Source organism: Chryseobacterium sp. T20, assembly GCF_047345655.1.
Taxonomy (GTDB): domain Bacteria; phylum Bacteroidota; class Bacteroidia; order Flavobacteriales; family Weeksellaceae; genus Chryseobacterium.
Genome location: NZ_JBLFDU010000013.1, coordinates 57672 through 115342, shown reverse-complemented (window position 1 = coordinate 115342; position 57671 = coordinate 57672). Strand labels below are relative to the sequence as shown.

Sequence of the window (57671 nt, the reverse complement as noted above, 5' to 3'; positions counted from 1 at the left end):
CGGACTCCCTTGAAAAGTATCCTTTTCAGGGTGGGGGATGCTATTTACTTTTAGGAATGGTAGAAGTAGACTTTCATTTTCCTACGATTACAATAACTAAAATGGCAAAGATGCCATTTATTCCTGATCCACGATATTGCCACGATGAGGAAAAGAAATATGAAGCGCAACAACGAATGAAAGAAGATGTGAGTATGACTTTTCGAGCTCCATATCCTCGAGAACATGAGATTGGATTGCCAAGAGTGAGTTTTAATAATAAACTATTATGATGCAACAATCTCTGATCAATAGTAATTCAAATTAATTGATATCTTTTATTAAGTTCGGGTTTCCATATAAGTGCAGACAGGCCCAGGCTGCTGGGGTAGGGTATCGTTCATTTACTTTCCTGTTTGCATTAAATGTTGCTTGTGATATAGTTTGACCTTCTTCAAATGACTTTAAAAATTCGGGAAGCCAGTATCGTGGAACTGTAACATCAAGTGCCCAACATGGAGCAATAACAGCATCATACCCTTGGGCAATAAAACGCTTAACCAATGAGGTTACGTTGTTTCTAAAAAATTCTGTTTTCATTGACCCGGAATGACAAACAAAGAAGATTAAAATTCTTCCTTTTCCAATAACCGTATTTAAGTCATAAGTAAGGTGATCTTCCTGAGATACGATCTGAGTTTCAGAAATGTTTTTAGCGCCATGAGAGCATACAATATTGATATCAGCAGACAAAGGTTCGTTTAATTTCATTTCTTGATGAACATTAAAAGAGTATTCTTGTAGCGTATTTTCTATATTTCCAAATAGGTAGCTCAGCGGATAGTCCCCACTTTCTATGGGAATCCAAATAGATTTTTTGTAATCAGATGGTAATGGGTTGGTTTGATGTGTTTCTAATAGCCATTCTGTCGAAAGGACATTGGTAACAGGAATATATTTCGCAATAAAATCTCCATCGCTGTTTAAAAATAAGTTGTGAGGAAATTTTGACAACTCCATGTCTTTTACAATATATAGTGCATTAGCGTTATCATGGACCGCCAATTTGCCTATACTCAGCCTCCTGATAATCCTAGCTTCTTCATTCGCATACTCCTCCGGGGATATCTGTCGTACCCCTCGATTCTCTTTTACGGTATCATCAAATTTAAGATCAACAAAATAGTCACTATCGAGCAATTTTTTATATAACTCATATTTCCAGTCTTCATGTAAATGAAAAGAGAATACATCGTTGAATAACTGAAGCTGAGATAACTTTTCTTCTGCGCAGGCAAGCCAGCACATTGCAACCCCGGGATTAAGTGATAATTCTTTTAAAAATTCTTCAGAATTATCGTAAAGCATTTCTATTTCATCAACATTTACTTCCGGCAAAATTAATTGCACGAGTTCTTCGGATTTTTTTTCTTGAAACAAGATACTGTAATCTGATTTTAGAACCATTGATAAAAGGAAAGCAGAGGAGTCTTTGTTTTTCGTACTATAGTCAATAAGGCGATTTGAAATCATGATGGCACTTTTGTTATCATAAACAAAATCTGCTGTATTTCTGGTTTCATTTAATTTAACAAGAGATTCCTTTAAATGCTTTTTCAAATCTTCTGTATCAGCTTCGATGATATCCTTGTATTTTTTCACATAATCTGCGGGAACTATCATTTCAAAAGTTGTAAGGAAAAAACCTAATCCATTTGGAGTGAAATCTGCATCTGGATAAATTCTTTTTATGTTGTATAAAGTCACAAGCCATGGCATCGCATCATTAATTCCACCAGCCAAAATGCTTTCTCTTTCTTGACGCAAATAGTCCAATAATTGTGATGGCAATAGAGGATCATCCAACATCAATAAGCAAGTGAAATAGCCGTGATCCAAGGATCTCCTTTCATAAGGTGGAAAGTTGATTTCGACAGGTATTTCCCTATATATTTGGATTGCAAATTGAGGGAGTCTAACGTTTCTAAAAAATTTTAAGGCTTGCCAAATAATTTCCCTTATTAACCTTTCGGAGTAAGGCGGTTTCTTTTTCAGAATACAGGCTAAACAAAGATTAATATAAATTAACGAAGCATGAATGCTCCCTACATTGGAGTACATTCGGAACGAATTGAAGTAGCCTACTTCAGGAATACCATCTTTATATGATGATAATAAAACTTCTTCTGTAAAATCGCGTCCGGGTTGGTAATGCTCTGATGAGCTAAGCCTATCAACTATTAATCCCACAGTATGATAAAATAACTCAGCATTATCTAGCGACAACAATATTTGACGTAAGAAACCTGAAAGAGATATATTGGAGAAAACTAGATCTTCATTCCAATTTAACTGTTTCGCATCATTTTGTAATTTATGGATAACCAAAGTAGCCATCCTTTTTTTATTATCATCGGATAGTGTTGAAATATCGAAATTATTTTCAGACAACCTTTGTTTGTTTTTCTTTTGGAAGGAAGCTTCTAAAATCGGCTCCATCATCTCAAGGGTATGATCATCTGGCTTATAATCCATTACGGAAAGATCAAATGGACGAAAATTCTTCGAAAACAAAAGTTTATCATATAGAGCAAAGAATAGGTCAATCGAATATGGAACTGAATTTTCACTATTATTTTCTAAACTTTGTAAAAAAGCCGGTATATGGTTCCGGTACTCAGAGTAGTCTGTAGCCATACTGGAAATAATCTCCCTATATAAACCTTTCAGTTCATTCTCGTGTCTATTATGATTGTGAAGTCGTTCATCAGTAAGTTTCTGATTGAAGTCATTAACTTTTATTTTATCCATATTGAAATAGGCTTTATTACAGTCAGGAAATCGCAATCAAGATACTTAGATTTTCCTCGGCTAAGGATACAAATTTAACTGTTTTTATGCACTTTTGTAACCTTCTTCTTCGTAGCAGAGGACAAATTTATTATTTTGTAAAGTTGACGATTTCTTTTTTGAAATAATTATTGCTTAACTTTACTCTTCTATCAATAGCCTTATTATGACATCCAGACATGAGATCGAAGAAAAGGCACTGCTAACAAGGTTTCAAAGCGGTGATAGAATTGCAATGAATCTAGTTTTCCAACTCTATCATCCAGCATTAATTTTTTTTGCCAATAGACTACTAATCAATTTTGATCAGGCTAACGCACAGGAGGTCGTTATGGATGTTATGCTTAAAACTTTTGAGCTAAGGGAGACCTTTACGAGCTATGCGAGCATTAAAGCATTTCTATATATATCCACAAAGAACAAGTGTGTAGACGTTATTGAAAAAGAGAAAGTTCGATTAAAAAGGCTTGAGAAACTTACAAACCAATTCGAGGAATATGATGAGGAGAATATCCTGAGCAAGATAATCCATACTGAAGTACTTCGCGAACTAAGCGAATCGATAGAGCTTCTTCCTGAACAATGTCGGAACATTATGCAAAAACTGATGGGTGGAGCAACTCCAAAAGAGATTTCCGAGGAACTCAATATCAGTGTCAGCACTGTCAACAGCCAGAAAGCACGGGCTATCTCAATACTAAAAAAGACTCTTTCAAATAAAGGGATGGTACTTCTGCTTTTTTATATTTAATTTGACAATGCCTTTTTTCGCACTGTTATAAATGTAATTCTTTGAGTAAATATCTGTATTTTTAGAGTTTTAATCGCTAATTTCTCTTACCTGAGAAGTATGATTTCAAACTATAATAAATGGAAAGAGTAGTTTTTGATACTAATGCATATAGGTATCTAATTAAAGATTTAAGTTTTGATGAACTAGATAACTACATGGCTGGGATTCGAGAGAAGGAAAAGAAAAATAACCTGGAAGCATCTATTAGTCCGATTGTCATACAAGAACTTTTGGCTCACGTCGCAAACAGGAATGGGAGCAGTTTATTTCAAAAATCTTTAAATGCAATTAAGGCAATGTACCTGCATTGTCTTGATAATGGATTTTCTAGAATGTTAGCGAGGCCAGAAATGCTTGTCGCCAGATATATATTTGGGCTATCAAGTGAGAAGAAAGTGCAAACGAGCAATGCATACTATGAGATTGTAAATGGATTGGCTAAATCTCCCACAAATGAAATGTTTGACCGTTTTGCAGATAACCTTAAGAGAAACAAAGAATTTGTTGAATGTGCAGAACGGATATATGCTGAATCATTTTTGAATACATTGAAATATTATGATCCGGAAATGGAAAATTGGACTGTTTTTGCTGATGATCAAAGCAAGCGGAAGAAACTTTTAAATAATATCCGATCGGATAAGTTTTCGCTTATTTTAGCAAGAGATTATATAGAACCATTATTTGAATACTATGCTTTAGAACATCCTGGTTTGGTAAAGCCAGATGAAGATCAGTGGATATTGTTCTGTGATAAATTTGTGACCAATTTTCCAGAGTATATTGCGTTATATAAGTCAGTGTATGAAAATATAATAAACAGTAAGTTTAATATGTTTGAAAAGGATAGAAGTAATTTTTGGTGGGACACCCAATTGATGTTAAATGTTGGAGACCATAAGATCCAAAATGATAAATTGTATTTTGTAACCTCTGATAAGGCAATGTTGAAAGTTGGCAGGGAGACAAATGCCAATCTATCTATTTTAACATTTGATGAATATATAGATTATCTTGGTTAACTATTAAATGTTATTGTAAGCATTTTTTTGAACTCACAACAGTACCTAAGAACTGCTGTCCTATTTTTTTTATAATTTTTTCATTTTCTTTTGGACAAGCCGTACATGTTTCCCGTTTCTATACTAAATGCGAGACATGAAAGAAGAAGAGTTGTTCGACGGATTTGAGATCACAGAATTACTTCATAAGTATATTACAGGACAAAAACTTCCCTATTGGGATAGGGAGTTTCTTGAAGACTGGATTGAAGAAAGTGAATCCAATCGGGCTGTTTTCCAACAGCTGGTGGATCAACACCGTTTGGCTAGTGATCTTGTCGAATTGAAAGAATCAGCTACTACAACCAAGGATGAACTTGCAAGATTCAATAAAATACTTGACAAGCCACAGCCAACGAGCATCTGGTTCAGGCTGATGACTGCAGCAGCAATTCTTTTCACGATTTCCATTTCAGTATGGCTTTATAAATTTTACCAGTCAGACAAGATCTTATCGACAGAAGTGGCAACAACTACCTTACCGGGAGATATTCTTCCGGGAAGTGATAAAGCAACGCTAACTTTTGAGGATGGTAAAGTTCTTTCGCTCGCAGGGGATAAGAAAGCTATAAAAGTAGATGAGCAGGGCATCTCCTATATGGATGGCACGAGCATATCAGCAAATAAGGTACAGTTTGCGACACTCACTACGCCACGTAAGGGACAGTATAAGATAACGCTTCCCGATGGCACTAAGGTCTGGTTAAATGCAGAGTCATCTTTACGCTATCCTACAAAGTTCACTGATAAAGACAGGTATGTTGAATTGCAAGGGGAAGGATTTTTCGACGTGGCGCACGACAAAGCAAAGCCTTTTATTGTTGGTTCTAATGGCCAGCAGGTGAAAGTACTTGGAACTAAGTTTAATATCAACAGTTATTCCAATGAACCTGCTGTCAGAACAACGTTAGTCAGCGGACGAGTTGAATTGTTAAGTAGCCGTAACAAGGCAACTGTGATACTTGCTCCCGGCCAGCAAGCTAAGCTCGTCAATGACGGTTTTGCCATAATTTCCGTAGATACCGAACCTTTTATAGCATGGACTTCAAATGAGTTTCAGTTTAAAGGAGGCGCTTTGCAGGAAGTCCTGAGACAAATTGAACGGTGGTATGATGTTGACGTTGATTACAACAATATTCCAAATATCAAGGTTAACGGAACCATTTCAAGAGAAAAGAAACTCTCCAGTGTGTTATATGCACTTGAAAAAATTACAGATTTACAGATCAACCTAACGAAAGGAAGGAGGATTGAAATTCAGAAATAAGAATTTATAGTTTCATATGTTGGCCTGAAAATATGCCGGAGTGTTAGCGCACTCCGGCGATCGGGTCTACATCATAAATTTCCAGCAACGAAAATTACTTTTTAACCCTACACAAATCTATGAAAAAACATGATTTTTCCAACAAGAAAAACATTCCGCCGTGGGTGGATCTGTTTTCCCACAGGAGAAAACTTCTGCGCAATGGTATAAAGAGTGCAACGCTCTTTATACTGCTTGCCAGCGGTACAGCTTTACAGGCTCAACAGATTAGTCTTTCCTTGCAAAAAGCGCCTTTGTCAAAAGCAATTTCAGAAATTCGGAAAGCGACAAAATATGATTTTGTTTACAATGAGGAGCTACTGAAAAAAGTCGGACCCATTACTGTAAACCTGAAAAATGCATCATTAGAAGAGACATTACGAACCCTCTTTGCAAACCAACCGATCGCATTTGAAATTGCGGATGGCATCATCATATTGCAGGAGCGAAGAGCACCGAATACTACCAATTCAAAAAAAAAGGAAACCATAAAAGGAAAGATCGTCGATGAAAAGGGCAATCCATTGGCTGGTGCAACCATTCAGGTCAAGGGCAGCAACTTTGTGACGAACTCCGATAACAACGGAAACTTTGAATTGCCTTCGGAGTATGCTGAATCTGAGCTAAAGATCAGCTTTTTAGGCTATGCGCCATTGTCGGTATCAGCAAAATACATTGACCGGATAACATTGATAACAAATAGCAATGTCATCGATGAGGTATCCGTTGTTGCCAGTGGTTATCAATCTATTCCAAAGGAAAGAGCAACGGGGTCTTTTTCCAAGGTCGATAATACAACCTTTAATAGACAGGTATCTACAGATGTGATCAGCAGGCTGAAAGGCATAGCGCCATCCATTCTATTTGACGAACGTTCAGGTAGCCCGAAGCTAACTATCAGGGGACAGGCTACGATCTTTGGTAACGATCAACCGCTGATTGTAGTTGATAACTTTCCTTATGAAGGTGATATCAACAATATCAATCCGAATGATATTGAGGATATTGACATTTTAAAAGATGCTGCGGCCGCTTCAATCTGGGGAGTTCGTGCTGGTAATGGTGTGATCGTAATTAAAACTAAAAAGGGACGAGCAGACCAGCCCATGAACATAGGGTTTACATCTAATGTCACCATAGGGCAAAAGCCTGATTTAAATTATATCCCCCAAATCAAACCAACGGATTTCATTGATATTGAAAAGATGCTCTTTGAAAAAGGTTTCTACAATACGATTATCAGCAATACAGCTGCAAATCGACCTTATTCACCTGTGGTCAGCATTTTGAATGACCAGAAAAATGGGATATTGACGGAACAGCAAGCTACCAACCAGATTGATGCACTACGAAACAACAATCTAAGGGATGACATGAGCAAGTATCTCTACAGAAATAGTGTCAAACAACAATATGCCCTAAACTTTAATGGCGGAACAAATAAATATACCTATTATTTCTCCGCAGGTTTCGATAAAAACCAGAATTCTGAAAAGGGCAGCGGATTTAGCAGGGTAAGCTTGAATAGTAATCAGGTCTTCCGTCCAATAGAAAAACTGGAAATTTCTGCGGGTATTGCTTACAACCAGAATAATCAATCTACATCCAACGTAATTTCAATGCTTAACAATATGGGTACTGAATTAATGTATCCCTATGCACGATTGGTTGATGACAATGGGGATGCTGTACGGGTAATTAAAGATGCAAGTACTGTTTTAAAAGAGAAAGCACTTACTGCTGGACTACTCAATTGGGATTTTGTACCATTGGAAGAATTGGATTATCAGAATAACAAATATAAACAGTCCGAACTTCGCTTAAATACCGCTATAAAGTACACTTTTATTCCAGCGCTCTCTGCCGAAGTACGATTTCAATACGAAAATCAGTTGGGTCGACGAAGAAACTATTATGATCAGGACAGTTATTTGATGCGTGATCAGATCAATAGATTTACTACCATTAACAATGGGATTTTGACCCGTAACATACCACTGGGTGGACGGCTTGATAATACAAATACAGAACTTAATGCTTTGAATGGTCGGTTTCAATTGAATTATGATCAAAAATGGCACAAACATCAGGTTAATGCGATTGCTGGATTTGAAGTTAGAGAGGCAAAAGCCAATGGAATTTCAAATCGACTATATGGATTTGACCCCAAAATAGGTTCTAGTATTATTGTAGATTATTTAACGCAATTTAATCAGTATGGCAAAGGGGGAGCTCTAACTATTCCTTCACAAAATGATTATTCAGAAACATTGGATAGAATGAGATCATATTATGTGAATACTGCGTATAATTATGATTTAAGATATGTTGTCTCTGCAAGTGCACGCATCGATCAATCCAACCTTTTTGGTGTACAGACAAATCAGAAGTCGGTTCCACTATGGTCATTAGGTGGTAAATGGAATATTAATAAAGAATCATTTTATAATCTAGATTGGTTATCAGAATTAAGTATTAGATCAACCTATGGATATAGTGGTAATGTAGATCGTAAATTGACAGCCTATACTACAGCAATGGTCAGTAAGAACTATATAAATTTCCTTCCAGCAGCTTACCTATTAAACCCTCCAAATAAAAACCTACGTTGGGAAAAAAATGCGATGTGGAATTTTGGAGTAGACTTTAGTTTAAAAAACAATAAGGTGTCAGGTAGTCTAGAGTATTTTAATCGAAAAGGAACAGATTTGATTGGTAATGGAGCGATAGATCCCACAACTGGTTTTACATCATTCCGAGGAAATCTGGCAAATATGACAGGTAAAGGTATTGATTTCGAAATCAATTCAATAAACATTACTTCGAAGTATTTTCGATGGATGACAAATTTGATTTTTTCTTACGCAAAAGATAAGGTTACAAAATATCAGCGTCCCATTTCAATTTTTGACTTTTTGAATGATAATAGTCTTTATCGAAATCCAACGACTTATACTCCTGTTGTGGGAAAATCCCTTTTTAGTCTTTATTCATACCCATGGGCAGGTTTAGATCCTGAAACTGGTCAGGCGCGAGGTTACTTAGAAGGCCAACCTTCAACAGACTATTCCAGCATTTCTGCAGAGTTAGCATCTGATCCTGCGGCGAATCTAATCTATCACGGAAATGCTTTACCACCCTATTTTGGTGCGCTTCGTAACACATTCCAACTCCAAGGACTAGAGTTTTCTTTTAATATAACATATCGTTTCGGGTATTACTTTAGGCGAAATGGCTTAATGTATTCTACACTATATCGAAACTATTCTACTCATGGTGACTATTACAAAAGGTGGCAAAATCCTGGCGATGAATTAATAACAAATGTTCCAGCTATGATGTATCCGGCAAATAGTACCGCTGACAATTATTATCGTAGTTCTGAAATATTAGTAGCTAAAGGCGATCATATACGTTTGCAGGATGTCAGATTCGCATATACTTTTGGTTCAAATACGTTGCACAAACTTAAGATCAAAAATCTTCAAGTTTTTGGTCTGGTAAATAATGTAGGACTTTTATGGAAGGCTAATAAAGAGAATTTAGATCCTGATTTTCCAACTAATAAGCCCTTAAGAAATTTTTCTATTGGACTTAATTGTAATTTTTAAATGGTATCCCTATGAAAAAGCTAAGTTTTATTATCCTAACGAGTATTTTTTGTATTCTAATAGGAGGATGTTCGAAAGAGTGGTTAGAGAAAAAACAGGATGTTAAGCTCTTAGTACCGACAACTTTGAATGATTTGGATATGTTGTTAAATACAGGTTTTGACGATGATGGCAGAGGAGCTACGGAGAACTCTACAGATGAGGCAGAATATACATTAGATCAATTTAATGAATTAGATTACAGTTTTCAGCGCAGTTTGGCTACTTGGAGAGTCACTTTATTTGAACAAATTTCCCCTGATCAGAACGAATGGGACATTGCATATAAACAAATTCAAATTTGTAATGTAGTCCTTAAAACCCTTGAAAAAATAAACCGTACAAATGAGAATAGCAATCTATATGATCGCATTAAAGGAACGGCGCTTTATCAACGCAGTAGGCAATTTCTGAATTTGGCTATGACTTTTTGTAAATATTATGATCCAACTTCTGCAACAAAAGATTTGGGTATTGTATTGAAATTATCTAATGAAACCGATGAACCGATAAAAAGAGCATCGCTTGAAAAAACTTACCAGACAATTATTGAGGATTTAAAGTTAGCAAGTCTATTACTACCTACGCAAAAGCTTTCATATACTCATATCGCAAGAGGCGGTGCTTACGCATTGTTGGCCCGCGCGCTACTCTTTATGGATAAATATCAAGAAGCTGGAGCTGCCGCTGATTCAAGTTATAAATATCATTCTTTTATCGAAGACTACAATACCATAAATAGCACTCCCAGCCGCCCGTTAAATATTCAGAGTAAAGAAATGCATATTCCTGTAAACCCTAGTATGGCTGTTTCATATCCCACAACGGGAAGGATAAATGAGGAATTATATAATAGTTATGACCAAAATGATTTGCGAAAAATACTCTTTTTTAAAAAGGAAACGGATGGTAAATTTTCTTTTAGAGGTCATTATTTGCCTGCTCTTTTCTCAGGAACAAGTACTCCCGAAGTTTTACTTTTAAGCGCAGAATGTAGAGTCAGATTAGGTGATACTAATGGAGCAATGGGACGGTTAAATCAGCTCTTAGAAAAGCGATTTAGAACTGGAACATTTATGCCCTTTCAAATACAAAACAAAGACGAAGCTCTTGAAATTATCCTGAAAGAAAGAAGAAAAGAACTTTTAACAAGATGTCTCCGCTGGCAGGATTTAAAGAGATTAAACCGCGATCCTCGATATTCAAAAACACTTGAACGCAAGATAGGAACGCAAACATTTGTACTAGCTCCCAACGATCCTCGCTATGTGTTGCCGATACCGCAATATATTATTGATTATAATGGTATTGAACAAAATAAATATTAGGTATGAAAATTCAATTTTATATAATATTTCTTATTCTGAACCAGTTTGCTTTTGAAGTAACTGGCCAAAATTCAACGAAAATTACTGGATTTGTTCCTGAAGCAAAGGATTCTACATGGACTGTCGAGTTAGGCATTGAAAATCCTGACGTTATATACGAAAACAGATTCACGACTATTAAAACCAAAACTCAAAATGGTAAATTTTCATTTGATTTTGAAATCAATAAACCGAAAATGGTTACTCTGGAGATTAACGGACACCGGTTATTTTTTCCCGGAGTGTTTTGTGTTTTAATTGAACCTATGGACAGTCTCGATTTTTCTATAAAAAATATGAATAAGCTCGGACTGATGGATATTGGAGTGACAGGAAAAGGAAAAGAGAAAGTAGATTTTGTTAAGGCCATAATAGCCGCCACTTTTCCTATATACAAATCAGACCCTCGTAAACAGTCCGTTCAGTTTACATTTGAAACAACGGATAGAAAATTAAATGTAATTGATTCGGTTTATGATTTTTTTCCGTCTAACATTGACTCATTAGCAAAGGATATTATTCGAGCCTATGAGTATGATCTGATTTTAGACATACCATTGTTGACCGCAACAAAAAGTGATTCCTCACAATATTTTTTTAACAAATTTATAGTTGATAAAAAAAGAATGGATATTTTATTAAAAAAGGAGGTGCTAAATTATTATCCATACCATGTTTTGGCCAATAATATTTTATTATCGGCGTACAGAAACCCAGCAGCACAATTAGGACGTACTTTTATTCAGAATAAACCAATCGAATTTGCCCACTTAGTTGTAAAGCAACTTGGAAATAATGTTCCAGCTAAAGAATATTTATTAGCTGATTTGACTGTAAAGACATTAAAGGCAGAAAGGCTCAATGGTACTTCAAAAAACCTTTATAATTATTTCAAAAAGAATGTTTCAACTAATAGCATTTTTTATCAGGAAGTTGAAAATTTATACAAATATTTTTCTTCTAATCTAATGCCAGGTCAGCCTTTTTATAATTTTGAACTACCAGATAGAACAGGAAAAATACATTATTTGCAAGATTTTAAAGGCAAAGTTATTGTCATGGATTTTTGGTTTAACGGTTGCTCAGGTTGCCTACAGATGGCTAATATTATCGATTCATTGGAAAAAGTATTTTCTCCCGGTAAGGTTCAGATTATATCTATTAATGTAGATTCAAAAAAGCAATGGTTGGCAGGTATTGGAAAATATTCTAGTAACAAAAGTTTAAATTTATATACCAATGAGCAGAAAACTGAACATCCTTTGATTTCATATCTAAATTTTAATACTTATCCAAAATTAGTTGTTATTGATAAAAAAGGACAATTAGCGGAGACACCACCGGATCCTAGAAGTAATATGAACGATTTTATTGACTTCATAAATAAACTATAAAAAAAACGGTGGACAATGTCCACCATTTTTTAAGGTCTTTGCCCTCTCGTAATTAAACTAGGGTTGTGGGTTGGTTCTCCTGTTTCTAAATTGTACTCTTGCGAGCAAATAGGAGTAGTTTTTTTATCGCAGTCACTCGTACCCGAAACTTCTTCATTACTCATAGATCCATCAGGATTAGAATAAAATACTCCTGTTTCATCTTCGTTGACTGTGTTTGACGGAGCAAATGAAAATGCTGCGAAACTTCCGATTGCAATTGCTGCAACTCCTAATGTAATTCTAAGTGATTTCATGATGTTTGGTGCTTTTATAAATCAAAAAGCTAAACTTTAGTTTTTTGCCTACTCTGGGTTTCAGGTTTTCGGCTTCCCCTGTTTTGGTTATTAGTTTTAAATTTAGTACGTGGTCTGAACATGACTACTGTGTGGCGGACTTTTATACGAAAACATGATCAGACCAATGATATTTAGTGTCAGCACCACAAGATTAATCCACAGTTGATCATTCCAGTTCAACCCTCTAAAAAGCGAAATACATGAACATGGTATGCTTGGTGCAAACTTCAAGATATAGATGAGATATCCTGTATATAACAGCAGGACAGATAGCGAGGTAATAAGTCCTATTTTCCTCCAAGACTTCTTTAGCAGCAGTATCACAAGTGACAAATGCAGAAGCTGTAGAAAGTAAGGCAAAGCTGATCCCAAAGCCGATAATAGATATGCACCATTGATCTGCCTTCTGAAAGTGTCAAAATCAAGAACCTTACTGACAAACGTATATGCCCACATTAGTAGGAGTAAGAATATAATTGTTTCGGCTATCAAGTTTTTCGTTCGCATGGTTTGAGTATTTTGTGATTTAAGTTGAAAGGTCATTTCACACATAGTTTAAATCGAGCATTATTTCGAGGTTCTCCATTGGCCACCATGTCTTATCGGTGGGTCTTTGATCGTTTCATCAGTGTCGGCATCGTTGGAAACGACTCCTGCTTGAATTGTATCGCTATTTTTTGACATTTCTGTTTTTGAGTTGACAATATTCAGTTTTTCCAGTTCTAGCGGTTCCTCAATTTCGGATTCTCTACAGGAGTGTAAAATGACCGCTCCTGCGATGATTAATATTGTTGAGATAATAGTTTTCATTTTGTTAAAAATTTTAAGAATTATCCCGGCCGGTTATTTCGAATTCAAGAGCGAAGGTAGAGGGCATTGGAAGACGGAAAAACTGTTTACTGCGCACGTTGAACAATTTGAATGCGCAAATTGTTCAATTTGAGCATTGTTATTTATTTGTAAATCAATGTCTTATGATGGTTTTATGTTAGGTTGCAGATTTTCGTTTTTGATAAATCATGGTTTGGCGATTTTTACTAATTTTATATAAACTTGACCTATGAAATTCTCCTCTTTTCATATCATAATTGTTTTATGTTTGTTACACTGTGAATTTCTCTGCGCCCAGCAAGAGGAATACAGTAAGTATTATTACATAAGGAGAAATTATGAAGTGTTCTCAGAGAATGATTTCAGGGCACTTCCATTCATACGTCAGTACATTGCTGAAGCAAAAAAGGATAAGGATTACGATAAATTGTATCAGGGATATGCAGACGGTGTCGAATTTTCCGCTGATCGTACTGAAAAGCTAAAATTTGCAGACAGTACGATCATTGCCGCCAAATTATCCCGAAAACCAGGGTTAATAAGTTCTGCTTACCTTGAAAAGGGAGTTGTCTACTATTTCCATTTTAAAAAATACCAATTGGCATTGAACGAGTTTCTTATAGCAGTTCAGTATGCACCAAAAGATGCAGATCCCTATTATCAGAACAGGCTAAATTATCTGATCGGTGTTGTCAAAAGCTATATAGGCTACTACGATGATGCATTACCCATTTTTATAAAGACACGGAACCATTTTGCGTCAGAGCTGAAGAAACAGCAAGATCCTAATATTCTATACGATTCTCGGAGAGGTAACTATAATAGTCTTCATCAGATGGCTATTTGTTATCGAAATATGGGAAAATTTTCACTTGCCGATTCTATTGTTAGCATTGGACTTACAGAAATCGGATCTACCCGCGAACATAGACAGGAATCGGGATATTTTATAAAAGAAAAGGGAATTTCCGAGTTTCGGAAAAAGGAATTTTCAACTGCTATCGCCTCACTTATCGCTTCATCAGTAGCACTTTCAAAAATTAATGATTTTTCATGGTTAGCTGTAAACTATTCATATTTGGGGAAATCCTATCTTGAACTAGGTGATGAACCCCATGCTTTAAAAAACTTTGAAAAAGTCGATTCCATTTTTCAGAAGCATGGTTTCATTGTTCCAGAAGTTCGGGATACTTATGAACTTTTGATTGATCATTACAAAGCAAATAATGGCGTAGAGAAGCAATTATATTATACCAATCAGCTTTTAAAAGTAGATAGTGTCCTATTCAGAGATTTCAATTATCTGTCCCGAAAGATAAGCAAGGAGTATGATACACGTTTACTGAAAGAAGATAAAAAACGACTAGAAAAGAAATCCATAAAAGATAAAGTGGCCCAATGGGGTTTAGGTACAGTCGCAGTCACTTTTGCTGCTACCATGTTGTTTTATAAAAGAAGAGAAAAAAGAATCCGAAGGAAATATGACATTCTGGAGCAAAAGATCAAAGCTAGAGACAGCGCCAATATAGCTATTAAAATAGAAGAAAAGCAAGATGGCAATAAGCTTGAAATTGACCAAAAAGTTATAGAGGAAATACTGCATAAATTACAGGATTTTGAGGATAAGGGAGGATTTAGGGAGAATGGGATTACACAGCATAAATTGGCTGATAAATTTGATACTAATCATTTCTATCTGTCACAGATCGTGAACGAATACAAAGGCATGAATTTTACAAAATACCTCATAGATTTAAGGATCAAATATATAACTGATAAACTCTATAATGACCCGGAATACCGCAAATATAAGATCGAAACGCTTGCGGAAGAATGTGGTATGGGCTCAAGAAATCATTTTTCGAAACTTTTCAAAGAAATCAATGGAATAGGTCCTGCCGAATTTATCAAGAGACGCTTGCACGATATTAATATGGAGCAGAACCTCACCATTGAGACAGTAATTTAGTGAGTCCAATTTGAGTTTTTTATTCAGCCTGTCCTAATTCAGGAGATTACCTGACATCAGGCAGGAATAATTTACAATATATTATTATCTAAATCATCAATTATTATTTTGTAAATGTTGTCCTTTAAATTGTCTGTTAGATCCTTCCTGTCCAGTAGAAAATTTTGCTGTTCGTTATTAATCAACTTATTTTTTATGTTATCAATGCTATGTTCAACCATTGACTGTGTTACCTGAAACTGAAATGCCAAGCTTTTTGCTGTTACCGGACTTTCTTTCTTTGCCATTAATTGGGAAGTAATACTGAGGCTCAGCCAATCATCAAGTCGAAGGTTCTTAGAATTAGGCAAAGATTTTATTATTTTTTCATATTGGTTATTTTCAAGTTGAAAAGTTTCTAAAATCCTAATCTGTTCCGAATAGTCCCATACTACATCTTTATAAGACTTTTCAAGAGGTCTATATGATGTCCAGGCACTGTCACTATGTAGATTTGAAATAATTTCTTCACACATCTCATTTATAGTAATCTTGTCAGGGTGTTTAATGGAGTGCTCAATAAATGCTCTCATTCCTACATTAAACATGCAAGGTTCCTGTAATTCCATGTGAGGTATAGGATCTCCGAAATGATTTGCGGCCAGTAATCGTAGTGCTTGTAGGTCAGAAGCATTTTCCAAGGGTAATATCCTTTCTTCAATATTCCGCAGCATTATACGAAAAAGATGGTCATTTGTTTCTTCATTGCTAAGTAAATAGGCATAGCAAACCGCAATTGCTAAAATGGGATTTCGCCATTTTGAATGTGCAGTATTACTAATCAGAGACTGCGGAACATAATAGATCCCATTTTCCAGATTTCTTAAAATTGCGTCTAACTGAATTGTTTCCTGTTCTTGCAATCTATGATGGCTGTTCTGTCGAACAAGTTGAACCCTTGCTGTCGAAAAAATAGGTGTACGTTTGAAAGTGAGGTAGAATTGGGTTTGCCATTCTGGAAATACATACAATGGAATTTCTCTTGATTTAGAATTGCCTTTATATACAAGATAGTAGATACCGGGTTCCATTTTTGCGTGGAATGCCAACCAACCGTCACGTGTATCTTCTTTAACGTTTGTTTCATTATACAGGCGATAAATTACCTTTCTATCACTGTTCAATATTGAAAAGCGCCATCCCATAGACTGGGCTACATTTTCCTGCTTTCCTTTTATAATTTCATCGGGGTATCTAAAAAATAAAAACAACGATGCATCATTATCGCTAATTTCCATGTTATCCATAGTGGATCTTTGGCTCCACTGATTAACAGCATTTTGGTAATAATTTTTGGTACTTCGCAAGAAATCTGCCGGAATAGACGAAAAAGAGCCTTTATTTTCCCATGTTAATTGAAGATCTTCTTCCAATCTGATGAATTTCTGTTCAAATTTTTCATTGGAAAAGATCTGTAGCTGATAAAGCCCGCGGGGTAGATTTTTTGCTATCTCCTCATGTCGGCTAACTAACATTTCTCCTTTACCACTGAACAGTTTAAGCAAAACAAATTCGCTTAGCGGGCCTACAACAGAAAAGTTAAAATTAAACTCTTGTTGTTCATTCATTTCTTGTGTTCTAAATACCATAACTTAATGTTTTTATTGTCCCATCAATCCTTATTGGTTTTGCATCAGATTGTTCATTTTCATAGTAAATAGTATAAAGTCCTTTAGACAAAGGTATTATCCAAGGTTCATTTACATCTGAGATACCTTCTTTTAAAACATTAAGGTCTGAATCTTCCAGTATGGCCTTTTTACCACTGACAGTAAAAGTAATCTGCACATTGGTAATATTTACAGTCAGTCCATCTATTATTGTCGTGTCAGCATGATCACCCTGGATATTTGGGACCTGAACTTTTTTAGTTTGCGCAGCGATCTTTGGCAGATCTCTTTCGAGGTGATTTGCTAACGAAAGGGAAGTTATTTTGCCATCTTTTTCAGCTGCTCCCCTTAAGCCACGTAAAAGCGATTCCGTAAATATTCCCCTGATTCCATATTCTTGTAAACTTCCACTTTCTGACTGTATAAGCGCTTCATAAGCTTGATTAGTAAATTCGGAAGCTGAATAGACATATGATCTGCATGCTCCTGCCGTTGCAGCAGGCATAACATTGCCAAACGATGGTGGCGCACCATTCACGGCTACTTTCCGATTTCTGCAACAATCAAAGAAAAAGAATATTTCACTGAAAATTCCTGATTCGATCAAGGTGGTACGGTAATCACCTGATGAAAGGGCGTGGTTTCTAAAAAAGGTATCCCATTGAGGCAGAACAAGCGCTGTGTCATTCCAGGATAATCCAAGACCATGTCCGGAAAAGTAGAAATATAACCTTCTGCCTTTTCGCCTCTTGGTTCTGCTGTTGATTTTACCGAAACATTGATCAATGGTATACTGTATTGGTAATAGAGAATCTTTTTCTGAAAGTACAAGATAGCAGTTATCAGGTGGAACATACCCTCCCTTTTCGTCAACAACCCAATTATGAAATCTTTTGGCGTCCTTATCCGGCCCTTTTAACGTTGCTAATTCAGCATAGTGGTTAACACCAACTATTACTGCATAATCGTCTATATTTGCAGGCATTTTGTTATTGCTTTATTATATGGATAATACTATCCAATGTCGTTTCTTCATCATCGTCAAAGGCTCCATGTTTTCGTGCTCCAGATCGGAATCCGTCTAACGCGCTTTTATCCGTCACTGCATAAACAGTATGACCTTCTTTTTTTAGAAAATCTGATATTTGGATGGCATTATCATCATTATATGGGTGATTCCCTGTCGTATGTCTTTGGAGCCCTAAAATCAATGCATCGCTCTCATCTTCCAGTATCCCTGAAATTAGATATAGGAGGGACCTTGGGTACACAAAGTAAAACAGTCTATCCTTTTTCTCATATTCGTCGGACATAGTGAAACATCTGAATGAACTAAAGATCGAAGGGTTTTTAAGGATGGTATCTTTAAAAAGATCTGTACGACATGCTGGAGCCATGAAAATAACATTACGAAATTTTATGTCATAGCCTTTGGCCGATATCATTTTTATCAATTCACAGATGACGATAGAACCAGCAGAATGTCCCACTAAATCGATTGTTAATTTTTTGCCTGTTTCTTCTTGATACTCAGCAAGCTTTTTTATGAAATATAATCCTACAGGCCACTGAGTGTAATCTCCTTCAAAGTCGCTGTGCTTCCACATATCTGTGGCTTTCTTTTTCATATTTCCCCAAAGCCAATTCCCAAGTTCCGAAACATACAATTCACGCATGGTCTCTTCGGCAACTGTTGGATAAAAATCATGATTTCTTTTTTTTATATAACGCTTTATAACACGGATTGCAACTTTGGTTGCTCCTATGATCACTTCCATTGTGGTGATTAACCCTTTGGCATTTTCTTCTAAATTGTGCTTGTACTTAGGATCTAAGATATCTTCTTCAGCCTGACTTTTTTCAGTAGAAATAAGTTCCTGTAGTTCTGGGTCGCTTTCTATTTCAAGTTCGAGCTCTGCTTGTAATTCACTCTCTAAGATCAGGATCCCACTTTCATCCATTGCAGATTCAGCATCTAAAATTGTTGCTGATTTTGCGCCCGCATTAATCTGATAGCTTTCAAAAGGTGCTTCTTTTCTGAGTTCGGCTTCAATTTCTTCTTCTGAAAATTGAGCAAAACCTTTTGCACCGTCGAAAAGATCATCAGGTTCAATTCCTAATTTTGGACCTGTGACCTTTAAAACTTTTATTAAAATTTTCCTGAAAAAATCAGAATTAGAAATGGTCGTTAGATTATCTGTAATTGTCTTCATCCAGCCTGTCTCCCAGACAAAGCAGAATGCATGGGAATCAGAACCGGAGCTGCTATATCTTACAATTCTTTCAGCGGTTTTCAATCCTTCGTCCGCGGGAACCAATCCACCGTGAAAGTATAACAGTAACTTAGATTTATTATTTTCCTTTAAGAACTTGAACAATGAATCAACCTCCTCTGGAGTTGAATTGTACAGGGGATTATTGTTAGGATAGAATGTACCATGTTTTCCAACATGGACGTAATTGATCCTGTTTAATAGGCTATTTTGCATTATAAATGGCTTGTTAGTTTCTAGCTACAATATAATAAATTTTTGAATACTAATATGCAGGATAAATATTGTTTTGCATTTCAGTTAAAAAAAATATTTGTTTGCTGGATCAATCGGGATTTTCTAATTTTTGCTATAAGCTCATTTCGTATATTTAACTTATGATTGGTGAATTAATTAATGTAAAATGGACAGACCGAGTTGTAAAAGAACACGTGCGAGGTCCTGTGGAACTGCTGGAATTCAGTGGCACGAATGAACAAGGCGATACTTTTAAAGTTTATGTTTACAAAGTTGAAAAAATAGAAAAGGGTAATAAGAAAGCACTGTAAAACTCTGATTAGTAGAATTACGACAATTTTTATAATAATGTCGAATTCATTTTGCCGTGAAGTTGTAAGGTATTATATTGCAAAACCAAAATCATTAAAATGCTTATGAAAAAGAATGAATACAACCAAACAATAGTTCGCGTATCTTAATACTTAAAGAGTAATTTCGACCCACGGAATTTCTTTTGGTACCATTATCAGATCTCTACTACGATAGCGTTGTGAAAGTACTACCTGCTTATTAATTTGTAGTCCTGGTAATTGAATTCACCGTTCGGTGATAAACCTTTTTAAATAACACAACCGAAAAAAATTATGTTATCATGTTTCAACAAGAAGATAATCTTTCCAGTAAGGGAATAGATTCATCCAAGAAAAACGTTTTGGATTCGTTAAGTGACGTCAATTTAGATGACGTTACTAATATTCCGGGTCCACAAAAAGAGTATCTTAAACAAGCAAAAAATATAACCGACACGGGGCGGCAGTTTCTGAATCAGCCGTTATTACCAAATGACCCCACCACTCTCAAGGAAAAAGTTTGGTCAAACCAGCCTACTTCCAAAATATTTAATGCAGCAGGGATTCCTGAAAATGCAATTGCAGGGATCAATAGGGTAGTTAAGCTCGATATTTTTGTCGATGGAAAAGAAATCAAATATTTCAAGCACTTTAAACTTACCCAAAGCGCTGTGAAGCACCATGAATTTGAGCTTACACTTGCTCATGATACCTTAGGAGCGGCGGAAAATCACAATCTGGAAGAGGCGCAAAATTTTCTGGGAAAAAGAATAACCATTGTCTTTAAATATAAAGATGTCGATAATAGCCCTGAGAGAAATTTTGTAGGAGTTATTACAGAAGTAGGTTTTAGTCAGGAAAAAGGAAGTCTGGGAAATCTTGTCATGACAGGCTATAGCCCCACAATATTATTGGATGCAGCACCGCATATTCAGAGTTTCGGCGGATCAAAACCTATCAGCCTAAATAGTATAGCAAGTGAAGTCATCAAAGAAGGCTTAGGTGCAGACAAATTTGATTTCAGGGTTGATTCCCGCTATGGAAATGTACCTTATAGTTGTCAGTATGAGGAGACACATTATAACTATCTGGCTAGAATGGCAGAAGCTTATGGTGAACAATTTTTCTATGATGGTGAAGTCCTTCATTTTGGACAGTTACCGCCGCAGGAGAAACCCGTTGTACTTACTTATGGCAGCAATCTGACTGATGTGAAAATCAAAATGAAGGCGCAGCATGTAAATCCAACATTCTATGGTTATAACAGTAGTAAAGATGAAAAGTTCGCTGGTGGAAAAAGTAAAATTGACCATAAATCAGATATTGCCAAAAGAGCATATGAGATTTCTGAACGGACTTTTCAAACACCATCTTTACGTGTTGCCCCTATAAAAGCAGTAACCTTTATGGATATTGATGCATCGCAGAAAGGTACTGCCGGGAGTAAAGCGTCAGAAGTTTTTGTCACCTCAGGAAATACGACAGTTCCGTTTCTTCATCCTGGCTGTATAGCGGATATCGAGATGAGAAAAGCCGATAGTAGCGAAACCTCATACTTTACAAAACTGATGCTTATTGAAGTGACGCACGAAGTTGACGCTCGAGGGTATTATGATGGTTCATTTCAAGCGATTGCATCCGATACAGGATTCATCCCAAGGCCGGAGTTTGTAGTTCCAAATGCGGAACCGCAGTTTGCGAAAGTAATGTCAAATACAGATCCACTCAATCAAGGGCGCGTACAGGTGCAACTGGACTGGCAACGTGGAAAGGATTCTACTGAATTTATCCGTGTAATGTCTCCCGATGCGGGTAGTAGCGATAAGGTCAGCAAAAATCGTGGATTTATGTCTGTACCAGAAGTGGGGGATCAGGTTATTGTAAATTTTGTGCACCTGCATCCCGATCGGCCCTTTGTTATGGGAGGCATGTTTCATGGAAAAGTTGGCGCTGGTGGTGGTGAAGGGAATAATGTAATGAGTTTCAGTGGTAGGAGCGGAGCAGAATTGAAATTTCATAATGGTGCAGGTTCCATGAACCTACAGGATCAGGGTGGAGCAAACATGCATTTCGACGGAGCGGGAAATGCCACAACAAATGCCAAAATAGCCCACAGCGTAAATGCTGGCAGCAATAGTTCCATTAATGTCGGCGGTAAAAAAAATGCCCCGCCACAATCTCTCTTAAATATGGACGCAGCAGGTAATATTACGCTTGACGGCAAGACAAGTATAACCTTTCAGGTTGGCGGAAATAAAATTGTCATCGACAAAAAGGGGATTACCGGAACAGTTACCAATGGAAACATCAGTTTCGATGCGACTGCTGGAACATTTACTATTCATAGTAATGGCAACATGGATATCAAGACCGATGCTGACTTAGCTGTTGACAGCAAATCTTCCAAGATCAATTCTAGTGGGCCGACCAATATTACGGGGGCAGATGTAGAAATTAATAAAGGATAATTATGGAGTTCGATATTCAGGATATTGGGAAAACAAGAAAGTATGCTTTCCTCAGGGAAGAGCGTTATCAATTTCAGGGTTTGCGCAATGAAAATCATTTGGAAATTGGTCTCGAGGTAAAGTTATTGTCCGTCAGCGAAGGAGTTCCCACTTTTAAAATAAATATAATCCGATATAAACAGAGTAATGCTACTGGCTTGTACAGTTGGGTGGGGGATATTCATGAGATAAGGAATGAACTGATTTTTACCCTAAATGAAAAAGGGCAATTAGGTACAATCTTAAATATGGAAGATATACGTATGAAGTGGGAAAAAATTAAACCGGAGCTTATAAAAGAACATAAGAAAGATCCGCACAAAGATATTTTTATCACAGGTATTAATGAACTTTTGGAAAACGCAGACAACTTATCGGATGCTTTGCGATTTGCACAGCCTTATCTGCTTCTATTTCCTGGTATTCATGCAAATCAGTTAAAAAAAGACGAAGAGACAACTGGATATCGTGAACTTCCCAATTTTTTGGCGGCAAAAATGGTTCCTATTAATACTGTGGAGACACTTACAGAATTAGAAGATGGTAAAATCCAAATCGAAGTTCAGGGGACAATTGACGATGAAAAGTTTGAACAGGAGAAAGTTACAGCCATGATCAGGATTCTGAAAAATAGGCCACGTGTCCCTACACAGCTACAGTTAGGTTACATCGAAAGATACCGTTTGGATGAATGGCCTTGGTCTGAACAGAGTATGTGCATGAGTATAGCGGAAATTCCTGGTACGCTGTATCGTGAAGAAAGAAATATTTTAAAAGCAATATGATTTTTAAGATAGAGGATCTTGTCTTTCAAAATGACCGATACTTTATACTACTGAGCAGTAAGGATGCCGATAAACTAGCAGAACTAAACTGTCTAGATATCTATGCTGATGACGTAAAGATTAAACGTTTATCAGGTTGTCTGGTATCGGAAATATTAAAGATTCCTGATTTCACGGTCTTGGAGTCGAAAGAAAACCTAAGTGAATTGGAGCGGATTTTTAGAAAGACCAAATTGGTAGAAATCTGCACCTGCGTTAAGAACGTTAATTATAAATAAGTGGATCATGGCAAAAAAGTATGTGCCCGAGGGTGCTTTTCTCGCCTGCGATAAAGGAACGAGCCCATCGACATTACGGGTTAGCTTTAACAAAAATACGACTATATATGCGGTGCCAATGGCAACCGAAGCAGATAAGTTACCTTTCTTTCACCTTAAACCAATGGGACTCTGTACCTGTCCTGCAAAATGGGCTACGGGGGTAACCTGTTTACCTACTACCTTGCAATGGGATAATCCGAAGGATGGTGTAAAAATTAATGGAAACAGGATGCTTCTAGAAGATTCTACCTGCAATTGTATTTTTGGAGGTAAGATCAGTATATTTTTTGATAGGGCTTCCGCCGTTGCTTATGGTATAGGACAAGGAAAGATGCCCAGCGATTACATCAAAGAAGGATTTGACTGGCTTGAACAAAAAACAAAAGAAAATCGAGCTGAAAGGGATAAGATGATTCCTGACTGGATGAAACCTATTGCAGGGGCTAAGGATTGGTTTGATGATCTTGGAACGGGATTAGTTGAAGGGGCGGTGAATGGAGTAGTCGGGCTTGGGGAAGTTATCTATCAGGTTGGGCAAGACCCGGTAGGTACTGCCGAAGCTTTAGGAGGAATGGTGAAAGAGGGGTATGAGGCGACCACTAAAGGACTTAATGAGGCATACAAATGGAGTACGACACCGGGGAATCTAGAAAAAGCAGCAAATTCAACATGGGATTGGGCTTCCAAGGAAGAGAATTGGGACAAGCTTGGAAATGATATTGTCAAGGGGGCTCAGGAAACGGGCGAATGGATCGCTAAAAATCCTCGGAAGATCGGTACTACAGTTGGAGAATTTATACCAGATGCTGTTGCAGCTGTGTACACTGCTGGCGGCTCAGTGGCAGCTACCGCAGGTAAGACAGCTTTAAAAGAAGGTGCAGAAGTCGTTGTTGAAAAGACTGTAAAGGAAGTTGCCGAGGCTGGAGCTGAAAAAGCGGGTAAAGAAGCATTGGAAGCAGGAACTAAAAGAGGAATCGCAGAGACCTTGGAGCAGTTAGCTAAAAAAGAGAGTGATGATATAGCTGCTGTTGTTACTAAAGATATTGATGAATTGGCCGCAGAAGCGATTAAAAAGGGGGGAAGAAGACCGAAATTGCCGGAATTTCCTGTTAAGAATGCCGATGGAAGTTTATCCGAGTATGGTAAATGGTATTATGAGAGGCCATCTGGATTCAGAGATGGGGTGCGAGATAACACATGGAATAAGGCTCAAAATGAAAGTATTGATGGTGTAGTAAGAGATCCTGTAACGGGTGAACCTTTAAATCCAAATGAACCTTGGGATATGGGCCACGATTATGGATATGAGTTCAGAAAGCATCAACAAAGTGCGGCAGAAAGAGGAATTAGCAGAGATGAGTATATAACTGAACATAATAATTTTGAGCATTATAGACCGGAGCACCCGTCATCCAATCGAGGGCACCAAGGTGAAGCTCCAGATGATATTTATTATGGGTATTAAAATTATTGTATATTTGAATAAAGCAAAATTATGAACATCAATATAAACAACATATATATCTTTATTGAACAAAAGAAAAATAATGATGTCAAGTCCTTTTTAGAGAGTAATGGACTTGAAATTAAGGATGAATTTGGAAGAACAAGTCTTTTAAATGCGGCATTTTACAACAATATTGAATTACTACAATGGTTAATAGAAAATGGCGCAGAAATCAATGCAAAGGATAATAATGGATATACAGCCTTACATTTTGCTATTCAGGAGGCACATGATGATAGTGTGAACTTGCTACTGAACCATTCCGCAGATGTCGACGCAAAAGATATTAATGGGAATACACCATCATGGGTTTGTGTAATGCATTGGAAAGGGGGAAAAAACTTTAACAATTTAAAAAAAATGTATGAACATAATGCTGATTTTAGTATTGTAAACAATGCGGGTAGGAGTGCTAAAGATATTATACCTGAAAAAATAATGAATGATCTAAAAACAAAATAATTTTTCGAGTATTTATGTATTTTGCAATTATTGAAATGTTAAATCATTTATTCAAACAGGTGTATAGCAGAAATATTCAGTAATTAAATGAAACCAACAGAAAGACAAAAGGAATTATATAAAAAGCTTTCCCCAATAATAGGTACAGAACCAAAAGTCATTAAATATGGAGATGATACAGGTGAACATGCCATTTTCATTATGGAGTGTCCCGATCCTTTAGATAAAAATGTTATTTTTTATGCTACAATTGGATTGTCTGACTATTCTGTAGCGGATAAAAAGTACGAATTAATGATTTCAGGATATTCGGCGCAAGATAAAGTGGGGAATATTTTGAGCACAAGTGCTTTTTTTTGCATTAAAGATCAATGGAAGGTTTCTGAAAGGGTGGTTTTTGAAAAACTCGTTGAAATGTATTACCCCGCTTCTGAAATGAAACATATTTATTTTACTACACCGTATTTGTGGGAGGATAAACTTGAAGATTTTATGGTACAAAATGAAGAAGTCCATTTTCTTCTTGCTATACCGATATCAGAACCTGAGTTTGAATTATTTAAGCAAAAAGGTTCTGATGCTTTAGAAACATTGTTAGAAGAAAATGAAATTGATATTTCTGACATTAACAGAAAATCGATTTTATAATAAAATTAATGTCTAAAATAAACATAAGAGTTTATTTTTTGGAAGGCTGGATAAATATAAATTATAGCATTAAATGAACTTTAAAAAGCACCCGTCGGTGCTTTTTTTGTTTATAAACTTTTTAAATAATCCTTTTTATAATTAGATTTTCTTTTAAAATCATGGTAAATTTTGGGTGGTGTATGTTAACAGAATTAGCAAAAAAATATAAATTGATAAACAGAATTTAGTTGTTAGAAGAAAACAAACCAAAATAATGAACAAGCCGCAAGCGGTTTTTAAAATGGAATGGCTCAGCGGGTGCTATTTTTAAAACTGGTTGCACCGCTTTTCTGCCAAAATTCGGTTCCGACCATAGGAGGAGCCGAATTTTGGCGCCGGCAGTTTTTCAACTGCCAACGCAAATCGGTTGTGTTCTGAAATTCTTTAGATTTAAAAAGAAGCCTCTATTTTCTGTCATTCCCGTTTTAAACATATTCCAAAGGAGGGAAGCTCCCATTTGCGCAATGGTACTGTTGATAAAAAGGTCTTGTTTTAAAAGAGCTTCAGCCAGAGAGCAACTTGGTGTGTTATCCTCTTTTTCAGAACTGAGCATTGCATCACCGTATTCCGCAATAATGGAGGGAAGCGAATCAAAGGTTTTAAACTTCTTTGATGTGGGCTGCTCTATTTTTCCGATGGTTGACAGTATTGCCTGACCTGTGTATTTGGTGTTCCCAAGGTCTAACCAATACCTTCCTTTATCCCTGTGGTTTGCGTATTTGCTGTTTAGTTCCTGTAATATTTCTGCAATCGTAAATCTTGAACCCACGGTATCAACACAGGATACATAAATTGATGCACCTGCATGGAGGGGTATTTCTCCTTCTTCACCCCGTTGGAATTTTTCTGTTATGGCTTTCCAGTTTGTACCCGACCAACGGTTCAGCCTATTGATAATTGCCTGAGATTTGAAAAGTCCCTTTTCTGATTCTGCAAATCTTTGGCGACCTACGTTTGCGGAGGTTATCATATCGTCATCCCAAAGATATACCTCCAATCCTGGGTGGTTAAGTTCCAATAAACTGTGGTTGATTTCCATCAGCGCAGTCATAAATTTTGAACCTGTTCCACCTGCACCGATTACGTTGACACGGATGGGGTTTGTTGGACTTAGCAGGTAATTGTCCAAAAAATGGACATTGGTTTTTGGCGTTCTCATCGTAATATATCTTTAAGTTTTTGATTGCTTTTGATAAGTCTATCAGTTGGGAACATGGTATCAGTTCCGATTAGGCTTTCCCATACCAGTACACAGTTTCCGTCAACAGGATTATGGTCAGCCATCATGTGGGAGAAATAGCTATTAAAAAAATAGTTTTCCCACAAGGTCATCAGCTCTTTTATAGAACCTGTTTCGGTTGCTTTTATGTCCACCGTTCCCATACAGACTTCACCACTTTCATATACATTGAAAAAAGGAGCATAATGCAGGGCGGTGTTTGCTGTTGGTTTTCTATTGATGGTTAATGCATAAATATGGAGTGATTCTCGGTCTGCCATCCAAACCAAAGGCGGAGTTTGTGCCGTTCCTGACTTTATTCCAAGTCCCTCAGAAAATAAAAGTTCTCTTTTTTGAGCTTTGCTATACCAGATTATGGTTGCTGATTTTGCGTCAAATGACAATAGGTTATTGGGTAAAATGCCATCTGATTTTAACTGATTGAGACTGTCTTCATCAATTTTTAGCGCTGTCGCCAATCTTTTTGCTTCACCTATCGTAAGGGGGTGGGGATTAACGGGCGCTCCATTACTGTCCATATCAAAGTGTTCGACATAAGTATCATTTAAGCCACCATTGCTTTGATAAAAGACCAATGCGCTTGAGGGGTAAAAATAGGTTTTAAAGCTGTTTGTAATATCTTCCATGATTTCTAAATTTTAGTATTGATGTTCCTGCCATATTTGAATAAGGCTATCAATGGCATTAAAAACCTTGCTTTCAAAATCAAAATTGTTTTCTTTTATTCTCCTGTTATCGTAGGGGATAAAGCGTGTTGGTTCGTCGATTTCGAAGTATTCCTGTAAATCGTCGTTAACGGACTGGCAGAGCGATTCAAATAAACTACCCTTAATCGAAGCGCAAAAAGAAACATAGTTATCCAATGAAACCGCACGCTCATCAATATCTATTCTTTCCCTGAAACGCAAAGGATAGAATTTTCTATCGATTTGAACTTTAGGATAGGCGCAAAAAATCTTATAAAAAGACTTGGCAACCGTCATGCATTTTTTATCAAAATCGGTTTTTGCGACAAATGTTTTTAAGCGGTTTGTGTAACTGTGCAGGTTTATCGGGTCACTGATTATTTTTTTGATAAAATCACCGATGCGTTTAGCATCATTAAAGTCGGCTATAAACTCTTCCTCCGCACTGTCATCATACATCCAATTTTCAAGCATTTCATACATAGAGTACAAATAGCAATCATCAGTTCTGTAATAGGGTACACCGAGAATCTGATAGATGTAGGTATATACAGAAAGTAAAAGCTGACTAGCTTGTTCAGTTGCCGAATTGTGCAGTATGTTATAAAGTGGAATTACAGGGATATAGTATAAAGTCATTCCTGTATCGTATCTGTCTTCCTTTGCAAAGTAAGTGCTATTATTATGATGTATCAATCGGACTTCTTTCCAATCCGTCTCCGCTTTTTTAAGCTGTTTTTTAAGGTCTGCCATTGATTCAGCAATGTTATACGGAAAAGGGATATTTCCACAATCCTGTAAAGAAAGATTAAATTTTTTAGCGATTAGAGACAGGGATTTTTTAAAATCCCTGTCCATTTTTAATCTATCGCAGTCCTGTATAGTTTCGTGTTCCTGCAATCTGGGAGAAAAGCGCATTCCTAAAAAGGCATTGGCAACATCGCAGGCGGTACGGACTTCTGTTTGTCCTTTTGTATTTCCCCTGCATCCTTTGGTTTTCTCATCCACCGTCCGAACTGCTCCAATTGTCTGTGCAGTTGAGCTTGGTTTTCTTTTCTTGGTAGCTTTACCGTTTCGGGATACTGTGTTTGCATAATTCATGTGTTTAATTTTTTAGTTAACCTTTAGTTCCGATGACGGTCTCAAAACGATAGAGAATCGTATCATTCGCAATCGTTGGACGTGAAATTTTCGCTGTGGTGAGTGCAGGATAGTTATTTGAATAAAAATTCAGGACTGCCTGTACGCTCCATTTTGGCTCAGGGTCGTCAAGCCTGATTTCCTGTTCTTTCTCTTTGAGTACAAATACTCTTGGAAGTTCTGTTGCTACTAACATACTATTGATTTTAAGGGTTATTCTCGTGAGTTATTTCGACTGTTTCTTTTCCTGTATCTGAAAATAGGCTAGGGGCAAACTGTCTTTCATAGATTTCCTGTTTGTTTTTGATAACTTCGGAATGTTCAGGATAATCCCCGACTTTAGGGAGTGCAGTCCAAGCATCTTTGTATTTTCCCTCCTTTTCAAAGGCATCCGCTTTTAGCATGGCTTCATTATATTTCTTGTTTCTGTTGTCTATGTCCTTTTGTTCCTTATTGGAGTTTTGTTTTTCCATCGCAGAATTAGCCTGAGCAAGTTCTACCTGTTTCATAAAATGTTCCATATTGGAGAGCAGACCAGAAGCTGTCTGAACAGGTTTTTTGATGTGAGAAAAAAATCCCTCGTCAAGTTCTTCGGGCGTACCTTTCAGGTTAAAGGGAGGAATCAGGTTTTTAGCCTTGTCCCCACAACTGTCATTTTCGATCAATATCGAAACGATAATTATATTTTCTGTTGCCTTGGTAATTGTTAGCATCAATTTGCTGTTCATTTCCATTTTAGCAATCTGTCTGAAAAAATTAGTTGCTTCCATAATAATTCATTTTTTTGTCGCTTACACGGTCGGTGATGTATGATTCGGAAAGACCGATTTCCCTTAATTGTGCTTCATATTCTGCCATTACCTTATTAAATTCTGCTGTTCCTTCATCGCCCGCAAGGTGAAGTCTGTGCGCTGTTCCTTCTTTGAGTGCCTTAGTGACGGTTCTGTGCAGTTCTTTGATATGTCTTCGTTGGTCAGAAAGTTTGCGTATTTCCTGTGCAAATAGCTGATAGCGTGAAAGGATGTCCAAGAAAATGAATGCTTCCACGACATTTTGATTTTTATAGTTTTCGACAAACCTGTTGTATAACCAATCTGCGAACTTGTATTTTGCCAAAGTATCCATTGTTATCTTTTAATAATGTTCTGCTTAATATTTTTATCGTAGTTCATTCGGTAGCCATTATCGTGAATGACCTTTTCAAGCCCGTTTCTGACGGACTGTAGATGCTTCCAATCTTCGGATGATATATCGAGGATATACAGCTGTCCGAATTTCATTACCATTTCAGCGATAATGGTGAGCGCCTGAAACGTTGTTTCAATTTCCTTTTTCATGGTTTCCATTATTTAAGGTTTCTAAGTAGCTTGTATAGCGTTCTGTTATATCCTTGCCTTTTTTAAATCGCTCTGTACGGTAGTTATAAATTTCCTCGAACAGGGTAACTGTTTTGGTTTTGAGGTTGATGTAATAGCGGTAAGACGCATTTGCCCGTCTCTCGTCCATTGTGCAGTGCTTTTTGATTAAAGAAAGTTCTCTTTTACTATTGCTTAATGCGAGTAAGGGGGTTAGAATTTCCTCTACGATATAACCTTGTTCGGGGGCACTCGTGCTGTCGGCAACACATATAATTTCTTCGCCGTTGCTTAATGTGATATGAAGATTTGAACGTGTCATAATCATTAATTTTGATGAGTTAATATTTCCTGAATCAATTTCAGGTCGAACTCAGATGTCCTGAGACGTATGTCTTCGAATGCCTGATAGCGAGCCATTCCATTAGAATGGACGAGTAATACATCGCTCTTTACAAATCCATTTTCATTGCATAACCGTTCTATTTCCTGCGTATCTGCTTCTACAAAAGTGAGTTCATTTTCACCGAACCACTGTTCATAAAAAGGCATATGCGTAGACTCATGAACGAGAAACCGAACAGTATGTTCTTTTTTTGCGATATAGCCCATAATAGGGTTGATACCAAGCATTTCCACAAGTTCTATTGTTTCTTTCGTTCTATTGAGCCAGTCTTTGGTGAGGTTGACGATAGCAATTTCAAAATTGTTGCGTCCTATCTCACTGTAGACCTTTAGAAACATAAACTCCGTTATTTTTGCTGTTGGTTTCATGGCTCGGATTTTAGGTCTAACGTTACGAGTAAATTGTCTCCAAATAGCAAGTAAATCGCATATTTTAGCTTTTTAGAACACTGTGGTTCTGCTGTAAATTTGATAAGGGCATTGATACTGAACAGCGCATCGTAACCGTCAAAAAGTTGGTCCCTGAATGTTTTTTTATTTCTGTACAGTCTTGTACCATTCTTTTTGTATCTACGCTCAAAAAAGGCTATTAAATTGTACCATAGTTCGGCAGTAATATGCTCTGCTGTCCAATCCTTTAAAATCTGCTCCTTGTTATCTTGGCAGAAATATGCTTCTTTCTTGATGAAATCCGTCAGATTTTTAAGTTCATCGGGAAAAAGGTTGGCAAGTAGATAGGCTCTATCTAGGTTATCCATTTGATTTAGTGTTTTCATTTGTACATCTTTTAGGATTAATTTTAGGTGGCAGACTTTTACAGGACTGCCACCTTTAAAAGTTTTATTAATTCAGTTCAAACACATCTGCACCAATTTTCTCAAATGAGGTGCATAGTTCAAATGCCTTTTGGGTTTTGAGCTGTGCAGTACCGCCCAGAACGATGCTCTGTAGTTTTGCTTCGGGGTTTTTGTAGTTTCGGACGTTTTGAAAGTACCCCGTCACGGCATTATAAGCGCCGAACAATGTCCCTTTTGTGGTTTCCATCAATTGGGTATCGTTAATCATGGCGTATGCGAATGCATCATCTACCGTGTTTTTGAACATCGTTGACAATTCATCATCTGCCCCTTTTTTCAGCAGGTCAAATGTTTCCTTGTTCGGACATAGGGCGAGCTGAATCAGCTTGCGGATTTCGCTGTCCTTTACTTTGACCTTTGCCCAACTGTTGAAAATGCCGTCCATCTGCATGGTCAGGGTGTTTGCCAATCCCATCACTTTGTGGGCATCGTTCAGGCGCTGTTTTGCTCCTGCGGTATGTTTGATGCGTACTACGTTGCTCATGTTGCGGAGTGAAGCGTTCAGGGTGTTCTGACAGACGATTCGGATAGGGGTGAAGGCTGCCGTGATGCTTCCGCTCCCGTCATGGGAGGTCGTCAGGAAGATATATTTTTCAATCACATCATCGGAATTGCCGATTCGGATGTAGTTAGGGAGCTTGGCGGTTATAAAAATACGTTCTCCCTGCCCCAATGCCCCTGCGGTTTCGTAGAGGATGCCACTTTCACCGCCTACGATAGAATCGAAAAAGGTAAAGGCATCTTTATTCTGTACGATATGGTAGTCTTTGCCCACAACACCGAGTACGGTATTGTTATCCGTGCGGATGTTGGCAAAATAATTGGGAACTTCGATTTCCGTGTCCTGAATGACGATACCGTCTGCAATCTGAACGATGCCCGAACCTTTTGTAAATAGTGGGCTTTTTTCTACTTCGTAGTCCAGACCTGCGTGCCGGATTGCCTCGGCACTTGTCGGGTAGTCCTGAACAATCTGTCCTAGTCCGTGCCAAGCCTTTTCCTTTACTGAGAAAAATGAATATCTGCCTGTTCTGTTGTTGTAATTTAGATTATGTGCCATGATTTCTGATTTTAAGGTGTTTTTGTTTATTGATGAATCTCTGAGATTGAATCGGACGGTTAGAAAGGTAAATCGTCTTCATCCGAACCTGACACTATAGCAGTGTTTGCGTTCTGTTTTTCTGCACTGGTTTGTGTGCTTTGTCCGTTTTCCTAAAGGCTTGATAGCTGAGGTATGGAAATTGAGCCCTGCTTTTGCTGTTCCGTCACTTGAAAGCCATGCCCTTGCGCTGATTCTGCCCGATAGTTCAACCAATAGCCCTTTGACAAGGAATGTCACGGCTTTAGGAGTAAGCCAATAGGAGCAGTCCACAAATTCGGTCTGTTCAATGCGCTGTCCTGCTTTGTTTTTGTAGCTGTCGTTCACTGCGATGGAGAAGTTGACAACTTCTTTTCCGTTTGGTGTTTTGCTGACTTCTGCATTTTTTGTCAGCCTTCCGATGATGTTCATAATCGTCTGTTTTTAAGTTATACAATCCTGTTACGATTCCCTCTTTTCCTGTCTTGCTGAGGCTCGGCCCCAAATCATTTTTTTCAAAAGAAAAAACAGGAAAAAAAAGAAAGTCAATGTATACGCCGGTCAAATGGTGCAGAGTCAAGAGAAATCATGATTTAATGGGGGGGACCCTCTGGGGCGTAGACCGTTCATTCGTTATTTCTCTTGCAGGGTGGTGTCGGTGGCTGGCCGACGTATTTTTACTTCCCTTTTTCGACTGTTCTTTTGATAAAAACTGATTAAAAAGATCTTTAATTCTTAAAAACATACAGATATGAGAAAACATCTTAACGAGCAGAAATCCATAGATGTGAGAGAATTACAGATTAGATAGGGGATTGGAGAATGGAATTGGATAAGAGCAATGGCTTCTATTTTCCAATCTTCTATCATTGGAATGCAGAAAGCTCTTTTACAGCAAGGGTTAGTGCTTGGTGGTAAATGTGCTTTTGCTGTTGAAGGGAGAAAGCATAGAGCATTAAGAAAAATGAAAATTTGAAGATATCTTTTTGCGTGAGTGATAGAAGCGGCATCCTTTTGTATGGCAAAAGATATAGTGTATAGCACGACCGATCGCTAAATAGGCTCCTGTAACTAGAGCGATAGGGCACGCTATTTTGGAAGCTTCCCAGTTATCTTATTCTATCAGAAAAGAGTCAGGGTAGCTGTGGTGCAATTTGATAAACTGATAATAGTGTCTAATACCGGTATTGAGAATAGCCTTATAAGCTCCATAATTGGTCTGTAGGATGTCCTGAAAAGAAATATTGGAAGATGATAATCTATATAAATCTAGCACTATTACTGATATGGGAATATACAAGACAGATCAAACAGCCATCTATAAAAAAAGGATACAAATTTTCTATGTGAAAAGAAAAATGTAGGAAGATCTGTTGTAGGAAATAGTAAATTCCGTTTAGAAACTGAACATGTTTTGTATCTTAAATTTTTAAAAAACACGAAAGTAGTAACAAGGTAATTAAAAGTTTTCATAACTTTAATATGTCTAGAAATCAGTAAAAGGCAGTCATCAGAGGACGGTTTAAAATTTTTGCTGTCGTCTTAAAAGCTACTATTTCTATACCGGATACGCTGAAAACCGCAAAAGATTAAGCAGCCATAGACAAATAGCCATTTAATGAAACTTCTTATTAGATTTTCAGGAGCAGTAATTTTGCTGTTATTTGCGAATGCTTGTGGAATATTTTTAGATAAGAATTTGGCAAAACGCTAAACCAATCATTCTAAATTCCTATTAATTTGCTGTTTTTAAAAAGATATTCCCTCTTCATCAAGGAAATGATGAAAACAGTTCATAATAAAAATAAATACATGATTAAAGTAGAGACTTTTCCCGCCAATAATGGTGATTGTTTTTTAGTTCATACTCCAGACGGAGTTATACTGATCGATTGTGGATATGTAAATACCTATAAAGACCATCTTAAACCCGTTCTGGAAAAATTGCATGCAGAAGATAAAAAAATTTTAAGATTCATCATTACTCATATTGATGAGGACCACATCCAGGGGGCTTTAACTTTCCTTTCCGACAACGGTGATGCAAAATCACCTAAGGTAATCAGAATTGATCAAATATGGCATAATAGTTATCGGCACTTACAGGTCGATAAGCTAGAAGGAACAATTCAGGAAGATGCTATGGCTTTACTGACATCCACAATAAAGGAAATTGAACATAAAGTAGAAAAGCAGGTAAGTGGACGGCAAGGGAGTTCACTCGCGGGATTGATTTTGAAGAACAACTACAATTGGAATACTGATTTTAGAGAGGCAGCTTGTTCAATTGATTATTTTAGTGAAATTACGGTAAATGAACAAATCAAATTTGAGCTGCTCTCTCCAACTGTCAAAGCTTTAGAAAAGTTGGAAAGACATTGGAGAAAAGAACTTATAAAGCTCGGTTTTCGTGAACAAATCACTAAAGAGGAAATATTTGATGATGCATTTGAATTTATGCTGAAACTTAATAAAGAAGAGCCTAATGAAAATTCTTCGCAGCCTGCTTCTTCCGGCGAGATCGATATTGAGGCATTGAAAAAGAAAGCTGTCATGTTGGATACATCACCGAAAAACGGGAGCTCAATAGCTTTCATCCTGAACGCCTATGGTAAAAAGATGCTCTTTTTGGGAGATGCGATACCTCGCATTATAGATGAGGAGATGGAAAAAAGATGTAAAGATTTAACGGGACCACTGAGATTTGACCTGATAAAGCTTTCGCATCATGGATCATTTGCAAATAACAGTCCAAGCTTATTCGAATTAACAGATTCGAGTCGCTATTTAATTTCCACTAACGGACTTTCAAGCCCCCATCCCGATAAACAGACACTGGCATGGATAATCGGGAGACCTACTGTAGAAACAAGAGAAATATATTTTAATTATGAAAATGAAGGATATAAACTTATGGATAACGAAACATTAAAGAACAAGTACACGTTTCTACCAATATTAGCAGATAAACCCGAAAATCGTAATATTACGCTGTGATGATTAACCACCCAGTACAACTTATAGACGCTGTTTGCCGCATAAAATGTGGAGAAGACCATGGTACAGGTTTTTTTATTTCTCCCGTACTGATAATGACCGCCAATCATACGATCATGGATTTCGACATTGAAGAAACCGAAATACAAATAACTTTACCAGACGGTACGGTCCACACAACGGCTATAGTAGCACAGGACGAGTATCTTGATGTTGCTGTCCTCCAAATTGCCTGCGAAAGAGAAAATGAAACCTTTCTCCCAATTGTACTTGACCATATAAGGTATAATGAAGAATGGTCTACATTTGGATATCCCTTTAACAGATTGGCAACAGGCCAGTTGTTTCAGGGAACGGTGCAAGCTCATGCCCGAAACCTACCATATGACCTCAATTTGGTATCTGTGGAAATTGATCCAAGCACAGATTATAGTGGCCTTTCTGGTGCACCCTTGTTAATCGATGGTAAAGTTAATGGTCTGATAACATGGAGTACTCATAGGGGTTTAGGGGCCGTCAGTGTCAGCAAGATTAGTACTTTTCTAAGCGATAACAATATAGAGTTTCATAGCCAAATTGAACAGTCCTGGTCGCAAGAATTTGATACGGAACTTGAAGGAGTGGTGGAAAATGCTGCGGTAGTTTCCAAGCTGATGGATTCACTGGAAGTAAACGGGAAATATCATTTGCTACACGGATCCCCAGGTTCTGGAAAGAGTATCATTTCTTCGCTTATTGAGCCAAGGTCTCGAGCTAAAAAGATTTTGGGGCGTTATCTGTTAAGGACTCCCGGAGACGATGTCCCAATCTTCGTTAGAGCGTCCAAAGAATATTTTCTACAATGGCTTGAAGATCTATTTAGTAAATATATTACTGGGGAGCCCATGCCCAGATCCGATATGAAATGGAACAACAGATTAGAACGCCTTTTATCTCTGCTCGATAACGTGAATGCACAGTTAGTATCAAAAGGTGAAGCAGCAGTAATTGTGATTGACGGTCTCGATGAGGTTATTTCGATTGACCAGGATGGCTTGAATGGCTTTTTAAGTATGCTGCCAGAACGCTTACCAAGTAATATTTCGATTTTGTTATCTTGTAGTTCTCAGGAAATTCTGCCGGTGTTTATCAGAAGCCAATTAGATGATGAAAACAAAATTGTCGTCACACCGCTCGATCAGACAGTTACCGAAGCTATTTTAAGGCAGGCAAATGAAAGGTTAGCTCTTGGCCTATCCATGACTCAACAGGCACAGCTAGCTAGAAAATCTGAAGGGCATCCGCTTTATTTACATTATATTGTTGAAACAGCAAAGATTATCGAAATCGTAGGCCGTGATGCATGGATTGAGGGATTGCCGACAATTTCGGGGGATATTAAAAATTATTATGAAGCAATCTGGTCGCGATCGTTAAGTGTGGACTCCGACAATTATTGGATCTCGCTTATTGCATCTCAGTTGCGCGAGACGGTTGAAGAACAGGAATTCAAATTGATGCTACCCGACCAGGTACAACATAATTTTCAGGTCCGATTTCCCATTATCAGGCATTTTTTCAAGTTTGGAAGAAAGATAGCAATCTACCACCAGTCTTTTGTAAATTTTATTTCTAGTAAGGGTGGCGGTGACATAAAAAAAGCACACGGTTATATTTCAGTTCATAACGTCCGTTCTGACGGATCTCAATATGCACTTAAAAACTTACTACATCATCTATTACTATCTGAAAATCCATTTCCTTCGATAGGTAGATGTAACCAAAAGTGGGCGGATGATTGTGCATTAATACATATGGAGCCCGATCGTGTGATTGCGGATGTTGAGCGTGTGGAAGAACTCTGTATCGATAAGAGTGTCATCGAAGAACTAGTGCGGATCAAACTGCTTCTCCAAAGATTACGTTTTAGATACAATACAATACTGGCAAAACACGCATTTGAGCTTGCAGATGCCATAATTGAAATGGGCGATGCTGATGCTGCGTTGAAATATATTATTAGGGAAGATATCCTTTTGATTTCGATTGAAGACTCGCTTTATTTTCTACAAAAGCTATTTGATATTGGTGCGGAAAAAGAAGCTTTACAACTTGTGGACGCTGTCAATTTACGGTTTCGAGTATTGCTTGAAAAAAGTGCAGAAACGGGTGGATTAGATATTAGTTTGTTTTATCTTCAACTGAAGTTTAATACAATATGTTTATCTCGTAAAAATTTTCCTACAGCATTGCTGAAGTATATGAAAGGGACTGAAATTTTAAGAGAAATCTCAGACGATGAAGATGAATCAGATGAAGTTCGTGACGTTGCAAGATCAATGAGGACAGATTTAGAACCTTATCAAATAGGTTATGTTGTTTATAGACTTTTGTCTTTTCCTGGCATAGAAGATATGAGTAAATTCTCTGATGGTGTTTATACGGCAGATACTGCTAATGTTTTAGCACGAGCAGCATTATTTTACGAAGACTTTAAGCAGAAATCTGCTAGAGCAACAGAAGACAGTGATGCATTTAAAAGACTTATATCCGATATCGAAACATTGGTTACTGATCATGGTTACAATGAGGATGATATTGATAATTTATTATTCGCTCTCATTAAAGAAACTAAAAAGCCACATCTTTTGGAAGAGATGATCGCAAAGAAACTTACGAAGCCCGTTACGTTTAATTTGCGAGTGCCTAATGGGGTAGATCCAGATCTTGATTCGATCAATATATTTTATCAGGAACAGATTTATCGGGGATATGTAGATAAGAGCGGAGTTTATCCGATATTAGTAAAGCATGGACCAACTACATGGGAGGGATATATTAAGTCTTTGTACGAGCGTTGTGGTTTTTTACAAGGTAAGCTTTATAGAATATATTCTGAAGAGAACTTTGACGCTCTTCCAGCCTTGCAGAAGAAAGCGCAAGAAATATTTGAGGAATTTGACTTTAGTCTGAAAGAAAGGGTACAATTCAACCGTTGCTATCAGCTAATTGAGGATACGGTAGCTTTACTGTATCACCGATTATTATTGGTATTTCTTGAATTAGGAGAAGATTCGGTTAGCTGGTTTATTGAACGGGTCATTAATCCGAAGAATACACAGTTGGGCATGTATACGGAAGGATACCGTAGGACATTATATGAAATTTCTGCGGAACTAGCAAAAAATACCAAGCAGAAACAGCACGCTTTCAAAGTTGTAAGAGTTTTAGAAGACCATGTGTATGATGCGGTTCAAAACAGGTGGGAAAAGATCCCTGAGCTGATTGAAATTATTGGGTTTTATGCAAAGATTGGCGCAAAATCCAGGGCACGGTTTGTTTACCAGCTGATGCTTAATACTTCAATGGGGCCAACTTGGTATAAGGAAGGGCAGTTTGGACTTATCAATTCAGTGCTTCGTAAAATGGATCATGATAAAGCAGATCAACATTATGCAGATTTTGCCGCATATCTCGAATATGCGGCAGGAGAGATGACCTTTCAACGTTATGTACAATCTGCAATGAGCAGGTTTAGTGGAACTTTAGCAAATGCAGGACATTTATCGCGAGCAATTGAGTATTTTAAATTCCAGATATTGCCATCAGCAAAGACAATCTTGGATAATGCAGATACAAGCACTTTAGATGCCCCCACAAAGGGGGACGGATATATCCTTGGTGCACGATCAATAATCGAAGCTGATGCAATGAGTCAATTCCTTTTATCAGTTAAAGGAGATCCATTAATCGTTTTTGCCCTCAGTGAAATTTTTATTTTTAATGAAGATACAGATAGATATATTGACAATTTTACAAAAGTTCAATATCAGGTTTACCAAGATGCATCTCATATTTCGGAAAGCTATGCGCAGGAAATTATAGATAGAATTGCTTGGCTTGTATCTGACAATCGTTTCAGCAAATTTAAAAATCTTTACATAAGATCGCTTTATCGGTCATTCAAGAGTGGTTTAGATAAACTTGAAATTAAGCTACTAAGCTCTGGAGTAGATAAAAGTGACCTACCTGAGATTTTACCGAAAGCCAAAGAAGCCAAAGGTTTTACAAAGGAGGATGACGAAGCAATAGCGAAGCTGGGCGGACCATTTCCAGGTGCTGGTAAAATGAGTAATTATTCGCAGTTACCAGAAGCCATATCAAAAGCTTCGGATGAATTTGCATTGGAAAATATGAGTGAAGGTTTTCAAATACTGGTTGACTGCTTAAAGGTTCTTGCTAATGATGGAAGCGATATTTGGGAAGGCGGAAATCTTACAAAGGATTTAGGCGTTTTATTTGATCTTTTTCGCATCCACGCCTCAGCAGAGGATGCGGTCACATTATTAAAACCTTTTATTATAAATCACTTAAGTGATGACTGGTATGTAGTCAGTTTTCTTTTAGGGCTATTGAGTGACAAGCTCGATGCCGATATAAAGGAAACAATAATTATTTATGTTAAAGAACATATAGAATACATTATCCGATCTGAGGGTGGTTTTAAAGCAAAATATGAGTGGTTATCTTCACCAATTAGTTCACAGGGTAATATTGATGAACAGTTAGTGCAATTTTTAGTCTGGTTGTTAAACCACCCTTTTTCCACAGTAAGGAAAAAAGTTGGTGATACACTGGTGTGGCTGAGCACAAAGAAAGGTTCATTGATAGTTTCTTCGCTAATAAAAGATTCTCTAGCAAATGATTCTGATTTATCCAAAGAATACTCAGGTTATCTATTAAAAGAAATGAGCACAACACTTTCACAGGAAATATGGAACTGCTTAAGGAATGATAAGGATGTACAGACTGATATTTTGGGACTAGATCATACCATGCTTCAAATATACTGGCGAGAAATACTTGAAAATTGCGGGGAAGAAGATGAAGAGTTACAAGAACTTCGGCAAAGATTTGGAAATTTTTTCCCTACTGACAATTTTGATGGTAGAGACGTTTATATAGAAGACGTGGAACTTTTGCCAGTGCTTGATACATTATATGATCTGAACAATTTAAACTTACTCAATGCCGCCTATATCAATAATTTAAAACTGCAAAGAGAAAGATTAACCTGTGATTTGGGCGACGCTGAGCATCAACGAGTAGAGCGATATATTAGAAGAAGTTTTCTTGAAGAGGAAATTGAAATGGGGCATCATCAATATAAGCTTCATACTGCAGTTAATAAAGCACTATCGGGACGAGTAAGTGTAGGGCAAATCAAGGAGGTTTCAGAGATATTGCAGATTACTGAACTTTAATATAAATAAAAGATAATGAGTATAAAAACACCTAAAAATCGTAAAGAAATCGAACATAATATGTATTTATTGCAAGAAAGAGGTCTGCAGGCCCTTGATTCTAAAGACCAAGATAGAATTGGCAATTTTGCTGCAATGACCTGGCCACATTTGAAAGAGGTGAAAAACCTTCCAAATGGGAGGATTTATTTGCCAACAATTAATGAACAGGCTCGTCTGCAAGGCAATATGGAGAATACAGATCTATGGAAGTTTAGTCAGACGAAGGTTCCCAAGGAAGAAAGTCCGTAGTCCAGAAATAGTCTATGGATTATTTTGAATTAAAAATATTGTAAAGGAGCTTTAGTTCGTTTTTTCCTACTTTAATTTTACCTTGGAAATTTGTATATTATCTATAACCTCAATGCCTAAAAGGTTTTTGGTTATTACATATTTCTCGGGAAGTTTTCCTTCCAGCACCAGAATAACTCGACTGTTTGGAAGATCATTATCAATAATTTGCTTTGCTTCAATTAAATGTTTGTATTTTACACACTGAAAAATTCTCCGCAAAATATCTTCTGGGGGTGAAATATGAGATTTCACTTCAACCCCTATTTTAAGGGATTGATCAATAAATAGTATGTCAATAACATCAGCGGAAGGAAGCACATGTTCGAGTATTCCATCTGGAAGGGAATCCTTAAGACCTAGTACTAAAGGGTTTTTTGAAACAAACTCCTTAAATTTTCTGTGGCTTTCACTTTCACCTCCTGATCGTATTTTGGTTGCTTTATCTAAATCTTTTTGAAGGTCTATGTGTATCGGATCCAAACCAAGAACATTCAAAACTTCCCGCCAGTATGGAAATAAATATATTTCTGCGAGCATAGCATCCAAAAACTCTTTCTGCTGGCTTGGGCTACGAGTGCTGTAATCAGCAATATCGATAAACCAAGAAATTCCGTCGCCTGGAAGGTTTGTTCTTTTGCTGATCGCGATACATTGGATGGCTGGTATTCTGATGTCAGTACTTAAGCCCAGTTCTTTCATTGCACTTCCAATCACACCCAATACATAATTAAGATTTCGTGGATTTGGCATTCCAAGGATTTTAGCAAGGTCGGAATAATAAATTGTCTGACGGGCCTCCACTTGTTTAACTAGGTAGGGTAAAGCTACTCTCGCTCTTGTTTGATATAATTTATTTCCCTCTAAAAAATCGTACTTTCCGACAATTGATGTATTCATTTTACTTTGCTATTTTCAGTTGATGTTTCTATTTGATTAGTTTTAGCTAATCCAAGGAATTTATAATACAATTTTTTTTATAAATCATTGATAGCTAGGGCTATTTGTCAAGACGTTTATTTTCCAAAAATAAAAAAGGATTTTACTGCGTGCAATAGCTTTTGAATCCTATTTTTATTATTTGGTGGGTACAAATATAATTGCAGATGTCCTTCCATAGCGCGTAGTTTTATGTTAACATCAGCGTATTCCCAATGTCTGCCGGGCCAACAGTCTTTTCCAATCTGCTCCAATTCTGGATCAGAGAATTTTCCCAAATTATCTACGTCGTTACCCAAAAGCATCTGTAATTTACTGACAATAACATGTGCTTCCTTGCCGAAAATAGGTAGGGAGTTAGTTGGTAAATGTCTAGTCAGGAGAAGGAATGGACTTTTAGTACTTTTATCGGTAATTATACGTATAACATTAAAGTGGTCGCAGAAAAAGAAAGCGCTGTCATAACGGCTACTCTTAAGGTCGGAAGTGTTGGACGGTGCTAAATTTTTTAATAAATGCAACAATTGATTAAGGAAATCTACTGTTTTGAACTGAAGACATTTTTTGTAAAGGATCAGAAAGTCATCGGCCGACATGGCGATAGTGTTAATATCAAGTTTTTCATAGACGGCATTTGCCTTTTTACAGTTTCTTTGATCCTGAGTAATATAAAAATCACATGAAGACGCAAAAGCTGTATGAAAAGCATCTTCCATGGTATTTCTGAAAGTTTGTTTCCTGCCTCTGTTTATAGAAATTTTATCTTCCTGATACCCGTGCATGTCCAGTGCTATATATTCATTACTTATTTCTGTAAACCAGGGGGAGGCAAACTCATGGGCCGGGCTTTTTGGTTCAGCTAAAATTCCTTTTTTTTTATAAGCTTTATCAATGAGTTCATAGGGGGAAATGCTGTGAAATATTTGGTCTCTTTTTATATCTGCCCCACCTTGAAGATTTTCACGTAAATCTTTATAAGCTGTATTTTTGTTCATTCTTTCAATCATTCCAAAGATTGCCGTCAAAAGTCCAATCTGTGTATAATTGTCCTCAAGTTCGGGGAGAAAACTGCGCATGAGATGAGCTGTTTCAGGGTTTTCGAAGGATTTTTGAAAAACTTTATCGATAGGAGTGTTTTTAAATAACGTAATTGGCTCATTCAATAGTTCCTGTAGATTTTTACTTTCCTCATCAATATTGTCTGAAAGTGGTTCGATACGAAGCACATCTAATAGTTGACTTAGATTGCTATCCTGTATGTATAAATCCCGAGGAGGATTATTTCGAAATACGGTTCTGCCCTCTATATGGAATAAACAATAATTTTGGGTAAGGTTGGAGATAAAATCCAGGTCAGACTCGATATTCTCCATATTTGATTGATCTTGGCTACTCGCAGAAATGTCGCCAAGATGCGAAGATGAATAAGGCTTTAAAAATTTCTCGTTATCTGAAATAATTGAAAAAAAATCACTGTGGTGCCCGTTTTTCATCTGGCTCATTACATTCCAATCTATATAGATCCTGATCATCGTTATTTAAAATTATTCTTCTTGAAAGTTAGGGAATAATCTGTGATATTAAAGATTTCAGGTTAATTATTGTAACTGTAATAATGTGGCTGAGCCATTCACTAAAGATTCCCGAGCTGGATGGATTAGCATCAGTAATCGTAGGATTGCTGCTTGTTTTTGTTTCCTTTACATTGGCAAGAGAAAGCAGAAGTTTGTTGTATCGCGCCTGAAACGAGAAAAAAAATTGCGGAACTCGCAGAAAAAGACTTTACAGTGATGAAGACAAAAAACATTTTATCGGCTTATCAGTTGCCCGAAGAAGTTGTCCTGATGTTGATAAGAGATTTTGAAGATGACCTGGATAAAGAGGAGATCACTGAGGCGATACGCCGTATCCGCACAGACATAAAAAATGAATTTAAACTTGTATATTATGTGATCATACAGCCGGAATAATGCTGCAAATAGAGGTGAAGACTCCTACTGTTGCAGTAATGTTAATTCGTCAATTTGATATTTTAGTGAAAAGTGTTTAAATTAGGTATCAATAATTATTTGCTCGATCGAGCAAACTTTTCATAAAATAGGTTAATAATATGGTAAAACACCCGCTGACTCCCAATCTACGGGTGTTTTTAATATGCAGATAAATTCCGCATTGTTGGTATGAGTTTCGGACATGGATGTCAATTAGTGTACCCACCAAGTTCAGCATAAATCTTTTATATTTTATAAATAAAAGAAGTAAATTGTAATCAAAGATTTATCATGGAAGTAATTTACAATATTAGTATTGAAGTCAGCATCAGTAATATTGAAGCTGGTTTGTTGTATAAATATTTAAAGATGCATCCAGTAGAAAAACAGTATATAAACTACGGATATTTTGCATTTTCTTTTAAGGAGTTTGAACAAAAAAGAGAATTTGATTTGACGCTGACGGTGGAAATTATGGATTCCTGTGTCAGAGTATTAGAAGATCAAGACCTGGGCGATCCCGTTGAGAATCTGCTAAAAAAGGAACTCCTTGAAAAAATCTATAAATGGTCAGCTATACTCTATGGGGAGGAAGATGCTATTGAGGCCTTCCAAACTGATTATTATTTGAATTCGATTGGGCAATTTCAGGAAAACAGTTATTTTAGTTTTGGAAATTATTTGAAGCTTCGGAACCTAAACTGCTCAAATTATAATTTGGCAATGCAAGAGGTATCAATCATTAAAAAATTGAGGAATTTTTTGTTTAATAAATTGTTTAAATAATTCTGATTCTTGGGTCAGATCCAATTTTCAATATAGCTTGGAAAATGAACCTTATGGAGTTATTTGCTACTCTATAAAAAGTGATCACAATGTATTGTCTCAAATGTTATTACAATTTTTAGAGATCCAAAAGGACAAGTAAAAAAAGGGTGCTATACCTCAAATGGAAATAACATCAAAACCAAGCAAAAGCAACTTTTAATCGCGCTTTTACAAGAAAAGGCATATTTTTCATTTAAGAAACCCAATACTTTAGTAACCGAAATAGTATAATTGATGCTACCAAATAGGTTAATCTTATGGCAAGATACCCCATTACCGTCAAACCTTGGGTGTTTTTATTTTACAGGGCACTCACTACCACATTAGGTCCAAAAAAGACATTAAAGTGGCGAAATAGGATGGTATGGTCTCAAAGAAAGATGAAGTATCAAATACTGTTTTTTTAGCTGAGTTATTATTTATATTTTCAACGGAAAAAAATATGTTGGATATAGAGTATATAGAAAATATACTAAAAGGTAAGGATGGATTAGAGTTTCAAAAATGTGGAGCGAATTACCTACGGAAAAAATATGGTGGTGCATTTCAGGAAGTAGCTTCCATGGGACCACTTGGAGATGGTGGAAAAGATGGCTATGTGCTTGAAACCAGAGAATATTTTGCCATGTCAACCTGGTCTGACAATATAGCAACCAAGATAAAGAATGACTATAAGAACTGTATTGACAAAAACCTCGAAGTCAAGAAGTTCATTTTTGTTACCAATCGTAAATTAGGCCCAAAAGAATGTGATGTCATTGATAAACTTAATTTGGGGAACCAAGATATTAAAATTGAAACCCTGAGTCATCGGGATATGGCTAAAGCATTGATTGAATATCCGCAAAGAGAAGTTTTAGCAATACTAGGAAAGCCAGTGTCTTTTTATGATGATAAAACTGTTTATTTTGAAGAATGTAGGGATAGACAGCTAACTTTCACTCTATCGGAATCCATTAAAGATTCAATGCACGTTTACTTAGCGACAATCTTTTTTGTTGCTGTATTTTGCACATCATTTTTCTATGTTAAAGCTGACTGGGCCAAAACCCTATGTTTTATTGTAGTTGCCGCACTGATGTGCTTATATATGCTTTTAAATATCAATAGCCTACGAAAGTATAAATATGCCCATAAAATTTTGTATCTAATGGTTACTGGTAAGCTTCAGACGCAAAATGAGATTTTATTGAATGAAGGAAGCCATTTGACAATCAAACGAAACTCAACATGGAACTTTACGATTAATAAGAGGTCTATAAACTGCATAAAAAGAGGTTGTAGCAGTAAAGTATTTTTATATACGCAAGAAGATGGAACGATGATAGGCCGGTGTGAAAAGGATAAATTAAATCATACATACAGAGTTGATAATAATTTTTACGGTGAATTACTGTGAAATAACTATCGCTAGCCAAATCCCTAAGTCGATTTTAGAGCCAAAAGATTTTGTGCATGAAGCGTATTATTATAAAATTTGTGATCTTAATACAAATTGATTATTGGAATATTAATAAAATAGATGTAAATTTCTGCATCATGCAATTTTTACCTATTTAAGAGTCAAAATATACTATTTGATTATGGCATAAATTTGCCAAATAAGATGCTTAATTTCATTGTGAGTTGATAAATAGTTCTTAATTAAGGAGGTTATAGAAAAAACAAAAGAACTTTTCTCGTGTTGCTGGCAAACCCATGTTATTAAATTTATGATTACAATTGATAAAGTTGACTTCAACAGACTTAAGCCCTATAATGGGAAGGCCACGCAGTGTTTCGAGCACCTATGTTACCAGCTGGCAATCAAAGAATATGGACATTTAGGAACATTTACGGCGATTGACGGTAGCGGAGGAGACGGTGGGGTAGAATTTTATCTCGATCATCATTCTGGCGAAAGATGGGGCTGGCAATGTAAATTTTTTGGTGATACAGGAAGATTAAGTATTGCTAATAGAGACTTAGCTATTTCAAATTCCTTTGAGACAGCAATTAGGAATCATGGAAATTTAACCAAATATTTTGTTTGCCTTAAAACTGATCTTACAACGGAAAGTACTTCGAAAGCGGGAAAATTCAGTAAAGGCGAGAAGAATTGGTTCGATGATGAACTATCGAAAAAAATTCCTGTTGGTCGTGCAATCTCTCTGGAATTTTGGGGAGAATCAAAAATTATTGCATTCTTAAAAGAACCTAAAAACGAAGGTGTACGTAGTTTCTTTTTTGGGGAACTTGAACTAAATCAGGGTTGGTTTACAACAAAGTTTTTTGAAAATTTTGAGAAGGTAAAGGATAAATACGATCCTGAATTGCATGCTATTGATCAGTTCACAAAATCCATAATAGATTGTGTAGTACTTGATCCAAACTATACTAACCTGACGGGAAAGCTTAAAGGTGATCTCCTGCAGGTAGCCAATCAGGTAGGCAAGGAACTACACGACTTTCATAACACTACCATGATCAGCCCCGCGGAGGAAGCTCTGAGAAGAGATTTTTTTTCTGCTTGTAATGAATTTGAAGATCTTGTAAAACAGACTGTTGGTAAAATTGACTTTGTTGATGAATGCTTTAAAAAGTGTGAACCTGAAAAACTAGCGCTATTCAGTACCGAGGATTTACGATCGAAGTGGATCGCTTTCCATACTAAACTTGATGAATTTGATTTTGATGAAACATCAAGGGCATCTAGGGAGTCGCAGAATATCACATCCTTAATGTCAAATTTTTCACAAGACTTCGGACGTTTTTTTAGAAATTATTTTCATGGAAACCAGAGGCAACTGCATTTTATAGGTGATGCAGCCAAAGGTAAAACACATATATCCACTGATATTGCATTTAACAGAATTAAAGAGTCGAAACCAGTAATATTTTTGACAGGTGATAAATTTACTGATGAGACCAGTATCAGCGATACAGTGCGTAAAATTCTAGATATACCGCAAGAATATTCATTTGATGACCTTTTAAATGCTTTGGAAGTTTACGGGTCAATCCATAAAGTAAGGATTCCTATTGTTATAGATGGTCTGAATGAAACGGTGTCAAACAGGCTTTTTTCACCTATCTGGAGGAACCATCTACAAGGATTTATTGCAAAGATTAAACAGACAAAGAATGTCGCTATAATTACCACCTGTCGAGGTTCATATGCTGATAGGATATGGGACGACACTTATAAACCTGAATTTCATAATATAGATGGATTCCGCGATTCCGAAACTATTCATGAAGCGGTTCAAAAATATTTCAAGAAATATAAACTGAAGTCGGATTTATTTTTTGCTTCGATTGATAAATTTGGCGACCCAATCTTTCTTAAAATATTTTGCGAAATAAAGAATCCTAACTGGAAGCATTCTGGTGAAATTGCGGTAAACATTGAAGAGGAGTCATCTTACGATATTTTTAATGAGTATTTGACGCAGATCAACAGGAAAGTGACCAGAAATAAGCCGATCCTTAGAAGCAATGAGAATTTTATTTCTGTATCCCTTAAAAAATTGTCTAATTATCTTTGGGTAAATAATCTGCGGGAGCTGCCGGTAGGGGATTTTTATGCCTTAATTGACGAAAATGATAATTATGAGAAAGATAAATCAAAGGCTGATATACTTCTTGATGAAGGTCTTGTGATAAATCGGGATATTAGAAGTGAAACTGAATATATAAGCTTTACATACGATGTCCTGGCAGGCTATATGATTGCTGAAAATTTAATTACCAATAATGCAGATCTTTCATTTTTTAAAAGCAAAAAATTTATTGGGCAGGTGTTTCTTCCAGAAGGTCAACATCCCCTTTTCGAAGATGTCATAGCTGCACTATGTTTGCTGCTGCCACAGCTAAAAAATAGCACATTTCATCAATTATTACGAAGTGACTGGCTAGTTAAGCTTGCGGATTCTAAGATTTATAATTATCTGCCACGATTCCTGAAAACCAAAGTGACAGACCTGGCTGATTTTTCGGATTTTGTCTTTGATAAATCTTTCCAATCACTTTTTGTATTGCCTGGTCGGCTGGTAAAAACAAGTGATATTGATTTAGTTGCTAAAGTTTTCATGATAAATAATGAAAATAAAGAAATCCTTTTTGATCTCTCTTTTAAAACGATGGGCGATGTAAATCACCCGCTCAATGCGATTTTCCTGAGCACAATTCTAGCCAGATTAAAGATGAATGAGCGTGATATTACCTGGACGGAATACGTAAGGAAGAACAGCTATCAATTGGAGCAGTTTATTTCCGAATTTGAAAATCAATGCCGTAACATCAGCCCTGAATCGGACATAATACTAAGAAAGCAAAAATTAGTTTCGAAAGCAATAGTCTGGTTTTTAACAAGTACCGATCGAGCCTTACGTGATCAGGTCACAAGAGCACTATATTTTTATGGCAGGAAGTTTCCAGAGGAATTCATCGCTTTAGTGGAGGAATCGTTGGGATACAATGACCCATATATCTGGGAGCGCACACTGGCAGCATCTTATGGTATTGTGATGGCTCAATATAACTCTATAGTGGGAGAACACTTCCGAAATAACGTGCTACCTGTATTTTGTAAATCCTTATACGACCTAATCTTTGCCAAAGATGCAAGATTTGGAACTACGCATATTCTAGCCAGAGACTACGCAAGACGAGTTATAGAAATTGGCTTAATTCATCATCCTACTTTATTAAATACAGAACAGCAGCTGAATATTCGACCACCATACACTTTTGGAGGAATAAGAGCATTACAAGAATTCGATTATGGAGAAAACGATTATGGTTATGATCGACCAATGCAAATGGATTTTAGCAATTATACATTAGGACGGATAGTCAATGGAGGTCATGCATATTCCAATCCTGAAGAAAAAATTAAGGTAAGAAAACAAATATATTGGAGGATATATGATTTGGGCTGGAATACAGATATGTTCGGTGCAGTCGAAACTGCTTTAGGAAACGATAATTATTATAATAGTAACAGAAGTAGACAACCCAAAGTCGAGCGGTATGGAAAAAAATATTCATGGATCGCTTATTTTGAAAATGCTGGATTACGGGCAGACCTTGGTTTGTTAGAAAAAGATTGGGACAGGTTTCGACTTTCTGATGCAAATATCGATCCCAGCTTTCCTGAGAAGACAGCAAACGAACCTTTTTTTAAAAATGATTTATTGGGGGACAGGTCAACACCTTTAAACGAATGGTATGAAAACGGAGGAACGCCTATATTTGATGGTTATTTGGAGATCGATGAGATTAATGGAAACCCAGGTCCTTGGGTTTGCTTGGATGGCTTTATTGTACAGGAGGAGATTTCCACAGAGCGAAATAGCTATCTCGTAATTCGAGGAATGGTTATCGAAGACTCGCAATATGATGAAGTCATTAAATTATTAAAAGGTCAAAATTTTTCTCAAATTCAAATTCCGGATAAAAGTGAAAATTATTACTGCTTCGCTGGCGAAATGTATAATATTGATGAAGCTACCTACAGTAATTATGGTGATTTACGATTTGATCTTGAAATTAGGAAAGTGAAGATCAAGAAGGATGAACCGGGTTATTATCAAAACTTAATTTGGTCTGATGACTTCACCGAATCAAATTTACCAGAGGAAATTGAAGTCGAAGTTAATGTAAATAAAGAATTTGAAGTATTAATACCAGTAATGGATTACAATTGGGAAAGTTATCACAGTCCGGTTAATGATGCAGGTCATATCTCAGTTTTAGCAAAGGAAATTGTGAATCATCTGGGACTTATAAGTGAGGCACAGACATTTGACCTATTTGACCAGGATGGAAAATTAGCGGCTATCCACTTAAATAATGCTGAGGATTTTAACAATAATGATAGCTTTGTTTATTTCAGAAAAGACTTGTTTGACCAGTTTCTTGCTGAAACTAGCTCAAAATTTGTTTATACGGTATGGGGAGAACGTGAAGTTCGTTTTAAAACCAATGAAAGGCGGGAGGAATTCTTTAAAACTCATCCTTATAAAAATGATCAGAGATTTAGTTCGGTCATTGAATATGGGTAGGAGGAGAGGAACTTTAAATATTCCTCTCTCTCCACTATTTTTTAGAAGTTTAAGATAGAAAATTGAACTTTATTCAATTAACCTCATATGTAAGTTCAGGGACATCCGCATATACAAATGCTTTTGTCGGCGTTCCAGTCGTTCTGAAATTTTTTTCAATTGTATATGCTTCCATTTCAGAAGTGTTGATCTGATAGGTTGCAAGTTCCGTGATTCGTTCCTCACTAAGATCTTGCATCATCCATTCCCATGCAAGTTCATCTGGCAACATAGTAGGCATACGATTTTTAGAGTTGTGAATTTGTCTCATTAGAGGATTTGCTTCTGTCGTTACAAGAGCCACGGTATCCACCGTTTCTCCTGTGTCCTTATCAGTCCAATTTTGCCAGATTGCAGCAATAAAAAAATAATCCTTGTTTTTGAGACCGATGTGATAAGGATATTTATCTGCTGTTTTGAGCGGTTGATTAGTTCTCTTGTTTAGACGGTAAAGATGTCTCCACTCATAAAATTCACTTGACAGTATTAAACATCTTCTTTCCAGCGCCGCTTTCCTAAACATTTTTTCACGACCTGTATTTTCATCCTTCATAAGCAGCTCTTCACCTTTTGCATTTAATGTTGTGTAAGCCTGGTGCCATTTTCCGTTCCCATCTTTATAGCCAAAACGCATTTTCTTAACATCTTCTCTGTTTTTTGTATAAGAAGGGATAAATCCCCATTCCATTTGGACGATATCGAAATTGCATTTATCTTCCGTTGGGCGTAAAACAGCAATATTTCCGTAATTAAATCCTTCGTGTATTTCTTGATCTAAAAAATCATAATTCATTACTGCTTTTTCCAAATCCATCAAGCGAATGAATTCGTCTCTTGAAACTCGTTGTCCGTTGTAATAACACATATGATTAAGTTTTTAAATGTTTACTAATTTCTTTACCGAATAGCTCTGCCTCTTTTTGTCTTCCTTGTGGAATACTTGTCCAGACTTCACCTGACCACGTTTTGGCTGAAGTTATTACCAAGGGAGCTCTGTTATCGTCAAAAACGAGACGAAAAATCTGCTGATCCCTTAAAGTGTGTTCGATTACAACAACTTTTAAGCCATTAACCTCGATTTCAAACTTACTGTTCTCGAACAAATTACCCATTTTATATAACATTACTATTCGCCTATATAAATTTAGCAATTCTTGCTGATAATTAATACAAAACGATGCTTTTGCATTATACGGAGCTTATTAGGAAAGTGTAGGTTATTTAAGGTAAGTTTTACACTGATTTAGATGTTGGCCATACAATGTTGGTAATTTTTCGATTCCTAAAATAATTATGCAGAATGACTACAAAAAAAAGAAGAAATGGAAGCAGTTATAGTGGGAATGGTTCAAATTTGAAAGATATTGGACCTGACCACCTTATGAAATTGGATGAGTTGCCCATTGAACAGTCAATGATAATGCTAAAAGAGGCAGGTATTGATGTGGATGAAGAGGAAGCAATTAAAATCATGGAGTTTTTGCATCTATTGGCAAGGATAACCATCAAGGAAATATTCTCTCCCGATTAAAAGTTTTTTGTAATTTTATGTAATTAGATTTTCTAGTAAATTTTTAAGGATCAGACGGTTGCTAGTTCTCTTGGTGGCACTTCTAATTTCATTACCAAATTAAATAACTGAATTATGATCGCAGATTTGTATATCCGAGTATCTACAGACGAACAGGCAGATAAGGGGTACTCACAGAGGGACCAGGAAGAGCGTTTGCGTCTTCATTGTGATAGGCTAGCTATTACGATCGACAGAGTAATTTTCGAAGATCATTCTGCCAAAAGTTTTGATCGTCCCGAGTGGAAAAATTATCTACAAAGTTTCAAAAGGAGCCGTGGATATCGCGAAGAGCGCTTAATTTTGTTTACTAAATGGGACAGATTCAGCAGGAATACCTCCGAGGCCTACCAAATGATTGGACACCTTAAAAAAAATAATATATTACCTCAGGCGATTGAACAGCCATTGGATCTAAGTATACCCGAAAATAAAGTGCTCTTGGCTATTTACCTGTCAACTCCTGAAGTTGAGAATGATAGGAGAGCACTAAACGTGACTAATGGAATGCGACGTGCAATTAAGGAGGGGCGGTTGATGGGAATAGCCCCTTACGGTTATGTAAACAAGTGTACTGAGGATGGTAGAAAGTATGTTGCCGTTAAACAACCAGAAGCTTCGAATATAATCTGGGCTTTTGAACAAGTGGCAAAAGGCCATCTTCCAACTGCAAAGGTGAGAGTGGAAATGAATAAGAGGGAGGGTAAAAATATTTCTAGTAATGCTTTTATGGTTGCACTGAGGAATGTTACTTATTGTGGTAAAATATATGTACGTGCTTATAAAAATGAAGAGGAGGCTATTGTGCCGGGAAAACATGAAGCATTAATTTCGGAGGAGTTGTTTTTAAAGGTTCAGCATGTCCTGAAAAAGAAAGGTACAAAAGATCTCAGATTGCCAGGAGGAAGGATAATCAATGAAGAAAGATATCCTCTCCGTGGTCTTCTGCTTTGTCCTAATTGCGGAAAGAATCTGACGGCGAGTAGTTCAAAGGGGCATACAAAACATTATTACTATTATCATTGTACCACAGCCTGTGGATTTAGACACCATTCTGATAAAGTTAACAAACTTTTTGAAGAAGAGCTTTCCAAATATGATTTTCCGATAGGAATCCTAGAAATATTAAAGAAGATCATCGTAAAAAATACAAAGTCTACTTCTGAGAATTTTGATGGTGAACGTAGTACTCTTAAGAGCAGAATTAGTGAATTAAATGATAGAATTAGTAAGGCACGGGATATGTACCTGTCGGACAAAATTGATGAAGAGGATTTTAGGGACATTAAAAATAGATATAAAGGAGAACTGGATGACCTTGAATATAAACTTAGCCTATTGGTAAAGTCAGAACAAAAAGAAGGGGTAGAAGATAAAATTAGCAAAGCACTAAAAATAGTTGGAAATATTTCAGAGAGGTATATTAAAGCTAGCCCTATAGACAAGCGCGCAATTGTAAGTTTGATATACCCTGAAAAGATAATTTTTGATGGAAACGATTTTCAAACTAGCAAAATCAACTCTTTTGTTGATAATATCTTCCTGATTAGGAGGGAGTTATCTAAGCAAAAAAAAGGGGATTTAAATTCGAAAAATTTAAACCCCCGTCTTGTGACCTCGACAGGATTCAAACCTGTAACCTTCTGAGCCGTAATCAGATGCGCTATTCAGTTGCGCCACGAGGCCGTTTGTTATCTTGTTGTTTAACGGTTGCAAATATACCACTTTTTTCCGTTCTTTGAAGAATGAAACAGAAAATTTTACTTTTATTTACGGTATTTTCGCTAATTGCCTGTAAAAGAGAATCAAAAATTTCGTCCTCAGATTGGACAAATATCTCAAATCGTACCCAATACAAGGAACAGGAAGGAAACCTGGAGTTGAAATCGGGGAATTTTACTTATAATTTTAAGCAGAATCAGACTCCTTTCAAGAAAATAATCCTGCTGAATGCTAGTATGGCAGGGTATATTTCAGAGCTTGGGGCAGAAAATTTAATCATAGGAGTTTCCAGTCCGGAGTATATTTTTTCAGATAAAATTCAGAATCTGATCAAGGAAGGGAAAATACAAAATGTAGGAAGTGAACAGAAATATGATGTGGAAAAGATCATCTCTATGAAACCGGATGCTATTTTTACCAATCACATTGCCAGTTTTGATAATACTTATGAACTTTTGAAAAACAATGGCATTCAGGTAATATTTCTGGATGAATACATGGAACAGAAACCTTTGGAAAAAACAGCTTATATTAAACTTTTTGGAGAGTTTTTAGGAAAAGAAAAAGAAGCTGAAACTAAATATCAGGAAGTTGAAAAGAATTACAGCGATCTGAAACAACTTGCGTTAAAAGCAAAAGAAAAACCTGTGGTACTTGCTAATGAAATGTATGGTGACATCTGGTATCTTCCTGGAGGAAATACTTCTGTGGCTCATTATATTTCGGATGCCAATGCAAATTACATTATGAAGGACAATAAAGATGAAAAAGCATTGACAATGAGCTTTGAGGAAGTTTATGCCAAAGCAGGAGGTGTTCAGTACTGGGTAAATGCAGGAAGTCATACTTCGAAAAAAGAAATGCTGGGCATGAATCCTTTCTATGGAAAGCTGGATGTATTCAATAAGGGAAAGATCTATACCATTGCAGGAAAAGAAAAACTGAAAGCGAATGATTTCTTTGAAAGCGGTGTGGTGAGAGCAGATTTGATCCTTAAAGATTATATAAAAATCTTTCATCCTGAACTTTTACCCAATTATCAGCTTACTTACATGAAAGAATTGCAGTAACTCATACTATTTGCTTATTTTTGCCTTTCCTTTTTATCAAGTTATGTGGAAAAAAATTAAACAGCTTATCTTCATCATTCTTGTTTTGAATGTAGTTTTTATCATCTGGGGTAGATTCTTTAATCCACCCATTACTCTTACTCAGATAGGAGGACTTTTTGAATATGGAAAACTGCATAGGGATTATATTTCCTATGACGAAATGGGAAGTAATGTGAAAAAAGCCGTAATTGCTTCTGAAGATCAGAAGTTCTTTGATCATGACGGCTTCGATTATACGGCCATTGAAAAAGCCATGAAATATAATGAGAAAGGCAAAAAAATAAGAGGAGGAAGTACCATTTCCCAGCAAACAGCAAAGAATGTATTTCTTTGGCAGGGCAGAAGCTGGGTAAGAAAAGGACTGGAAGCAGTGTATACCTTCATCATCGAAAAAGTATGGACTAAAGATATTATCCTTGAAAGATACCTGAATTCCATAGAAATGGGGCAAGGTGTATTTGGTGTAGAGGCTGCTGCTCAATATTATTTTGGAAAATCATCCAAAGATTTAAGTACTTCAGATGCAGCGTGGATTGCAGCTGTATTGCCTAATCCAAAGAAGTATGATCCAAAGAATCCATCCCCCTATTTAAGAAAGAAACATAATTGGATCATGAGACAGATGAGGAATGTGAGTTTGAAATAGTATCTTTGTACTAATGAAATTCTTTAATTCCAGCACAAATTTTGAGTCAGTTCTTAAAAAATATTTTTCTTTTAAGAACGAAACTCTTTCTTTAGAACCCTTTGCAGAGTTTTTAGAGACGATAAAAGAGGCCGATTTTACAGATGTGCTCAATTTTTTCAGAAGCAATCCTAATTTTGCTGAGAACTTTAAATATTATATCCACAATATTTTTAGAGGAAGACCTTTCAACCTTTCACTGACAGAAGCAAATATTCTTTCAGAAAATGCCTTCTTTCCGGAGCTTAAAAAAAGAATACTGAACAAGGTTCTGCCACCCGTTGAAAACGAAAATACGGTATGGTACATGATCGATAACGTCAGTATGAGGCCGAAGAAGGATTTAAAATATCTGCATAACCTTCCTGAAAATGAGATCAATGAATTTTTTAATATGTTGGGAGCTTCGGATTTTATTATCCGCCCTAACGTTAAAAAAGAACTTATTTTCTCTATGAACATCCTTTCCTGGAGGGTAACAGGAATGGCGATGGAAGTGGAAGTGGTGAGAATGGCCCCTCAATACAGAAATCTGGATAATCCGTTTCTTGCCCTTCAGAATGAGCTGGAAACATTGGCCGATGATCTGGTTAAAGATCCTGAATTACAACTGCATTCAAAAGACAGCCGATATAAGCAGATCAAAATCTACGCAGAACAATGCCAGGAGTTTGTGAATATTGCTTTTAAAAATTCTGCCAAATATGGTATCTCTGGGAAGATTAATCAATCTCTGTTAAAAATCCGTCAACAGACTGAAAGAATATATGAAATTGTTCAGTTATTGGTTATTGATACAGATGAAGATATTCAGATAAAATCTAAGCAGTTGATTTTTAATATTCTGAGTTATAAATCTCATAAGAATAATATTTCAGATCTCATCAACGACAGTACCAGGTTGATCTCACACCTTATTACCAATCACACTGCAGAAACCGGGACCCATTATATAACTTCTACCCGAAAAGAATATATGACCATGTTCTACAAAGCGAGTGGTGGTGGTATTATCGTAGGGGCACTTTGTGTTCTGAAAATGCTCTATGGATACATCCCGGGAAGTGATTTCTCACATGCCTTTCTCTATTCCATGAACTATGCGAT

48 protein-coding genes, 1 tRNA gene and 1 pseudogene (2 of these 50 cut by a window edge) are annotated in these 57671 nt (G+C 36.7%); 26 read left to right on the top strand and 24 right to left on the bottom strand.

Annotated elements, in window-relative coordinates; genetic code table 11:
* On the top strand, positions 1–272 hold the final stretch of the coding sequence (locus ACMA47_RS22090; RefSeq protein WP_413931521.1) for a DNA polymerase III subunit alpha. 2791 nt of this gene lie to the left of the window's left edge; only the last 272 of its 3063 coding nucleotides appear in the window; its start codon lies beyond the left edge, outside the window; the stop codon is at positions 270–272.
* A 31-nt stretch (positions 273–303) separates the two neighbouring features.
* Here the strand turns inward: ACMA47_RS22090 and ACMA47_RS22085 are convergent, their stop codons facing one another.
* Positions 304–2790, bottom strand: coding sequence for a hypothetical protein (locus tag ACMA47_RS22085; RefSeq protein WP_413931520.1), 2487 nt, complete (start codon positions 2788–2790; stop codon positions 304–306).
* Positions 2791–2995: 205 nt separating this feature from the next.
* Between ACMA47_RS22085 and ACMA47_RS22080 the strand changes: the two genes are divergently transcribed.
* From ACMA47_RS22080 to ACMA47_RS22055, 6 genes are all read left to right on the top strand, one after another.
* Positions 2996–3580, top strand: coding sequence for an RNA polymerase sigma factor (locus ACMA47_RS22080; protein WP_413931519.1), 585 nt, complete (start codon positions 2996–2998; stop codon positions 3578–3580).
* A gap of 119 nt (positions 3581–3699) precedes the next feature.
* Positions 3700–4644 (top strand): hypothetical protein, encoded by a 945-nt coding sequence (locus ACMA47_RS22075; protein ID WP_413931518.1) that lies wholly within the window; start codon positions 3700–3702, stop codon positions 4642–4644.
* A gap of 127 nt (positions 4645–4771) precedes the next feature.
* Positions 4772–5950: a FecR family protein gene (locus ACMA47_RS22070; protein WP_413931517.1), complete on the top strand. Its 1179-nt coding sequence runs from the start codon at positions 4772–4774 to the stop codon at positions 5948–5950.
* A 119-nt stretch (positions 5951–6069) separates the two neighbouring features.
* A complete protein-coding gene (locus ACMA47_RS22065; RefSeq protein ID WP_413931516.1) occupies positions 6070–9600 on the top strand; it encodes a SusC/RagA family TonB-linked outer membrane protein in 3531 nt (1176 codons plus the stop codon).
* Positions 9601–9611: 11 nt separating this feature from the next.
* Positions 9612–10967 carry a RagB/SusD family nutrient uptake outer membrane protein gene (locus tag ACMA47_RS22060; protein WP_413931515.1) on the top strand — a complete coding sequence of 452 codons (1356 nt, stop codon included), beginning with the start codon at positions 9612–9614 and terminating at the stop codon, positions 10965–10967.
* Positions 10968–10969: 2 nt separating this feature from the next.
* Positions 10970–12400, top strand: a complete 1431-nt coding sequence (locus ACMA47_RS22055) for a TlpA family protein disulfide reductase (protein ID WP_413931514.1) — start codon at positions 10970–10972, stop codon at positions 12398–12400.
* A 29-nt stretch (positions 12401–12429) separates the two neighbouring features.
* On the opposite strand, the gene ACMA47_RS22050 is transcribed toward ACMA47_RS22055, so the two are convergent.
* The 3 genes from ACMA47_RS22050 to ACMA47_RS22040 form a co-directional block, all read right to left on the bottom strand.
* Positions 12430–12696, bottom strand: a complete 267-nt coding sequence (locus ACMA47_RS22050) for a hypothetical protein (RefSeq protein ID WP_413931513.1) — start codon at positions 12694–12696, stop codon at positions 12430–12432.
* A gap of 102 nt (positions 12697–12798) precedes the next feature.
* Positions 12799–13245: a MauE/DoxX family redox-associated membrane protein gene (locus tag ACMA47_RS22045; protein WP_413931512.1), complete on the bottom strand. Its 447-nt coding sequence runs from the start codon at positions 13243–13245 to the stop codon at positions 12799–12801.
* Positions 13246–13305: 60 nt separating this feature from the next.
* On the bottom strand, positions 13306–13548 hold the full coding sequence (locus tag ACMA47_RS22040; protein ID WP_076549711.1) for a hypothetical protein: 243 nt from the start codon (positions 13546–13548) through the stop codon (positions 13306–13308).
* Between the two features lie 364 nt (positions 13549–13912).
* Here ACMA47_RS22040 and ACMA47_RS22035 point away from each other — a divergent pair, with 364 nt between their 5' ends.
* The gene (locus ACMA47_RS22035) at positions 13913–15538 is read left to right on the top strand and encodes a helix-turn-helix domain-containing protein (RefSeq protein WP_413931511.1); all 1626 of its coding nucleotides are present in this window, start codon (positions 13913–13915) and stop codon (positions 15536–15538) included.
* 71 nt (positions 15539–15609) lie between these two features.
* On the opposite strand, the gene ACMA47_RS22030 is transcribed toward ACMA47_RS22035, so the two are convergent.
* Genes ACMA47_RS22030 through ACMA47_RS22020 form a run of 3 tightly spaced genes read right to left on the bottom strand, consistent with a single transcriptional unit; the run spans position 15610 to position 19676 of the window.
* Positions 15610–17166, bottom strand: a complete 1557-nt coding sequence (locus ACMA47_RS22030) for a hypothetical protein (RefSeq protein WP_413931510.1) — start codon at positions 17164–17166, stop codon at positions 15610–15612.
* Positions 17156–18172 carry a caspase family protein gene (locus tag ACMA47_RS22025; protein WP_413931509.1) on the bottom strand — a complete coding sequence of 339 codons (1017 nt, stop codon included), beginning with the start codon at positions 18170–18172 and terminating at the stop codon, positions 17156–17158. The genes ACMA47_RS22030 and ACMA47_RS22025 overlap by 11 nt, the downstream gene beginning before the upstream one ends.
* A 4-nt stretch (positions 18173–18176) precedes the next feature.
* Positions 18177–19676: an alpha/beta hydrolase gene (locus ACMA47_RS22020; protein ID WP_076394338.1), complete on the bottom strand. Its 1500-nt coding sequence runs from the start codon at positions 19674–19676 to the stop codon at positions 18177–18179.
* A gap of 161 nt (positions 19677–19837) precedes the next feature.
* On the opposite strand from ACMA47_RS22020, the gene ACMA47_RS22015 reads away from it, so the two are divergent.
* From ACMA47_RS22015 to ACMA47_RS21990, 6 genes are all read left to right on the top strand, one after another.
* On the top strand, positions 19838–20008 hold the full coding sequence (locus tag ACMA47_RS22015) for a hypothetical protein (RefSeq protein ID WP_413931508.1): 171 nt from the start codon (positions 19838–19840) through the stop codon (positions 20006–20008).
* 323 nt (positions 20009–20331) lie between these two features.
* Positions 20332–22497 carry a type VI secretion system Vgr family protein gene (locus tag ACMA47_RS22010; RefSeq protein WP_413931507.1) on the top strand — a complete coding sequence of 722 codons (2166 nt, stop codon included), beginning with the start codon at positions 20332–20334 and terminating at the stop codon, positions 22495–22497.
* Positions 22498–22499: 2 nt separating this feature from the next.
* Positions 22500–23321: a hypothetical protein gene (locus tag ACMA47_RS22005; RefSeq protein ID WP_076394340.1), complete on the top strand. Its 822-nt coding sequence runs from the start codon at positions 22500–22502 to the stop codon at positions 23319–23321.
* A 285-nt stretch (positions 23322–23606) separates the two neighbouring features.
* A complete protein-coding gene (locus tag ACMA47_RS22000) occupies positions 23607–25106 on the top strand; it encodes a GH-E family nuclease (protein ID WP_413931506.1) in 1500 nt (499 codons plus the stop codon).
* 30 nt (positions 25107–25136) lie between these two features.
* Positions 25137–25610 carry an ankyrin repeat domain-containing protein gene (locus ACMA47_RS21995; protein ID WP_413931505.1) on the top strand — a complete coding sequence of 158 codons (474 nt, stop codon included), beginning with the start codon at positions 25137–25139 and terminating at the stop codon, positions 25608–25610.
* An 87-nt stretch (positions 25611–25697) separates the two neighbouring features.
* Entirely contained in the window at positions 25698–26258 is a 561-nt protein-coding gene (locus ACMA47_RS21990; protein ID WP_413931504.1) for a suppressor of fused domain protein, read from the top strand.
* 388 nt (positions 26259–26646) lie between these two features.
* On the opposite strand, the gene ACMA47_RS21985 is transcribed toward ACMA47_RS21990, so the two are convergent.
* From ACMA47_RS21985 to ACMA47_RS21930, 12 genes and pseudogenes are all read right to left on the bottom strand, one after another.
* Positions 26647–27459: a PRTRC system ThiF family protein gene (locus ACMA47_RS21985; RefSeq protein WP_123861428.1), complete on the bottom strand. Its 813-nt coding sequence runs from the start codon at positions 27457–27459 to the stop codon at positions 26647–26649.
* On the bottom strand, positions 27456–28166 hold the full coding sequence (locus ACMA47_RS21980; protein ID WP_413931503.1) for a PRTRC system protein B: 711 nt from the start codon (positions 28164–28166) through the stop codon (positions 27456–27458). The genes ACMA47_RS21985 and ACMA47_RS21980 overlap by 4 nt, the downstream gene beginning before the upstream one ends.
* A 12-nt stretch (positions 28167–28178) precedes the next feature.
* Positions 28179–29327: a hypothetical protein gene (locus tag ACMA47_RS21975; RefSeq protein ID WP_413931502.1), complete on the bottom strand. Its 1149-nt coding sequence runs from the start codon at positions 29325–29327 to the stop codon at positions 28179–28181.
* 16 nt (positions 29328–29343) lie between these two features.
* A complete protein-coding gene (locus tag ACMA47_RS21970) occupies positions 29344–29562 on the bottom strand; it encodes a PRTRC system protein C (protein ID WP_413931501.1) in 219 nt (72 codons plus the stop codon).
* A gap of 10 nt (positions 29563–29572) precedes the next feature.
* Positions 29573–30136, bottom strand: coding sequence for a PRTRC system protein E (locus ACMA47_RS21965; protein ID WP_413931500.1), 564 nt, complete (start codon positions 30134–30136; stop codon positions 29573–29575).
* On the bottom strand, positions 30123–30491 hold the full coding sequence (locus ACMA47_RS21960; protein WP_413931499.1) for a hypothetical protein: 369 nt from the start codon (positions 30489–30491) through the stop codon (positions 30123–30125). Before ACMA47_RS21960 ends, ACMA47_RS21965 begins: the two co-directional genes overlap by 14 nt.
* 2 nt (positions 30492–30493) lie before the next feature.
* Positions 30494–30703, bottom strand: coding sequence for a hypothetical protein (locus ACMA47_RS21955; protein WP_413931498.1), 210 nt, complete (start codon positions 30701–30703; stop codon positions 30494–30496).
* Complete coding sequence (locus ACMA47_RS21950) at positions 30687–31043, bottom strand: penicillin-binding protein (RefSeq protein WP_413931497.1); 357 nt, start codon at positions 31041–31043, stop codon at positions 30687–30689. Before ACMA47_RS21950 ends, ACMA47_RS21955 begins: the two co-directional genes overlap by 17 nt.
* A 5-nt stretch (positions 31044–31048) precedes the next feature.
* Positions 31049–31495, bottom strand: a complete 447-nt coding sequence (locus ACMA47_RS21945; protein WP_413931496.1) for a hypothetical protein — start codon at positions 31493–31495, stop codon at positions 31049–31051.
* Entirely contained in the window at positions 31492–31884 is a 393-nt protein-coding gene (locus ACMA47_RS21940) for a hypothetical protein (protein ID WP_413931495.1), read from the bottom strand. Before ACMA47_RS21940 ends, ACMA47_RS21945 begins: the two co-directional genes overlap by 4 nt.
* Before the next feature lie 85 nt (positions 31885–31969).
* Complete coding sequence (locus tag ACMA47_RS21935) at positions 31970–33043, bottom strand: DUF932 domain-containing protein (protein ID WP_413931494.1); 1074 nt, start codon at positions 33041–33043, stop codon at positions 31970–31972.
* 59 nt (positions 33044–33102) lie between these two features.
* A pseudogene (locus ACMA47_RS21930) lies at positions 33103–33493 on the bottom strand (single-stranded DNA-binding protein).
* A gap of 1380 nt (positions 33494–34873) precedes the next feature.
* Here ACMA47_RS21930 and avs1a point away from each other — a divergent pair.
* From avs1a to ACMA47_RS21915, 3 genes are read left to right on the top strand one after another with little or no spacing between them, the layout of a single operon-like run.
* Positions 34874–36058 (top strand): AVAST type 1 anti-phage system MBL fold metallo-hydrolase Avs1a, encoded by a 1185-nt coding sequence (gene avs1a / locus ACMA47_RS21925; protein WP_413931493.1) that lies wholly within the window; start codon positions 34874–34876, stop codon positions 36056–36058.
* Positions 36058–41301: a trypsin-like peptidase domain-containing protein gene (locus ACMA47_RS21920; protein ID WP_413931492.1), complete on the top strand. Its 5244-nt coding sequence runs from the start codon at positions 36058–36060 to the stop codon at positions 41299–41301. Before avs1a ends, ACMA47_RS21920 begins: the two co-directional genes overlap by 1 nt.
* Positions 41302–41316: 15 nt before the next feature.
* Positions 41317–41592: a hypothetical protein gene (locus tag ACMA47_RS21915; protein ID WP_413931491.1), complete on the top strand. Its 276-nt coding sequence runs from the start codon at positions 41317–41319 to the stop codon at positions 41590–41592.
* 66 nt (positions 41593–41658) lie between these two features.
* Here the strand turns inward: ACMA47_RS21915 and ACMA47_RS21910 are convergent, their stop codons facing one another.
* Complete coding sequence (locus ACMA47_RS21910; protein ID WP_413931490.1) at positions 41659–42531, bottom strand: hypothetical protein; 873 nt, start codon at positions 42529–42531, stop codon at positions 41659–41661.
* A gap of 116 nt (positions 42532–42647) precedes the next feature.
* Positions 42648–44072, bottom strand: coding sequence for a hypothetical protein (locus ACMA47_RS21905; protein WP_413931489.1), 1425 nt, complete (start codon positions 44070–44072; stop codon positions 42648–42650).
* Between the two features lie 288 nt (positions 44073–44360).
* Here ACMA47_RS21905 and ACMA47_RS21900 point away from each other — a divergent pair, with 288 nt between their 5' ends.
* From ACMA47_RS21900 to ACMA47_RS21885, 4 genes are all read left to right on the top strand, one after another.
* Positions 44361–44540 (top strand): hypothetical protein, encoded by a 180-nt coding sequence (locus ACMA47_RS21900; protein WP_413931488.1) that lies wholly within the window; start codon positions 44361–44363, stop codon positions 44538–44540.
* Positions 44541–44852: 312 nt separating this feature from the next.
* Positions 44853–45347: a hypothetical protein gene (locus ACMA47_RS21895; protein WP_413931487.1), complete on the top strand. Its 495-nt coding sequence runs from the start codon at positions 44853–44855 to the stop codon at positions 45345–45347.
* Positions 45348–45753: 406 nt separating this feature from the next.
* Entirely contained in the window at positions 45754–46788 is a 1035-nt protein-coding gene (locus tag ACMA47_RS21890) for a hypothetical protein (RefSeq protein WP_413931486.1), read from the top strand.
* A gap of 313 nt (positions 46789–47101) precedes the next feature.
* The gene (locus tag ACMA47_RS21885) at positions 47102–51436 is read left to right on the top strand and encodes a hypothetical protein (RefSeq protein ID WP_413931485.1); all 4335 of its coding nucleotides are present in this window, start codon (positions 47102–47104) and stop codon (positions 51434–51436) included.
* Positions 51437–51509: 73 nt separating this feature from the next.
* Here ACMA47_RS21885 and ACMA47_RS21880 read toward each other — a convergent pair whose 3' ends face one another.
* Both ACMA47_RS21880 and ACMA47_RS21875 read right to left on the bottom strand, forming a co-directional pair.
* Positions 51510–52340: an SOS response-associated peptidase gene (locus ACMA47_RS21880; RefSeq protein WP_413931484.1), complete on the bottom strand. Its 831-nt coding sequence runs from the start codon at positions 52338–52340 to the stop codon at positions 51510–51512.
* A 4-nt stretch (positions 52341–52344) separates the two neighbouring features.
* Entirely contained in the window at positions 52345–52578 is a 234-nt protein-coding gene (locus ACMA47_RS21875; RefSeq protein WP_413931483.1) for a hypothetical protein, read from the bottom strand.
* A gap of 197 nt (positions 52579–52775) precedes the next feature.
* On the opposite strand from ACMA47_RS21875, the gene ACMA47_RS21870 reads away from it, so the two are divergent.
* Positions 52776–53006 (top strand): hypothetical protein, encoded by a 231-nt coding sequence (locus ACMA47_RS21870; protein WP_413931482.1) that lies wholly within the window; start codon positions 52776–52778, stop codon positions 53004–53006.
* A gap of 114 nt (positions 53007–53120) precedes the next feature.
* The gene (locus ACMA47_RS21865) at positions 53121–54692 is read left to right on the top strand and encodes a recombinase family protein (RefSeq protein WP_413931481.1); all 1572 of its coding nucleotides are present in this window, start codon (positions 53121–53123) and stop codon (positions 54690–54692) included.
* Here the strand turns inward: ACMA47_RS21865 and ACMA47_RS21860 are convergent.
* A tRNA-Arg gene (locus ACMA47_RS21860) sits at positions 54658–54731 on the bottom strand. The genes ACMA47_RS21865 and ACMA47_RS21860 overlap by 35 nt on opposite strands.
* Positions 54732–54790: 59 nt before the next feature.
* Here ACMA47_RS21860 and ACMA47_RS21855 point away from each other — a divergent pair.
* The 3 genes in view from ACMA47_RS21855 to ACMA47_RS21845 are tightly spaced (at most 43 nt apart) and all read left to right on the top strand, a layout consistent with a single transcriptional unit that may run on beyond the window.
* Entirely contained in the window at positions 54791–55837 is a 1047-nt protein-coding gene (locus ACMA47_RS21855; protein WP_413931480.1) for an ABC transporter substrate-binding protein, read from the top strand.
* A 43-nt stretch (positions 55838–55880) separates the two neighbouring features.
* Positions 55881–56525, top strand: a complete 645-nt coding sequence (gene mtgA, locus ACMA47_RS21850) for a monofunctional biosynthetic peptidoglycan transglycosylase (protein ID WP_034699571.1) — start codon at positions 55881–55883, stop codon at positions 56523–56525.
* A gap of 13 nt (positions 56526–56538) precedes the next feature.
* Positions 56539–57671: the 5' portion of a recombinase gene (locus ACMA47_RS21845; RefSeq protein ID WP_413931479.1), read on the top strand. 898 nt of this gene lie beyond the right edge of the window; 1133 of the gene's 2031 nt are visible here — the first part of the coding sequence; the start codon lies at positions 56539–56541; its stop codon lies beyond the right edge, outside the window.

Coding starts and splice junctions, on each gene's coding strand:
- ACMA47_RS21865 (WP_413931481.1), top strand. CDS start 53,121: ATGATCGCAGATTTGTATATCCGAGTATCTACAGACGAACAGGCAGAT.
- ACMA47_RS22040 (WP_076549711.1), bottom strand. CDS start 13,548: ATGAAAACTATTATCTCAACAATATTAATCATCGCAGGAGCGGTCATT.
- ACMA47_RS21905 (WP_413931489.1), bottom strand. CDS start 44,072: ATGAGCCAGATGAAAAACGGGCACCACAGTGATTTTTTTTCAATTATT.
- ACMA47_RS21885 (WP_413931485.1), top strand. CDS start 47,102: ATGATTACAATTGATAAAGTTGACTTCAACAGACTTAAGCCCTATAAT.
- ACMA47_RS22085 (WP_413931520.1), bottom strand. CDS start 2,790: ATGGATAAAATAAAAGTTAATGACTTCAATCAGAAACTTACTGATGAA.
- ACMA47_RS21940 (WP_413931495.1), bottom strand. CDS start 31,884: ATGGATAACCTAGATAGAGCCTATCTACTTGCCAACCTTTTTCCCGAT.
- ACMA47_RS21880 (WP_413931484.1), bottom strand. CDS start 52,340: ATGTGTTATTACAACGGACAACGAGTTTCAAGAGACGAATTCATTCGC.
- ACMA47_RS22060 (WP_413931515.1), top strand. CDS start 9,612: ATGAAAAAGCTAAGTTTTATTATCCTAACGAGTATTTTTTGTATTCTA.
- ACMA47_RS21965 (WP_413931500.1), bottom strand. CDS start 30,136: ATGGAAGCAACTAATTTTTTCAGACAGATTGCTAAAATGGAAATGAAC.
- ACMA47_RS22005 (WP_076394340.1), top strand. CDS start 22,500: ATGGAGTTCGATATTCAGGATATTGGGAAAACAAGAAAGTATGCTTTC.
- ACMA47_RS21910 (WP_413931490.1), bottom strand. CDS start 42,531: ATGAATACATCAATTGTCGGAAAGTACGATTTTTTAGAGGGAAATAAA.
- ACMA47_RS21975 (WP_413931502.1), bottom strand. CDS start 29,327: ATGAATTATGCAAACACAGTATCCCGAAACGGTAAAGCTACCAAGAAA.
- ACMA47_RS22075 (WP_413931518.1), top strand. CDS start 3,700: ATGGAAAGAGTAGTTTTTGATACTAATGCATATAGGTATCTAATTAAA.
- ACMA47_RS21895 (WP_413931487.1), top strand. CDS start 44,853: ATGGAAGTAATTTACAATATTAGTATTGAAGTCAGCATCAGTAATATT.
- ACMA47_RS22025 (WP_413931509.1), bottom strand. CDS start 18,172: ATGCCTGCAAATATAGACGATTATGCAGTAATAGTTGGTGTTAACCAC.
- ACMA47_RS22015 (WP_413931508.1), top strand. CDS start 19,838: ATGATTGGTGAATTAATTAATGTAAAATGGACAGACCGAGTTGTAAAA.
- avs1a (WP_413931493.1), top strand. CDS start 34,874: ATGATTAAAGTAGAGACTTTTCCCGCCAATAATGGTGATTGTTTTTTA.
- ACMA47_RS21970 (WP_413931501.1), bottom strand. CDS start 29,562: ATGTTAGTAGCAACAGAACTTCCAAGAGTATTTGTACTCAAAGAGAAA.
- ACMA47_RS22030 (WP_413931510.1), bottom strand. CDS start 17,166: ATGGTATTTAGAACACAAGAAATGAATGAACAACAAGAGTTTAATTTT.
- ACMA47_RS21955 (WP_413931498.1), bottom strand. CDS start 30,703: ATGAAAAAGGAAATTGAAACAACGTTTCAGGCGCTCACCATTATCGCT.
- ACMA47_RS21935 (WP_413931494.1), bottom strand. CDS start 33,043: ATGGCACATAATCTAAATTACAACAACAGAACAGGCAGATATTCATTT.
- ACMA47_RS21985 (WP_123861428.1), bottom strand. CDS start 27,459: ATGAGAACGCCAAAAACCAATGTCCATTTTTTGGACAATTACCTGCTA.
- ACMA47_RS22050 (WP_413931513.1), bottom strand. CDS start 12,696: ATGAAATCACTTAGAATTACATTAGGAGTTGCAGCAATTGCAATCGGA.
- ACMA47_RS22020 (WP_076394338.1), bottom strand. CDS start 19,676: ATGCAAAATAGCCTATTAAACAGGATCAATTACGTCCATGTTGGAAAA.
- ACMA47_RS22065 (WP_413931516.1), top strand. CDS start 6,070: ATGAAAAAACATGATTTTTCCAACAAGAAAAACATTCCGCCGTGGGTG.
- ACMA47_RS22055 (WP_413931514.1), top strand. CDS start 10,970: ATGAAAATTCAATTTTATATAATATTTCTTATTCTGAACCAGTTTGCT.
- ACMA47_RS21980 (WP_413931503.1), bottom strand. CDS start 28,166: ATGGAAGATATTACAAACAGCTTTAAAACCTATTTTTACCCCTCAAGC.
- ACMA47_RS21855 (WP_413931480.1), top strand. CDS start 54,791: ATGAAACAGAAAATTTTACTTTTATTTACGGTATTTTCGCTAATTGCC.
- ACMA47_RS21870 (WP_413931482.1), top strand. CDS start 52,776: ATGACTACAAAAAAAAGAAGAAATGGAAGCAGTTATAGTGGGAATGGT.
- ACMA47_RS21900 (WP_413931488.1), top strand. CDS start 44,361: ATGAAGACAAAAAACATTTTATCGGCTTATCAGTTGCCCGAAGAAGTT.
- ACMA47_RS21920 (WP_413931492.1), top strand. CDS start 36,058: ATGATTAACCACCCAGTACAACTTATAGACGCTGTTTGCCGCATAAAA.
- ACMA47_RS22045 (WP_413931512.1), bottom strand. CDS start 13,245: ATGCGAACGAAAAACTTGATAGCCGAAACAATTATATTCTTACTCCTA.
- ACMA47_RS21945 (WP_413931496.1), bottom strand. CDS start 31,495: ATGAAACCAACAGCAAAAATAACGGAGTTTATGTTTCTAAAGGTCTAC.
- ACMA47_RS21960 (WP_413931499.1), bottom strand. CDS start 30,491: ATGGATACTTTGGCAAAATACAAGTTCGCAGATTGGTTATACAACAGG.
- ACMA47_RS22010 (WP_413931507.1), top strand. CDS start 20,332: ATGTTTCAACAAGAAGATAATCTTTCCAGTAAGGGAATAGATTCATCC.
- mtgA (WP_034699571.1), top strand. CDS start 55,881: ATGTGGAAAAAAATTAAACAGCTTATCTTCATCATTCTTGTTTTGAAT.
- ACMA47_RS22070 (WP_413931517.1), top strand. CDS start 4,772: ATGCGAGACATGAAAGAAGAAGAGTTGTTCGACGGATTTGAGATCACA.
- ACMA47_RS21915 (WP_413931491.1), top strand. CDS start 41,317: ATGAGTATAAAAACACCTAAAAATCGTAAAGAAATCGAACATAATATG.
- ACMA47_RS21990 (WP_413931504.1), top strand. CDS start 25,698: ATGAAACCAACAGAAAGACAAAAGGAATTATATAAAAAGCTTTCCCCA.
- ACMA47_RS22080 (WP_413931519.1), top strand. CDS start 2,996: ATGACATCCAGACATGAGATCGAAGAAAAGGCACTGCTAACAAGGTTT.
- ACMA47_RS21890 (WP_413931486.1), top strand. CDS start 45,754: ATGGTCTCAAAGAAAGATGAAGTATCAAATACTGTTTTTTTAGCTGAG.
- ACMA47_RS21950 (WP_413931497.1), bottom strand. CDS start 31,043: ATGACACGTTCAAATCTTCATATCACATTAAGCAACGGCGAAGAAATT.
- ACMA47_RS21995 (WP_413931505.1), top strand. CDS start 25,137: ATGAACATCAATATAAACAACATATATATCTTTATTGAACAAAAGAAA.
- ACMA47_RS22000 (WP_413931506.1), top strand. CDS start 23,607: ATGGCAAAAAAGTATGTGCCCGAGGGTGCTTTTCTCGCCTGCGATAAA.